Consider the following 56,769-nt stretch of genomic DNA (forward strand, 5'->3'; position numbering starts at 1 on the left):
ACACCACCGAGCACACACCACAGGTATCGGGTCGGCCTTCACAAATGACGTGAAGGCCGACCCGATACTTTTGTCGTCGCTATTCACTCAACGTCAGGGGGCATACGCCCTCTGAGATACGAGATCCGCAGAGCGCGGAGCCGAGCGCTGCGCGCCACACCCGTGCTACCGGGTCCTGCTACGCCCACGGCCTGAGGTCCGGGTAGGCTCCTCCCAGGCAATCAATGACAGCGAGGGAACTGACGGCAGTTCCGGAGCGAAAGAAGGACCATGGCGTATCAGGATCGTCGGCACCACGCGGATCACGGCGACTCAGGTAGGCGTCGTCGAGACGGTGACCGTCACGGCTTCGGGAGCCGCAAGCGTTTTGAAGGCGACCACTCGTCTCGGAGCCGGTCCCACGACCGACACGGAGAGTCCTCTGACGCTCCGGTGCGTTCTCGGCGTCCGAATCATGACGAGCGCACCTCTCGCCAGGACGGTCAGCGGTGGGACGACCGGCGGGGTGAACGACGTCGAGATGGGGGCTTCGGTGAGAGGCGCCCTGACCGAGGCGGTAGGAGGACAGGTCGATTCAACGACCGTTCCGGGAGGGGGGACGGCCGAGACAGACGCGATGATCATCGCGGTCGCCCGCCACAGCGTCAGCGCGTTCCTGAGCCTCCTGTGCCGGACGAGGTCGAACCCGCAGACCTCGAGCGGGGCGCCAGGAATGAGCTGCGTGCCCTGGGGCGAGCCAACGCCGAGAACGTCGCCCGTCATCTTGTGATGGCTCAGCGGCTGCTGGAGGACGACCCTCAGACGGCCTACGAGCACGCCCGCTACGCCACATCCCACGCGGGTCGCGTCGCCGTCGTGCGGGAGACCGCCGGTATCGCTGCCTACCTCGCAGGACACTACAACGAGGCGCTGCGTGAGATCAGAGCCGCCAGGCGACTGTCCGGCATCGATCTGCACAGGGCTATTGAGGTCGACTGCGAACGCGCTCTGGGGAACGTCGACAAGGCGCTCCAGGCCGCGAAGGCGGCCGACCCACGTCGGCTCGACGAGATCGAACGCGCCGAGCTGGCCATGGTCGTCTCCAGCCTGCGCCACGAGATGGGGCAGACCGATCTCGGCCTCATCATCATCGAGGACGCCATCAGGGCGCGTCCCTCCGACAGCGATGTCCTCAGGCGCCTGCACTCGGTGCGAGCCGACCGGCTTGAGGAGCTCGGACGCCTCCGTGAGGCCGCTGCCATCCGGGACCGCATCGGTCCGGAACCGACTGAGGAGGACGAGGTCGAGGTCTTCGACATCGAGGAGGACTACGACGCCCAGATGCCGGATCAGGACTCCCCAACCGGTGAACAGACCGACGTCGTGGCGGACGCTCGGGCCGACGACACCGAGGCCTCCGGAGAACCTGCTGAGGCCAGCGCGGATACGGTCGCAGACCTCGGCGCTGCCGACCAGGACGATGACGCCGAGTGGTCGCAGTCCTTCGCTGAGCGTGTTGAGGCCGAGATGGCCGAGCTGCTTGAGGAAGCGGGTGAGACTTCGGCCTCCCCCAGTGACGCCACTGACGAGACAACCACCATGACCACGTCCGCCGACGACGCCCTCGAGGAGCCCCGATGACCTCGCCCGAGCCGACTCCCACGTACACCACCGCCACGCTCCTCGGCAGCGACGAGCCCCTGTGCGCCGCATACGACGTCGCGCTGCTGGACCTCGACGGCGTCTGCTTCGCCGGCGAGGCCCGGGTGCCCTATGCGGCCGACAACGTCAATGCAGCCCGCAAGACCGGAATGCACCTGTCCTTCGTCACCAATAACGCCTCGAGGGCCCCTCAGACGGTTGTCGACAAGCTGGCGGCCAATGACATCGTCGCCGCACCGTCCGAGGTCTTCAGCGCCGCCATGGACGCGGCCGCCATGCTCACCGAGCACGTTGATCCCGGTTCCATGGTCCTCGTCGTCGGGGGAGAAGGCGTCCGGCAGGCCCTCCTTGACGAGGGCTTCCAGGTGACCAGCAGCGCTCAGGACGAGCCGGTGGCCGTTGTCCAGGGATGGGACCCGGCGGTCGACTGGGCCCTGCTGTCCGAGGGCGTCTACGCCATTAACGCCGGCGCTCTCCACGTGGCCACCAACCTCGATGCGACCCTGCCGACCGAGCGGGGCTTCGCGCTGGGCAACGGCAGCCTCGTGGCCGCCATCGTCAACGCCTCCGGTCAAGAGCCCCTGGCCGGGGGCAAGCCCTTCCCGGGCATCTATACCCGTGCTCTCAAGCGGGCCGGGGGTACCAAGCCGTTGGCCATCGGTGACCGTCTCAACACCGACCACGTCGGGGCTCGAGCCGCAGGGATTCCCGGGCTCCACGTGCTTACCGGTGTTTCGGGTGCGCGCGAGGTCATCACCGCTGCGGCCACCGAGCGCCCCAGCTTCCTTCACACCGATCTACGCGGTCTGACCGAGCCCCATCCCGCACCCGTGCGAGTCGTGCGCGAGGGCCAGGAGTGGTGGCAGGTCGGCGGCCGGTGCGCCCGCGTCGTCGATTCCGGACTCGAGCTGGACGGTGTGGGGACCGTGACCTCTCAGACCGGTGGGCCCGTGCGCATCGACCTGGACTCCTACCGGGCTCTGGCCGTGGCCGCATGGGCCTGGACCGACGCCCAGGTCGCTCGGGGTGAGGCCGCGGCGCTGGAGCTTCCCGAGATCGAGGTCATTGAGCCCTGAGACACCCGCCGGGTCGGTCATACTCCTCAGGAGGAAAAGAGGCGTAGCAGCAGCACGCGTACGAACGATATCGAGGTGAGTCAGAAATGAGCCGCAACGAGCCGCAGACCTGTGTCCCACAGGAGACGGCGCCCGCTCCCGGCTCCGCCCGTACGGCAGGGCCCAAGGCGCCGGTGCCCGCGCCTCCGCGAGCCGACGCCGCCCTCACTGCTGCCTATGGCCTGACTGACCACTCTGACGAGCTCGCTCAGATCGGGACGATTCCTCTGGAGGAGCGCGCCGGTGCGCTGGCCGCCATCCACGAGGAGCTCGTCTCCGTCCTGCACGCGGCGGAAGGCTGACATGGCCCGACTCATCCGCATCGACTCCGAGCTCGTGCGCCGCGGGTTGGCCCGCTCTCGCACGCACGCCGCCACCCTCATCTCCGACGGCCACGTCACCCTTGACGGCGAGGTGGTCACCAAGCCGGCCCGTCAGGTCAATCCGGCCCAGGCCATCGAGATCCTGGTCCCCTCCGGAGATGACTACGTCTCGCGCGGCGCCCACAAGCTTGCGGGAGCCTTGGAGGCCTTGGGGCAACGCGGACTGGCGCCTCGCGTCGAGGGTCGCCGCTGTCTGGACGCAGGTGCCTCGACCGGAGGCTTCACCGATGTTCTTCTGCGCCGCGGCGCCGAGCACGTCGTGTCCGTTGACGTCGGCTACGGCCAGCTGGCCTGGTCCCTGCGCTGCGACCCTCGCGTCACTGCCCTGGACCGAACCAACATCCGCACGCTGGACCCCGCCGCCGTCGCTCCCGCCCCCGAGCTCGTGGTCGGCGACCTCTCCTTCATCTCTCTGACCCTCGTCCTCGAGCCGTTGCTGCGGGCCGCAGCCGACGACGCCGACCTCCTGCTCATGGTCAAGCCCCAGTTCGAGGTGGGTAAGGAGCGGATCGGCCACGGGGGAGTGGTGCGCGACCCGCAGCTCCACGTGGAGACGGTCCTGGCCGTGGCTGAGCGTGCCCATGGTCTGGGAGTGGGAGTCGACGCCGTGACCGCCTCCCCGTTGCCGGGCCCCGCCGGTAACGTCGAGTACTTCCTGAACATGCATGCCTCCCGCGCCGGGAGCCCCGAGGACCTGCGCGGCGACGACCTGCGTGCCCAGGTCGAGGACGCCGTCGCCTCCGGCCCCGCCGCAGCAGGTTTCCGACGAAGCAGAACGAGGACCCGACCATGAGCAAGCTGAGCCCGTCATGCCCCACCGGTGCGGCTGAGCCGACGGATTCGCACCACCAGAGGATTTCGCGCGTCATGCTGCTGCAGCGTGACCTCAACGACAAACCGGTCCCCGTCCCCAGACCCAGTGCGCCCACGGCCACCGCCGTGGCCCGGGCCTCGGCGGCTCTGCGCTCCCACGGCGTCGAACCCGTCGGTCCGGAGTGCACCGACCACGTCGACCTCGTCCTCGTCCTCGGCGGTGACGGCACGATCCTGCGTGCCTTCGAGGTCGCCCGCGAGCGAGACATCCCCCTGGTGGGTATCAACACCGGGCACGTCGGTTTCCTGGCCGAGGCCGACCCCGACGGCATCGAGCAGGTCGTTGCCGACCTCGTTGCGGGTCGCTACACCGTCGAGACCCGCACCACCATGAACGTGGAGGTCATCTCCCCGGACGGTACGGTCACCCGTGAGTGGGCCCTCAACGAGGCGGCCCTGGAGAAGCGCGACCGCGCCCGAATGATCGAGGTCGCCATCGGCGTCGACGGCCAGGCCGTCTCCTCCTTCGGCTGCGACGGCCTCATCATGTCCACGCCCACCGGCTCGACCGCCTACGCCTTCTCCTGCGGTGGCCCCGTCATCTGGCCGGAGGTCGAGGCACTCCTCCTGGTGCCGGTGGCCGCGCATGCCCTGTTCACCCGCCCCCTGGTCCTGGGGCCCGACTCCTGCATGGAGGTCGTGGTCCAACGAGCGGGCTTCGGAGGCGCCGAGATCTGGTGCGACGGCAGGCGCAGCCTGGACGTCCCCGTCGGCGCCCGGATCCGAGTCAGCCGGGCGGAGCGTCCGGTACGCTTGGCCCGTTTCAACGAGGCCCCTTTCGCCAGCCGCCTGGTGCGCAAGTTCGACCTGCCCGTGGAGGGGTGGCGAGCCTCCAGCAGCGCCGATGAGGCCTACTCGGCCGAGGATGAGGCGCTGCACCAACCGATGGTCTGCACTGCCGATGAGAGCGCCGACGTCGAGACCCGGCGGGACTCCTCGGGAGGAACGTCATGATCGAGTCCCTGCACATCGAGGACCTCGGTGTCATCGAGGAGGCTGATCTCCCGCTCAGCCGTGGCCTGACCGCGCTGACCGGTGAGACCGGCGCCGGCAAGACGATGGTGCTCACGTCACTCGGGCTGCTGCTGGGCCAGCGTGCCGAGACCACTATCGTGCGCACAGGCGCCGAACGCAGCCTGGTTGAGGGGGCCTTCCTCGTCGACCCCGACTCGCGCGCCGCCTCGCGGGCTGTTGAGGCCGGGGCCGACCTCGATGACGACCTTCTCCTGGCCTCTCGCACGGTTCCGTCCACCGGCCGTTCCCGTGCCTATCTGGGAGGACGATCCGTTCCGGCCTCGGTGCTCAGCGAGGTGGGTGGCCGGCTGGTCTCCGTCCACGGGCAGGCCGACCAGCTGCGGCTGCGCTCGGCCGCGGCCCAGCGCGCCGCCCTGGACTCCCTGGGAGGCCCCGACCACGCCGCCCTGTGCCGCCGTTACTCCCAGGCGTACCAGGCACGCCGGCAGGCCGCCCAGGAGCTCCAGGAGTGGCAGGCCTCGGCCCAGGCCCGGAGTGTCGAAGTAGCCCAGCTGCGCACCTGGCTCGAGGCTCTGGAGGAGGTCGACCCCCGCAGCGGTGAGGACCGGGACCTGACGGCGGAGGCCGAGCGGCTTGACCACGCCGAGGATCTGCGCTCAGCCGCCACCGGGGCCCGCACCGCGCTCAGCGGCGAGGAGTCCGCCACTGGCCAGGCCCCCGACGTCGTCTCGCTCATCGCCTACGCGCACCGCAGCCTGTCCACCGAGTCCGAACGCGACCCCGCCCTGGCCGAGCTCGCCACGCGCACCCAGCGCCTGGGCATTGACGCGGCAGACATCGCCGCCGAGCTGGGCGGGTACCTGTCCTCCCTCAGCGCCGATCCGGCCCGTCTCGCCCAGGTCCAGGACCGGCGCGGAGAGCTCGCTCGTGCCTGCCGGGAGATCGGCGGCCCCCAGGAGCGGATCGATGACGTCGACGCCCTCCTGGCCTGGGGCGAGCGTGCCGCCGCGCGCCTGGCCGAGCTCGACGGCCCCCAGGACACCGCCACCGTCCTGGCCGAGCGCTTGGCCACCGCCGATGAGGAGCTGGCGGATGTCGGTGACGAGCTGAGCCGGGCCCGCCGGCGGCTCGGCGAGCGTCTCGAGCAGGCCGTCACTACGGAGCTGGAGGGCCTGGAGATGAAAGGGGCGCGGCTCGTCGTTGCGCTGGAGCCCCTCGACGAGGCCGGGCCCACCGGCCTTGAGCGCGTCGCCCTCGAGCTCGTCTCCCATCCCGGTGCCCCCGCCCTGCCTCTGGGCAAGGGAGCATCAGGAGGTGAGCTGTCCCGCATCATGCTGGCCCTGGAGGTGGTGCTCGCCGACGCCGCTGCCTCCGCGCGCCCCTCGACCCACACCCGCACCCTCGTCTTCGACGAGATCGACGCGGGTGTGGGAGGCCGCGCCGCCAGGGAGATCGGCCGGCGTCTGGCGCGTCTGGCGCGTCACCACCAGGTCATCGTGGTGACGCACCTGGCCCAGGTGGCGGCGTGGGCCGATACCCATCTCGTGGTGCGCAAGGAGACGGTGCCCGACCCGGTGGCAGCCTCGGCGACCGGACCGGTGGGTGGGGCGGAGTCCCCGACATCCTCACTCGACCCCACGCTCTGGGAGTCCGTGAACGAGTCCCGGACGAATGTGAGAAAGTCTGAGCCGGGGCGCACCCGCACCCAGGTCGTCGTCGTCGAAGGCCAGGAGAGACAGCGCGAACTGGCCAGAATGCTGTCGGGACACGAGGACTCCCAGGCCGCGGTCCGGCACGCCGCTGAGCTTCTCCAGGAAGCAGTCGTGGGACAATCCGATCCGTGAGGAATCCCTTCCGCAGAAGATCTGCGTCCGTCTCCGAGCTGCCCAGCGGTGTCGTACGCGTCGATGCACGCACCAAGAAGCTCACCAAACGCCTCCAGCCCGGCGAGATCGCCATCATTGATCACACCGACATCGACCGGGTGGCCGCCGAGGCACTGGTCGAGTGCGGCCCCTCCGCGGTCCTCAACGCCTCGCCATCGATCTCCGGGCGCTACCCGAACCTCGGCCCGGAGATTCTCGTCGACGCCGGCATCCCGCTCGTTGATGACCTGGGCCCCGACGTCATGCGCCTGCACGACGGCCAGCGCGTCGCCGTTGAGGGCGGCACCGTTCGCATCGCGGGTAAGGAACAGGTCATTGCTGAGGGCTCGGTCCAGACCAAGCAGACCGTCGCCGACGCCATGGAGGCGGCCAAGAAGGGACTGGCCGTCCAGCTAGAGGCCTTCGCCGCCAACACCATGGAGTACATGCGCGGCGAGTGGGACCTGCTTCTCAACGGCGTCGGCATGCCCACGCTGTCCACGCAGATGGGCGGCAGGCACGTCCTGGTCGTCGTACGCGGCTACTCCTACAAGGAGGATCTCCAGGCCCTCAAGCCCTACATCCGCGAGTACAAGCCCGTCATCATCGGTGTCGACGGGGGAGCCGACGCCGTCCTGGAGGCAGGTTTCAAACCGACCATGATCGTGGGCGACATGGACTCCGTGTCAGACAAGGCGCTCACCTGCGGCGCTGAGGTCGTCGTCCACGCCTACCGCGACGGGCGGGCTCCGGGCCTGGCCCATGTCGAGGAGCTCGGGGTCGAGCACCACGTCTTCGCCGCCACCGGAACCAGTGAGGACATCGCCATGCTCATGGCCGATGAGGCCGGCGCCGAGATCATCGTGGCCCTGGGCACGCATGCCACCCTGCTCGAGTTCCTCGACAAGGGACGCGCCGGCATGTCCTCAACCTTCCTGACCCGGCTCAAGGTCGGTGGCCGCCTCATCGACGCCAAAGGCGTCTCCCAGCTCTACCGCACCCGCATCTCAGGATGGTGGCTGCTGCTCCTGGCGCTGTCCGGCACCTTCGCCCTGGCCATCGCCCTCATGGCCACCCCGGCCGGTCAGACCTTCCTAGGACTGTCCGGCGCCGTGTGGGACGACGTCGTCAACTTCTTCCGCTCACTGGTGGGCCTGGCCCCGAACTCACCCACTGTCTAACGACCCCCGCCCATCTGAGAGGCAGCGCCTCTCACGGTCATCTCCAAGGTCTCAACCATGATCGACTTCCGCTATCACCTGGTATCGCTCATCTCCGTGTTCCTGGCCCTCGCCGTCGGCGTCGTGCTGGGCGCCGGTCCTCTGCAGAACTCACTGGGAACCGCGCTCAACGACCAGGTCACCGCCCTGCGCGAGGACCGTAACGCCACCCAGACCAAGCTCGAGCAGACCGAGGCAGCGGTCAACGAGCGCGACTCCTACATCACCCAGGCCGCCAGCACCCTCCTTCCCGGGACCCTGGCCTCCAAGAAGGTCGCCCTGGTGCTCCTGCCCGAGGCCAAGGCCGAGGACGCCGACGCCGTCGCCACCCAGCTCAAGACGGCCGGCGCCACCGTCACCGGCCGAGTCAGCCTGACCACCACCTGGGTGGACGTGTCCCGGGAGAACTACCGCTCCACCTTCTCCGGTCAGATCCAGGGCAACCTGGGCGGAGCCGGTTCCAAGGACGCCAACGGCATCCTGGGGGAGGGGCTGGCCAAGGCCCTGACCGGCAATGACGAGGCCTCCCGAGCCCTCATGGACCTGCTGACCGTGGACACCTCCGGTACTCCCTTCGTCACCGTGGACTCCGCGCTCACCGCTCCCGCGGAGATGATCGTCGTCGTCGGACCACGGCCCCAGGCCGCCTCCGCCAAGGGCGCCACGGTGGGGCCCTCATCAGGGCAGGACCCCAAGGCCTGGGCCAAGGCCCTGACCGGTACGGCCTCTCGGGCCACCACGGTCGTTGTCGGGTCCGCCGACGGCGACGACAACGTGGTCACCGTCATCCGCTCGGAGAGTGCGAAGGTGACCACCGTGGACTCCGTCGGCCAGGTCGCCGCCTCGGTCTCCGCCCCCCTTGCCCTGGCCTCCACCCAGGCCGGAACCGTCGGTCACTACGGCTTCGACAAAGGGGCGGACGCCGTCATGCCACCAGTGTCCAAGTAGCCCCGTCGGCTCCGGCCGACTCGGCATCTCCTGCGGATCAGGCAGGCCGACGCCATTGGGCCGCCATCGCCACCGATCCACTCGCGCTCTGCCTTAGGCTGAGACCATGGCTGGCACGATCACGCGAGTAGGCACCTGCGCCCGACGCCTGGCGCAGGTGGGGATCAAGGCGGCGGGCGTCACCCTGTCCTGGTCGGCCTCCCTGGCACCCATCGCCCCGAGCCTGGACCGGACCAACTTCCACGGCCGCACCGTGAGCCTGCGCGGGGGCGTGGGCGTCGCCGCCGGGTCCGTCATGGCCGCGATCGACACCGGCCGGCTCCTGCGCGGCGCATCCGCATCGCGCTCCTCAGCGCCGCGCCGCGGCTCACGGGTGCGACTCGCCGCCACCCTCGCGACGGCCGCCGGAGGGTGCGCCGGCCTGGTCGACGACCTCGACGCCGGAGCCCACGACGGCGACGCCCCCGCCAAGGGGCTCAAGGGGCACCTGACCGCGCTCGCCCACGGGCGCGTCACCACCGGGGCCCTCAAGATCGCCGTCATTGGCTCGGGCGCCCTTGTCGGTGGGGTACTGCTGGCCCGTGACCGCAGCGCTGCCGCAGGCGGCCGAGCACTGGCAACGAGTGCCATCGACGCCGCCTCGAGCGCTGTCGTCATCGCCTCCTGGGCGAATCTTCTCAACCTTCTCGACCTGCGTCCCGGCCGGGCGCTCAAGACCGCCTCCATCGTGAGCGCGCCCCTGCTGGCCACTCCCGGGCGCGACGGCGAGCCCACCCGGCTGCTGGCCGCGGGCACGCTGGGGGTCAGTCTCATCGCCCTGCCCGAGGACCTCCTGGAGAACACGATGCTGGGCGATACCGGGGCCAACGCCGTCGGCGCCCTGCTGGGCACCGCCCTGGCCTGCCACCCCAGCCGGGCGGTGCGTGCCGGAGCCGCCCTGAGCGGCATCGGCCTCATCCTGGCCAGCGAGAAGGTCTCCTTCTCCCGAGTCATCGCCGACACCCCGGCCCTGGCGGCGCTCGACGGGCTGGGGCGCCGCCCCTGATGACGGCTCAGCAACGCCGCGGCGGCCTGCTCTCAGTGGCCGGCTCGGTCGCCGGCCTGACCCTGGTCTCCCGCGCCCTGGGCTTCCTGCGCTGGCTCGTTCAGGCCGCCACCGTCGGCACCGGCACGGTGGCGGGCGCCTACACCACCGCCAACCAGCTCCCCAACACCCTCTACGAGGTCGTGGTCGGCGGGGTTCTGGCCGCCACCGTGGTCCCGCTCCTGGCCGCCCCGATCGCTGCGGGCAGGCGTGAGGAGGTCACCGCCACGGCCTCCGGGCTGCTCGGTCTGGTCCTGGCCGTGCTGACCCCGCTGTCTCTGGTCCTCATCGTCTTCGCCGCCCCCATCGCCGCCCTCTTCCCCTCCTCCCAGGGGGTCGACCCCGCGCTCCAGCACGAGCTCGTCGCCTCCTTTCTGCGCATGTTCGCCCTCCAGGTGCCCATGTACGGGGTGGCGGTGGTCCTCACCGGTGTCCTTCAGGCCCACAACCGCTTCACCTGGCCTGCGCTGACCCCGATGCTCTCCAGCCTCGTTGTCATGGCGACCTACGGCCTCTACGGGGCGCTGGCCGACGGCGACGACGCTGCCTCCGTCCCCGCCCTGCAGGTCCTCGGCTGGGGCACCACCCTCGGAGTAGCGGCGCTCAGCCTGCCCCTGCTGTGGCCGGTCCACCGGCTGGGACTGGGACTACGCCCCACTCTGAGGCTGGGCGGCTCACAGGCCCGGCGGGCGCTGCGCCTGGGCGGGGCCGGAGTATGGACGATCCTGGCTCAGCAGCTGAGCGTCCTGGTGGTTTTGGCCCTGGCCCGCTGGGGAGGACAGACCGGTACGGCGGCCGTCTACCAGTACACGCAGGCCGTCTACGTCCTTCCCTACGCGGTGCTGGCGGTACCGGTGGCCACCGTCCTCTACCCCCGCCTCACAGCGGCCTTCGAGGCCGCCGCTCACCGGCGGGCCGCGCCCGGCACCGCCGGCGCGGACAGCGCCGTCACCGGGCTGGTCGCCACCTCGACGGCCCTGGTCACCGCCGTCGCCGTCGCTGGGAGCGCCATGCTCCTGGCCGCCAGCGACGCCGCTGAGCGCTTCTTCTCCTTCAAGCAGGTCGACGGGATGGGGCAGGCCCTGGCGGTCCTGGCACCGGGACTGATCGGCTACGCCCTCATCTTCCAGGTCACCCGGGTTCTCTTCGCCGCCGACCGCTCCCGGCCCGCCGCCCACGCCACGGTGGCGGGATGGCTGACGGTCGCGCTGGCCTCCGCTGCCTGCGTGCGCCTCATGGCGCCATCGGGCGGTGACGGGGGAGCCACGCTCGTTGCACTCGGAGTGGGTACCACCGTGGGAATGACGGTCGCAGGAGTCGGCCTGCTGACGGCCCTGGCCCGCATCATGGGAGTCCGGGTGCTGCGTCCGATCCTCACGGCTCTCGCCACCGGGCTCCCGGTGGCCATCGCTGCCGGTCTGGCGATCCGAGTCGCAACCACTCACGTGACCTCCCTGAGCCTGGCGGTTCTGATCGCGGTGGCGGGAGCAGTCGCCGCCGCCGGCGTCGTCCTGGCAACGATCCACCTGGCCGACCGCAGCCTCCTGCGGACGGTGCGCGGCGCCCGGGCGACACCCACGGACATAGGTGACCTCGCGGACAAGAAGAAGGGGAAGGCATGAGCACCAGCGCCGTCGCCGGACCGAATGACTCTGACGCCCCGCAGCAGTCCGCTAGGCGCCTGCGGATCCTCCAGGTCAGCGGATCGGCCGCTGGAGGGGTCCGTACGCACCTGGCCGACTGCGCTCGGATACTGGCCGCTGACGGGCACGACGTCATCGTCGAGGCCCCCGCCGCGGTCCTGGACGGGCTGGACGTCGCCCCTGCCCGCGCCGAGGCGCTCGAGATCGGGGCCCGTCCGAGTCTCGGCGACTCTCGCGTCGTGGCCAGGCTGCGTCGCCTGGGGCGTCGGGCCCACACCGTCCACGCCCACGGCCTGCGCGCCGGAGCCTTGACCGCCCTCGCCCTGGGCCGACGCAGGCGCGGTCGCACCCGGCTGGTCGTCACCCTCCACAACCTCACCGTCGGAGGCCGCCTGACCACCCTGGTAGGGGAGAGGCTCGAACGGCTCATCGCCTCGCGCGCCGATCTCGTCCTGGCCGTCAGCCCCGACCTGGCCGAGCGGGCGTGGGGCCTCGGTGCTGCGCGCGTCGAGCTGGCCGTCATCCCCGCGCCGCTCCTGCAGCCACCATCCGAGCCGACTTCCTCGGGCTCCACGGCGCCGGAGGATGTCTGGCCCCAGGAGGGTGCCCGCATCCTGACCGTCGCCCGCCTGGCGCCCCAGAAGGGCCTGTCGCTGCTCCTCGATGTCGCTGCGGCCCTCTCCCTCGAGGCCGAGGCCGGACGCCTGCCGGCCTTCACCTGGGCCCTCGCCGGAGACGGGCCCTGCCGTGAGGAGGCCGCTGAGCGCATCGCCGCTGAGCACCTTCCGGTGACCCTCCTGGGGCGGCGGACCGACGTGCCCTCCCTCATGGAGGCCGCCGACGCCGTCGTCCAGACCAGTCTGTGGGAGGGGCAGCCCCTGACCATCCAGGAGGCCCTGCGCACCGGTACTGCCATCGTGGCCACCGACGTCGGCGGCACCGCCGTGACCGCCAGAGGAGGGGCCGTCCTCGTCGTCCCCGAGGCCCAGGCCATCGCCGGGGCGCTCGCCACGCTCCTGACCGATCCCGAGGCCGGTTCCCGAGCCCGCCTCAGTGCGCGTCAGGCCGCAGGACTCCTTCCCGGACCCGAGGATCTCGCGGCCCAGCTGCGCCAGGTGGTTCTGGCTCAGGACTGAGCGCAGATGACATAGGCAGGACGCGAGTGCGTCGGGCAGGTTTCGTCGGGCCTGCTACGTTGAAACTCCGTGATCAACGCAGTCTCACGTCTTCAGCCCACCCAGGTCCCCGTACCGTGCCACATCTTCGTCACTGGCGGCGTCGTCTCCTCCCTCGGCAAGGGATTGACCGCCTCTAGCCTCGGGCGGCTCCTACGGGCCCGCGGCATCAGCGTTGTCATGCAGAAGCTGGACCCCTACATCAACGTCGATCCCGGCACAATGAACCCCTTCCAGCACGGCGAGGTCTTCGTCACTGACGACGGCTCTGAGACGGACCTCGACATCGGGCACTACGAGCGATTCCTCGACGTGAGCCTCTCCGGCAAGGCCAACGCCACCACCGGACAGGTCTACTCCACCGTTATCGCAAAGGAGCGGCGAGGGGAGTACCTCGGCGACACTGTCCAGGTCATCCCGCACATCACCGACGAGATCAAGCGAGTCATGCGCGCTCAGGCCGAGCCCGATGACGACGGCAACCTCCCCGATGTCATCATCACCGAGATCGGTGGCACCGTCGGCGACATCGAGTCCCAGCCCTTCCTCGAGGCCGCCAGACAGGTGCGCGCCGATCTAGGGCGCGACAACGTCGCCTTCGTCCACGTATCCCTCATCCCCTTCCTGCCCGCCGCTGGAGAGCTCAAAACCAAACCCACCCAGCACTCGGTGGCCTCACTGCGCAACATCGGGATCCAGCCCGACGCCCTCGTCCTGCGCACCGACCGGCCCCTTCCCGAGGGCATCAAGGGCAAAGTGGCACTCATGTGCGACGTCGACCGTGACGCCGTCATTGAGTGCAAGGATGCCGCCAGCATCTACGAGGTCCCTCCGATCCTCCACCGCGAGGGCCTGGACGCCTATCTCGTCCAGCGACTGGGCCTGACCTTTCGCGACGTCGACTGGACCGAGTGGAACAGCCTGCTCGAACGCGTCCACGCTCCCAGACACCGCCTCGAGGTGGCGCTTGTAGGCAAGTACGTCGACCTGCACGACGCGTACCTGTCCGTCTCCGAGGCGATCCGTCACGGCGGCTTCGCCAACCACGCCCGCGTCGATATCCGCTGGGTGGCCTCCGACATCTGCGAGACGCCTGAGGGAGCCCAGCGGGCCCTTGCCGGCGTCGACGCGATCGTCGTACCAGGAGGTTTCGGCGTGCGTGGGATCGAGGGCAAAGTTGGTGCTCTGCGCTGGGCCCGGGAGCACCGCGTCCCGACCCTCGGGTTGTGCCTGGGACTGCAGTGCATGGTCATCGAGGCCGCTCGCAATCTCCTGGGCCTGAGCGCGGCCTCGTCCACTGAGATGGAGCCTGACACTCCTGATCCGGTCGTAGCCACCATGGACTCCCAGCGTCAGATTGTCCACGGTGATGGGAACCTCGGAGGCACCATGCGCCTGGGCTCCTACCCAGCGGTTCTGACGGAAGGTTCGATCGTCGCCGAGGCCTATGGAACCAATGAGGTCAGTGAGCGCCACCGCCACCGCTTCGAGGTCAACAACGGCTACCGGGAGCGCCTGGCCTCGGTGGGGTTACGTGTCAGCGGTACCTCCCCGGACGGCCGCCTCACTGAGTTTGTTGAGCTCGACCGCAGCCGGCACCCCTATTACGTCGCCACCCAGGCCCATCCCGAGTTCCGGTCCCGCCCCACCCGGGCCCACCCGCTGTTCACCGCGCTTGTGCGCGCAGGACTGGATCGTCGTCGGGAGGTCTACGCCTCTCACCGGAGTGGGGAACATGTTGTCCCAGGTGATGAGCTGGCCGAGCGCTTCACCGGTGCCAACAGCGACAACGGCGATACCATCAAGGACGCCGATGCGCGCAGCGACGACGCGGACAGCGAGTGAAGGAGCTAGGCGTGGATAGGACGGACAGCAGGGCCGCCAAGAATGGCGACGTCGTGAGTGACACGAGCAGGCTCGTCGACGTACGCGAGTCGGGACGGGAACTGGTCTCCAGTGAGCGGGTCTGGAGCGGGCCGATCTTCGCCGTCGACGCCGACCACGTGCGCCTCACCCCCGGCCAGGATCCGGTGGCCCGTCAGGTCGTCGTCCACCACGACGCCGTCGCCGTCGTCGCCCTGCGCGAGGGCGAGGACTCCTCTCAGCCCGACGGCGCCGCGGAGATCCTCATGGTCCGCCAGTACCGCCATCCCGTACGCGCCAGTCTGTGGGAGATTCCCGCCGGCCTGCTCGACGTGCCGGGGGAGGCCCCTGCCATCGCCGCCGCCCGCGAGCTCGCCGAGGAGACGGACTACGTCGCGGCCACTTGGAACACGCTGGCCGAGTTCTACGCCTCTCCCGGCTTCACCACCGAGGGGGCCCGGATCTTCCTCGCCCAGGACCTGAGCCTGCTGCCCGAGGAGAGGCGGACCCCGCGTGAGGCCGAGGAGGCCGAGTTCGTGCCCACCTGGGTGCGCCTCGATGAGGTGCTCGACGCTGTCATGGACGGGCGTTTGCACAACCCCTCCACCGTGCTGGGGGTCCTGGCCACCGCCCAGGCCCGTGCTCGCGGCTGGGCCGAGCTGCGCCCCGTCGACGCCCCCTGGCTGCGCAGCCCCGAGAGCCTGTAACCGTTGTGGGCTACGAGGTCGAGGCGGATGCTACGAGGCACGGTGCACGGCCACGACGGGCTCGCTGTGAGGACGCCCATGCTCATCTTTCATCGTCTCTGGACCGCCCGTTGACGCAGCCTCTCAGTAGCAGGAGATCGGGTTCCATGCCCTGAGGCTCAACTAGTTAGGTGTTCCTAGGTAAGGTTTGCCTTTGATTAGGGTGCGTGTTCAATCCCACCCTGCGACGCCCCGTCACGAACTTGCCAGTGTTGAATTCGGCAAGCATGATCTTGGTTAAACTCGTGGCACGACGACCAGCGACGCCCTGCAGCCGATCCTGGGCCAGCCCTTTGGCTGGTTCTCGGACTCCTTCGGCCAACAAGGACGTGGTCGAACCGGCCGCAACGTGGTCAGGCCGTGAGGCGTCGCAGCGACTATGGGGAGGAGCAGTCATGACACAGAGTGACGATGACTCTACGCGGGCGCGTGTGCTCGACCTCATCGCTGAGAAGGGCCCTGTCTCAGCGGCTCAGCTTGCCAAGGTCCTGAGTCTGACACCGGCCGCCGTGCGCAGGCACATTACAGCGCTCGAGGATGCCGAGCAGATCGAGGTCCACACCCCGGCCCTGACGGGCAAGCGCGGCCGTGGTCGCCCTGCCCGGCACTATGTTCTGACGCCCAAGGCCCGTACCTCCTTCGCGGAGGGCTACTCCGATCTGGCCAACCGCGCCCTGCGCTACCTGTCCCAGGTGGCCGGCGACAAGGCGGTCGACTCCTTCGCCGCGGCGCGGGGCCGTGACCTGGAGCGCCGCTATGCCGCCGTCGTCGAGTCGGCCGGCAAGGATCCCTCCGAGCGGGCGCGCGCCCTGGCCGATGCCCTCACCCTCGACGGGTACGCGGCCTCGGTTCGCGACGTCGGGGACGGCTCCTTCGCCATCCAGCTGTGTCAGGGCAACTGTCCGGTTCGCGATGTTGCCGGGGAGTTCCACGAGCTGTGCGATGCCGAGACGCAGGCGATCTCCCGCCTCGTCGGCGTCCCCGTCCAGCGTCTGGCCACCCTGGCCGGAGGCGAGCATGTCTGCACCACCCACATTCCGATCGCCATGCCCGCGCTGCGCAAGCGCGCGGTCCGGGCGGCGGCTAAGACGCGAGGCCTTGAGACCAAGCGAATGGAAGGAACCCGATGACACTGCCAACAACCGAGACTGTACGTAGCACCGACGACGAGATCATCGACTCGATCTCAACGAGCTACGACTTCGGCTGGCACGACTCCGACGAAGCCGGTGAGAAGGCCAAGCGAGGCCTTGACGAGCAGGTGGTTCGCGAGATCTCCGCCATCAAGGGCGAGCCCGAGTGGATGCTCGCCAAGCGCCTCAAGGCCTACTCGACCTTCGAGCGCAAGCCCATGCCCACCTGGGGGGTGGACCTCTCGCAGCTCGACATGGACGCCGTCAAGTACTACGTGCGCTCCACGGACCGGCCGGCCAACTCCTGGGACGACCTGCCCGAGGACATCAAGAACACCTACGACCGCATCGGCATCCCCGAGGCCGAGCGCGAGCGCTTGGTGGCGGGAGTCGCGGCTCAGTACGAGTCGGAGGTCGTCTACCACCAGATCCGTGGCGACCTGGAGGAGCAGGGGGTCATCTTCGTTGACACCGACACCGCTGTGCGCGAGTACCCCGAGCTCGTCCAGGAGTACTTCGGGACCGTGGTTCCAGCGGGTGACAACAAGTTCGCCGCCCTCAACACGGCCGTGTGGTCCGGAGGGTCCTTCATCTACGTCCCCAAGGGCGTCCACGTCGAGATCCCGTTGCAGGCCTACTTCCGCATCAATACCGAGAACATGGGTCAGTTCGAGCGCACGCTCATCATCGCCGATGAGGACTCCTACGTCCACTACGTCGAGGGCTGCACCGCACCCATCTACTCCACCGACTCCCTGCACTCGGCGATCGTGGAGATCGTGGTCAAGAAGAACGCCCGTGTGCGCTACACGACCATCCAGAACTGGTCCAACAATGTCTACAACCTCGTGACCCAGCGCGCCACCTGCGAGGAGGGCGCCACCATGGAGTGGGTCGACGGCAACATCGGCTCCAAGCGGCACATGAAGTACCCGGCCGTCTTCCTCATGGGCCCCCACGCCCGCGGCGAGGCCCTGTCCATCGCCTTCGCCGGCGCGGACCAGCACCAGGACACCGGCGCCAAGATGGTCCACATGGCGCCCCACACCTCCAGCCACATCGTCTCCAAGTCGATCGCCCGCCACGGAGGCCGCAGCGCCTACCGCGGTCTGGTGCAGATCATGAAGAACGCCCGCCACTCCAAGTCCAACGTGCTGTGCGACGCGCTCCTGGTCGACGAGATCTCCCGGTCGGACACCTACCCCTACGTCGACGTGCGTACCGACGACGTCGAGATGGGCCACGAGGCCACCGTCTCCAAGGTGAGCGCCGATCAGCTCTTCTACCTCATGCAGCGCGGCCTGACCGAGACAGAGGCCATGGCCACGATCGTGCGCGGCTTCGTCGAGCCCATCGCCCGCGAGCTGCCCATGGAGTACGCCCTCGAGCTCAACCGGCTCATCGAGCTGCAGATGGAGAACTCGGTGGGCTGAGACCGCCGCACCGCACCGTCTCAGCGAGCACCGTCAGCTATTCGAAACACACCTGATCACACCGGCCGGTTACCGGCCAAGGAGCACCTCCACATGCCTGAACTCTCCACCGACCACTCGAGCGCCACGCTCGAGGGCGCCCACTCCCACGGCGGGCCGCGCTACGTCTCCTCGCGCGCTGATCGCCCCACCTCCTTCGACCCCGCCGACATCCCGGTGCCGCGCGGACGCGAGGAGGAGTGGCGCTTCACGCCCATGAAGCGCTTCGCCCCGCTGTTCGACCTCGACACCATCCGCGCAGCCACCGTCGTAGGTGAGACCGATGCTGCCGCCATCCGCATCGAGACCGACCTTCCCGACGGCGCACGCCTCGAGACCGTCCCGCGCAGCGATGCCCGCATCGGTACCGTGGGCGCCCCGGTCGACCGCACCGGTATCACCGCCTGGAACGGTACCGATACCGCCACCGTGCTGACCCTGGAGCCCGGCGCCCGGCTGGAGCGAGCCGCCAGACTGAACGTCGTCGGCCAGGATGCGCAGCTCGCCCGCCCCACTGCCCAGCACATCCTCGTCGCCGCCGAGTCCGGTGCGAAGGGAACTGTCGTCCTCGACCACACCGGCACCGCCGCCCTGACCCAGGGCGTCGAGGTGACGGTCGCCGACGGCGCCGAGCTCACCCTGGTGACCGTCCAGGGCTGGGAGGACGCCGCCGTCCACGCCTCCAACCACCGGGTGAAGGTCTCCGGCCGGGGTGTCCTCAAGCACGTCGTCGTCAGCCTCGGCGGAGACGTGCGCATCTGCCCCGACCTGGGATTCTCCGGCGAGGGCGGCCACATCGACGCATACGGCGTCTACTTCACCGATGCGGGCCAGCACCAGGAGCACCGTCCCTACGTGGCCCACACCGAGCCCCACTGCTACTCCCGCGTCACCTACAAGGGAGCCCTCCAGGGCCAAGGTGCGCACGCCGTATGGGTGGGGGACTGCCTCATCGGTCAGGCAGCCCGTGGCACCGACACCTACGAGCTCAACCGCAACCTCGTCCTGACCGAGGGCGCCAAGGCCGACTCGGTACCGAACCTGGAGATCGAGAACGGCAACATCGAGGGCGCGGGTCACGCCAGCGCCACCGGCCGCTTCGACGACCAGCAGCTGTTCTACCTGCGTGCCCGCGGCATCCCCGAGACCGAGGCCCGTCGCCTCGTGGTCCTGGGCTTCTTCAACGAGATCGTCGCCGAGATCGGTGTCGACGAGGTTGAGGAGCGCCTCATGGCCGCCATCGAGAAGGAGCTCGAGCTCACCGGCCTCATCGCCGCCCGCACCGACCAGGACCCCGTCGCCGTACCGACAGCCGAGTGATTGGCCGGACCCCACAGCGGTCCGCCTACTCGTCACCAGACCCATTACCAGCCGAAAGAAACGTCGCATGAGTACTCTGCAGATCAAGAACCTCCACGTCCAGGTGGCCACCAATGACGGCCCCAAGCCCATCCTCAAGGGTGTCGACCTGACCATCGACTCCAACCAGGTCCACGCCATCATGGGCCCCAACGGCTCGGGCAAGTCCACCCTGGCCTACTCCATCGCCGGCCACCCCGACTACGAGGTCACCGACGGCGAGGTCCTCCTCGACGGCGTCGACCTGCTCGAGATGAGCGTGGATGAGCGCGCTCGCGCCGGCCTCTTCCTGGCCATGCAGTACCCCGTCGAGGTCCCCGGTGTCACCGTGGCCAACTTCCTGCGCACCGCCAAGACCGCGATCGACGGTGAGGCCCCCAAGGTGCGCCAGTGGGTCGGTCAGGTCAACCAGGCCATGAAGAACCTGCGCATGGATCCCGCCTTCTCCCAGCGCGATGTCAACGCCGGCTTCTCCGGCGGTGAGAAGAAGCGCTTCGAGATCCTCCAGATGGAGCTGCTGCGCCCCCGCTTCGCCGTCCTGGACGAGACCGACTCCGGCCTGGACGTCGACGCGCTGCGCATTGTCTCCGAGGGTGTCAACCGTCTTCACGACGAGACCGACGCCGGATTCCTCCTCATCACCCACTACACGCGCATCCTGCGCTACATCAAGCCCGACTACGTCCACGTCTTCGTCGACGGGCGCGTCGCCGAGGCCGGCGGCCCCGACCTGGCCGACCGTCTGGAGGAAGAGGGCTACGACCGCTACCTGGCCTGATCGGCCTCGTCCGTGCAGGAGCCGATGACGGCGCGCCGATCAGAGGCGTCGTCGTCGGTCTCCGCACGAGCAAGGGGTACTAAGGTTCTTCGTGATCTCAGCCCGCAGCCGTCGGCGACCATGCCCGGTACAGCTCGCATCGAATCGGAAAGGCACGCCATGACCCAGTCCACGGCCCCATCCACCGGGGCGCGTTCCGCCAGCGCGCTCAGTGCTGAGGAGGTTGCCGCGATCCGCGCCGGTTTCCCCTACCTGGAAAGACCCGCCCGCAACAGTGGGGCCCTGGCCTACCTGGACTGGGCCGCCACAAGCCAGAAGCCGGCCAGTGTCATCACCACGGAGGCCGACTTCTACCGCATCTCCAACGGTGCGGCGGGGCGCTCGACCTACCAGCTCGCCGACGAGGCCACCGCCACCTTCGAGGACGCCCGCGACGCCGTCGCCGCCTTCGTCGGTGCGCGCGGCAGTGAGCTCGTCTTCACCAAGAACGCCACCGAGGCCATCAACCTCGTGGCCCTGGCCATCGGGCACGCCAGCCTGGGCCGGCCTGCCTCCCGCGGTGGCGGGGCCGCCGCGGCTGATGACCCGGCTCGGCGCCTCATCATCGGGGAGGGCGACGAGGTCGTCGTCACCCGTGCCGAGCACCATGCCAACCTCGTGCCCTGGCAGGAGCTGTGCGCCCGCACAGGCGCCACCCTGCGCTGGCTGGACCTGACCGAGGACGGGCGCATCGATACCGGCACGCTGGACGTCATCACCGAGCGCACCCGCGTGCTGGCCCTGACCCACGCCTCCAACGTCACCGGTGCGATCAGTCCGCTCGACCTCATCGTGCCGCGTGCCCAGCAGGTCGGTGCGCTCGTCGTCCTGGACACCTGCCAGTCCGCCGCCCACCTCCCGCTGGACTTCCGCGCGCTGAAGGCCACCGGCGTGGACGCCATGGTTCTCTCCAGCCACAAGATGCTCGGCCCCACCGGTATCGGCGCGCTCGTGGCCACCGAGGAGCTGCTGGCTGCGATGCCGCCGGTGCTGACCGGAGGCTCCATGATCGAGGTCGTCACCATGGAGTCGTCGACCTTCATGAGCGGCCCGCCCCGTTTCGAGGCCGGCAGCCAGCCGCTGGCGCAGGCCGCGGGATGGCGCACAGCGGTGGAGTACCTGGCAGGAATCGGCCTGGACCGGCTCCACGCCACCGAGCAGGTGCTGACCCGGCAGGTGCTCGAGGGTCTCACCCAGGTCCCCGGACTGCGTTTGGTCGGCCCGACCGACACTACCGACCGCCTGGGCGTGGTCGCCTTCTCCATCGAGGGAGTCCATCCCCACGACGTCGGTCAGGTCCTCGACGCCGCCGGCGTCGCCGTGCGCACCGGTCACCACTGCGCCCAGCCGATCCACCAGCGCTTCGGCATCCACGCCTCCTCGCGTCTGTCCTTCGGGGCCTGCTCCACGCCCGAGGAAGTGGACCGCTTCCTGTCCGCCATCGCTGACGTCCGACGCTACTTCCAGAGGTGAGCATGAACGAACTCGACCAGCTCTACCAGCAAGTCATCCTCGACCACTCCCGCGAGCGCCACGGTTCCGGCGCCCTCGACGCCCCGGACGCCACCAGCCACCAGGTGAACCCCACCTGTGGTGACGATGTGACTCTGGGGGTGCGCGTCAAGGACGGAAAGATTGAGGCCGTCGGCTGGGAGGGGGATGGATGCTCCATCTCCCAGGCCTCCATCTCCGTCATGCACGACCTCGTCAACGGCGCCGACCTGGCCACCGTCGCCCGCCTCGAGGCGGACTTCGACACCCTCATGCACTCGCGCGGCAAGGGCGTCGACGACGCCGTCCTGGACGACCTCGAGGACGGTGCCGCCTTCGAGGGGGTCTCGAAGTACCCCAACCGCGTCAAGTGTGCCCTGCTGGGCTGGATGGCTCTCAAGGACGCCCTGGCCAAGTCCGGCGTCGCCCTGCCTTCCGTCGAGCAGGCAGGCCCCGAGTATCCCGACCGTCCCACTGCCTGATCACCGTCTGACCTCCGAGGAAGAAGGAGAAGCCATGAGCGAGAACCCCACCGAGGTGCCGGTCGGCACCGACAACCCCATGGCTGCCCAGCAGCCACCGGCCCCCGTCGCCAGTACCGAGGGCGTCGATGTCGCCGCCATTGAGGAGGCCCTGCGCGACGTCATCGACCCCGAGCTCGGTATCAACATCGTTGACCTCGGCCTGCTCTACGGGGTGTCGATCGAGCCCGACGGGACCGTCGTGCTCGACATGACCCTGACGACCGCGGCCTGCCCCCTGACCGATGTCATCGAGGAGCAGGCTCAGCAGGCCTTGTCCCTCATCGCGGACAACGTCCGTATCCAGTGGGTGTGGCTGCCGCCGTGGGGACCGGACAAGATCACCCCCGAGGGCCGCGAGCAGTTGCGCGCCCTGGGCTTCAACGTCTGAGACCCCGACCCTGCCGAAGACGCCGTCAGGCCAGGTCCTCCTCGACGCCGAGGACCGCCTCGCGCAGGACTCGCGCGTGGCAGTGGACGTGGTCGTGGCCGGCGAACAGGAGCGTCACCCGTCCCTTCAGAGCCTCGTCGCGCAGGTGCTCGACGGCGGCAACCGCCTCGGGCCGCTCGGTGAGCTCGGCCCGGTAGGCCTCGACGAACTGGGGCCAGGGCATCTCTCCACTGTGAAAGGCGCGGCGCAGCTCGGTGGTCGGGGTGGCGTCCTTGGCCCACTCATCGAGGTCGGCACGTTCCTTGGACACGCCTCGGGGCCAGAGCCGGTCCACCAGGACCCGTGTTCCGTCCTCGGGGTTGGGCTCCTCGCGGATACCTTTGAGCACCACGTTGTCAGAAGAAGGAAGTCGCTCGCTCATGCCGTCGACGCTACTCGCTTCTGCTGACGGTGCGATCCCATCGGCTCGCAGTGAACCGAGCATGCACTGCAATGCACCCATGGTGTCTTTCAGCGCCGTTGGCGAGTCGGTCTCAGCCAGCCACAACGCGGCCTCGTTCATCGCCCCGGACAGCAGATGAACCATGGGTTCCACTGGTCGGGAAACGAGGGTGCCATTCTCCATGAGGCTGGTCAGCACCTCCGTCAGGAGCCTCTCGGAGTATGCCCCGTCCATCTCCTTCCACTCGCGCCACCCCAGCACCGTCGGTGCGTCAATGAGCATGATCTGCCGGGTCTCGGGATTGCTGTAGGAGGCAAGGAACGCCTTGCAGCCTGCGATGAGCTCCTCCCACGGATCCGCGCCCGGCCGGGCCGCTGCCTGAACCCGGTCGGCGACCTCCTGCTGCACCTGCTGAACGACGGCCCGAAATAGATCGTGCTTGCCGGTGAAGTGGTGGTAGAGCGCACCCTTGGTCATTCCGAGAGCGTCGACGACGTCGCTTAGCCGCACCGCGGTGTAACCCTCGTTGGCGAAGCGCTGCCGCGCCTCGGTGATGAGTGCCGTCTGCGTCGCCCTGCGCTGGGCTGCTCTCGTTCCTGCCATGAAGCACCTCGACAATTGACATACCAAAAGTATGTGAACTAGTTTGACATACCAATGGTATGCGAATCCTTCGACGGCGCCTGGGAGGCGACAATGCGGATCCGAGACAACTACCCGATCATCGTCACTGACCGGAAGGACGAAGCGCGGGACTTCTGGCGGCGCTTCCTCGGCTTCCGTCCTGTTTTCGACAGTTCCTGGTTCACCTTGATGACGGATGAGGGCAGCGGGTCATCGATCGCCTTCATGACGCCGGACCACCCTTCTGCTCCTCCAGGACCCGATGCCTTCGCCGGAACCGGTGCCTGCTTCGAGCTGGAGGTCGACGACGCAGTAGCGGCTCATGCCGAGCTGACGGGCAGGGGACTGGCAGTGACGTACCCGCTCACCGACGAGCCCTTCGGCCAGCGCCGGTTCGGGTTCGCCGACCCCAGCGGGTTGTGGATCGACGTCGTCGAGCAGGTCGCGCCAAGGCCGGGATACTGGGACACCTACCTGCGGGGGACCGGCTGAGGCTCATGAGATCGCTGTCTTCCAGCACATCGTTCTAGGGGATTGCGGACGATGACGTCTGGCGGGTGAGGGAGCGCCGCGAGGCTGCAATCAGGCTCATGTCCCTGCGGGTCACCCCGAAGGCCGCCGTGGCCAGGCAGGCAGTGGCCACGGCAAGCAGCCACAGGCTCCCATTCTCACCCGCCTGGGCGAAAGGACCGGCATCTCGGATCCGCTTGGGCAGGTCGAGGACGCCGCCGAGCTGCGCGATTCCCAGCCCCACCAGTACTGGACCCCAAGCGAGCCCGCGTCCCCTGGGCCACGCCCCGCACAGCGCCGTGGCGATCGCCGCCGACGCCAAAGCGGCGGGCCACTGTCCGGCTACGAGACGCACGGCGTCGATCAGGTCCGTATCCAGCTCGGAGCGCCCGACGTACCCGGCCGCAACCGTCGCGCAGATGAGAGTCAGCCCGGATCCGAGAGCGGCCACCAGCCATGACGAGAGCAGAATCCGCAGAGGCCGGTTCCCGGTGGAGACCACCATCTCCAGGCGTCCGGAGCGCTCATCACCGCTGTAGCGCAACGCCAGCGACACGCCCTGGGCTGCAGCAAGTGCTCCTGCGAGCTGGCCGATGTACCTCAGGAACGCCTCGCCGGGATCGTCGCCGGCCAGAAGTGATCCTAGGGATCCGCCGCTGATACCGCCCTGTCGAGCCAGGTCGACGACGTCGCCTCCCATCGACACCAGCACCCCGGCCACGAGAGAGACCAGGAACGCCCACGCCAGACACTGGCTTCTGCTGAGTCTGACGGCCAAGGTCAGCGGCCCGCCCACTCTCAGCGATGGTGAGCGCCTCGCGGGCAGCTGCACCAGTCCCTGACCGAGATCCCTGTGAGAGGTCAGCACCCCGGCCAGCGCCAGCACCATGATGCTGGCCGCTACCGCGATGAGGACGGGGCCCCAGGAGTTCTCACCTCCGGGGTCCGCCGCCGTTCTCAGGCGGAAGGGAGACGCCCATCCCGCCCAGTTCCAGTCCTTGGAGGCTCTCATTCCGTTACCCGTGTACATGAGCCCCACGACCCCCAGTGCGACGGCACGGCCCGTGGCGGCGTCGGGAATCATCTGCGCAATGACGAGCGTCGCACAGGCCACTGCCAGCAAGGTGGAGGCGAGTACCGCGCCGTAGGCCGCGGCATCGGTGTCGTCGGCCTCCTCCAGAGCAAGCAGCCCTGCACCGGCACCGGCTCCCAGGAGCAGGCACTGGAGGACCAGGACGAGTCCCTGCCCCACCAGGCTCGCGATGGAGCCGGCTCCCGTGGAGCGGAGCAGCTCGGCGCGCCCCAGGTCCTCCTCAGTGCGTGTCAACGCCACCGAGCGCAGGGCTACGACGATGCTCAGCACCAGACAGGTGAGCCCTCCGAGCTCCCAGGTTGCCACCTGGACAACACCCGCGGTATCGGAGAGCCCGCCGTAGAGAAAGGTCGAGGTGTCGGAGACCTGGGCCGAGGCCACGGCCCGGGCCAGGTCTTCCGGTGAGGCGTAGGTGTCGCCGTAGCTGGGAGCCAGCAGGGCGGTCATCAGTCCCGTCACCACCGGCAGTGCCACGAGCCAGTTCCGTTCCTGGCAGAGCGCCAGATGGGCCGACTGCCAGATCGCTTTGAGGCTCTGCGGAACGGATGTCATCGCGCCGCCGCCTCATAGTGCTGGAGGAAGACCTCGTCCAGGGACGCAGGGGTACAGGTGACCTCCTGCGCGCCGGCGGCCAGCAGCTGACGCAACGTGGCCGGGACGCGGTCCGTGGGAACCGAGACGCTCAGCAGGCCGTCGGCGTCGGGGCGGAGCAGGGCGACCCGGGTGGGATCCTTGGTCGGGCTCCGTTGGGCTCCGCGCTCGCGGCGCAGCCACCGCGACCACCGATGACGCCTGGGAGCCGGGCTCTGCTCGGGAGGCAGCACGCAGGTGATCCGGGAGGCCCGTAGGTGCCTCAGTTCCTCAAGCCGCCCCGACTCCACGGTTCGTCCGTCCTTGATGATCGTCACCGAGTCGCACAGGCGGTCGACCTCAGCCATGATGTGGCTTGACATGAGTACAGTGCGCCCCTGGCCGGCCGCATCACGAACCGCGTCGACGAATACCTCGGCCTGGAGCGGGTCGAGTCCGGAGGTCGGCTCATCGAGGATGACCAGGTCACACGGCGCCGCCAGCGCCGCCACGAGCATGACCTTCTGCCGGTTGCCTTTGGAGTAGGAGCGGACCGGCTTGTGGGGATCCAGTCGGAAGGCCTCGATGAGCTCGGCCTCGCGCGCCCGGTCGCGTCCGCCGCGCAGGGCGGCGAGGGCATCAAGGGTCTGCGCCCCGGTGAGTGTGGGCCACAGCGCCACGTCACCGGGCACGTAGGTGCACCGGCGCGTGATGTGCTCGGCGTCGCGGTGCGGATCCATGCCCAGGACTTGCACCATGCCGCTGTCTCGACGGTACATGCCCAGAAGGACGCGGATGGTCGTTGACTTCCCCGAACCGTTGGGGCCCAGGAAACCGTGGATCTGGCCCGTCTCCACCTTCAGGTCAAGACCGTCGAGTGCGCGGAGGGGGCCAAAGGTCTTGACCAGCCCCGAGGCGTCGATGGCAGGGGAGTGATGCCGCGCGGGCAGTACGGACGCTGTAGGGGAGGCGGTGGTCGTTGGCATGCCCCCAGGGTGAGGTGTGACGCTGCGTCGTACGCAAAGCCCACGCGGCAGCATCCAAGCAAGTGCCGCTTACTCGCTCAGGCGCCATCGATCGATCGCGGTGAGGAACTCCCGTTCCAAGGTTCGGATGAGTCGTGCATCGGGGTAGCCGGTAGTGGCGATGAGGCGGAAGAGTGCCTGTACCGCCTCGGTGTCGACGCTGTTCGCCAGGTCCGCAAGGTGCTCAGGTGTCAGCCGAGCCTCCAATCGGGACACCATGTCCCGTGCGCGCTGTTCGATCTGCGCGTCTGACAGCTCGGCCGGATCCTGGGAGTAGAGGGCCAGTGACTCGGCGTCGTAGCGAGGATCCGGGTCGACGAAGAGGAACTCCGCCTCCGGGGGCATCTGACCGCGGTAGCAGGCCAGGTCGGTCAGGTCCCGCTCCTTGCGCACAGCGCAGCGGGTGGCCTCATCGGGAGCGGCCTGCTCCAGCCGGTCGAAGAAGGCCGCCATACGCGGGGACATCGGTGAGACAGTCGAACCAGTCCTGGCTCGCTCCAGCAGACCGGCGAGCATGTCTCTCTGCCTGGTCACCTCGGCCAGGTGGTCCTCCACGGCGGACAGGGCCCCGGCCAGGTCCTCGACAACGGAGCCGGCCGGTGGACGTGTTCCAGCTGCTTCCGCCACGGGAGCGTCGTCGATCTGCTCGACGCCGGTCGCCTCGGGCTCGTCGAGGACGCGTTTGATGGTCTCCAGGGACACACCGGCCTGGACCAGCCAACGGATCCGGGAGAGCCGGGCCACGTGGCCCAGGTCGTAGTCGCGCCAACCACCACGTTCATCGGGAACCGGAAGCAGCCCCAGCGAGTGGTAGTAGCGCACCGTGCGCACCGTCGTCCCGGTGAGCTCTGCGATCTCAGCAACGCGCATAGGGACAGTCTCACACGGCATCTGGATCATGATCCGCTCGGATCCGATTGGTGGGGGCGGACCATGGGGAGTTCGAACCGTTTGCCGGGACATGCCCACGTTGCTACTGTGCCCGCGTGATGACAGGCGGACCAGGCTACGACGGCGGCAGCGCTGCACCGTCTCTCCCTCCGCAGACGGGAGGGTCCTGGTGAACGGCACGCGAGCCAACTTGCAGGTCGGCGACATGCTGCAGGGAAGTGCGGGCACCCTGTCGGTCAGAGGCTGCCTGCTCTTCAAGGAGTGGGACGCCCAGGACCGCTGCTTCTACTACTGGGAGGAGTGGCAGCTCGTCGGTGGCAGCAACGCCGACACCTGGGTCGAGCTCGATCACGACCCCGGCGAGATCCTCTTCTACGAGCCCGTTCGTCTCCAGGAGGCGATTGAGCCGTGGGCCCTGACCGTCGGCCAGAGACTGCAGCTGACGATCAACGGCACTCCGCACCAGGCTCTCGTTGAGGAGGTCACCACCGGCACGCTCGAGAACGCCATCGGCTCTCCGGTGTGCCCGCTGAACATCGGCGAGACCATGACCTACGTCGAGCTGCGGCTGACAGACCCGGCCGGTGTGACCAGCCGACTGACCATCGACAGCCACCGTTTCCGTGACCTCCTGGCCTACCGCAAGACCTCCTTGTCCACTTCCCAGCAGAAGCAGCTCTTCGGGCGCGTCCTGTGCAACAGCCGACCCGTTGCCGGCAGAACCGGCCGGAACATCGGATGCGCTATCGTCGCCGCCATCGTCAGTGTTGTACTCGCCGTCGGACTGTTCTCCGCGTGCTCCAGCAGCAGCCGTTCCACTGGTGGAGCCGACTCCTCCAGCACCTCGGACTCGAGCTCCTCACGGACCTATCGTCACCGCCCGGTCTACGGAGGCGGCGGAGGCGGAGTGGGCAAGTAGGTCCGCACCCGTCAGCGACGGCGTGCCCGCCATGCGCTCCCGGCGCCGAGCGAGTGCGGATGGGGATCTCGCCCCGTTTGTCGGGTGCCTGCCCCGTTGCTACCGTGCTCGCGTGAGTGCGGTGAGCCTGTGTTCTGTCAGCTACAAGATCAGTGGGGCCGAGCCGCACGTGCTCAACGATCTCCCCACCGTCGAGTCGATTCTCCTCGACGCCGCCCGGAAAGCGGGACTGACTGCCGTCTCCAGTGCGCACCACCGGTTCGAGCCCCAGGGCCTGAGCGCCGTCGTCATTCTATCCGAGTCGCATATCGCCGCCCACACCTGGCCCGAGTCCGGCGACGGCTACGTGACGCTCACCAGCTGCCGTACGCTGACCCCCGCGCAGATCGAGGCCGTGGGGGAGATGGTGCGTCAGCGGCTTCAGGCCCAGCAGGTGATCAGCTCGGGGATCACACTGTGAGCATCAGAGGTGATCTGAGAGTCGGCGAGACGCTTCGGGGTTCCTTGAGGAAGAAGAGTCACTCCTACACCGTCATGGGGCGAGTTGTCCTGAAACGGCGGGATCAGCGAAGCCGGCGCCTCACTCGGTGGGAGCAGTGGCGCCTGATCGACGACAACAGCGAAGAGCTCTGGCTCGAGATCAATCGAGATACCAATATGGTTGTTCTTCACGAGCCGGTTCCTATTCAGCCGATGATCGATCCGCTCGCGCTCGAGGTGGGCCAGACCCTGCAGCTGAAGGTCAATGGTCGACCGTATTCCGTTGAGGTCAAGGACGTATACCGAGCCGATATTGACCATGAGACAGGAGCCGTCCCACATCTGACAGGAGCTGTTACAACAACGACATGCGTTGAGCTCCGGGTCAAAGGGGCGAGGAAGCCTCTCTCCAGCATCGTGATCGATGAGCATCGCCGCCGGGAGCGCGAGGCATATCGCATCACGACCCTCGCGCCTGAGCAGCAGTCCAAGATCTTCGGTCGGCACGTGAGTCGACCGTGGTGGGTGCCAGGCGTTGCACGAAGGCTCGGCCGGTGGATCTCCTCGGTAGGCCCTGGACTTCGGGGTGGTTGGAAGTCACCTCTATTCTGGCTCATTCCGTTTCTCATTCTGATGGCGATCCTTGCGTGGACTGATGATGACGATTTCAGTCCTGCGGAGGACGGCTCCGTCTTCCGGAACCGCTCGGTCTACGGCGGTGGGGGCGGCGGCGTCGGAAAATAACCTGGAGCCCACTGACTCAACCCCCTCGACGGTCATACACGAAGGAGAAGACATGTCGCTCATGACCATCGCTCACCACTCATCGGTCGACCTCAACTGGCAGTCACTGCTGAGCACCATCGTCTACGCGGTGCTCGGAGTGGTCCTGCTCATGGTGTTCGCGCTGCTGGTCAACCGCATCTTCCGTCTCGACCTCAGACGCGAGCTCATCGAGGACCAGAACATCGGCCTGGGGGTTGCCTTCGCCGGCACGGCGCTCGCGATCGCCATCATCATCGCCGCCACCATCCTGAGCTGAGCCGCACACCATGACCCACGGTCGAATCGGGCGACGAGAGAACGTCGCCCTGTTCACTGCGGCCTTGCTCGCCGCGATCGGCGGGCTCATCTACGAGCTCATCCTGGGCACGGCCGCCTCCTACCTCCTGGGCGACTCCGTCCTCAGCTTCAGTCTCGCCACCGGCATCACCCTGTTCGGCATGGGAATCGGCTCGCTGCTGGTCAACCGCTTCCGCGCCGCGCCAGCGGTCGTCTTCGGAGTCAGCGAGGTGCTTCTGGGCCTCATCGGCGGCAACTCCGTCCTCCTGCTGTACCTGGCCTTCGGACGCACCCGCCTGCACTGGGTCGTCTTCGGCGGCATCAGCCTGACCATCGGCATCCTCATCGGCCTGGAGATCCCGCTGCTGGTGCGGACCTTCGCCGCCTTCGGGCGCCGCTCGACCAGTGAGCTGCTCGGCAAGGTCATGGCCATCGACTACTTCGGCTCACTGGTGGCCTCCCTGGTCTTCCCCCTGGTGCTCCTCCCACAGCTGGGCCTCATGCGCGGGGCCTACCTGGTCGGGGCGCTCAACGTCCTGGTCGCGGTGCTCGTCCTGCTCCAGGTGCGCACACCTCGCAAGATCCTGTGGGCGGCCACCGCCGCCGTCGTGGCACTGGTCGGTATGTTCGCGGCCGCCAACCGCATCGAGCGCAGCGTGGAGGCGCTCACCTACAACGACCCGGTCGTCTACTACCAGCAGACCGCCTACCAGAAGGTGGTCCTCACCGACTACCAGGACGACCTGCGCATGTACCTCAACGGACAGCTCCAGTTCTCCAGCCTGGACGAGGCCAGGTACCACGAGACCCTGTCCGCCAGCGCCATGACCTCGGTGAAGGATCCTGCTCACGTCCTCGTGCTCGGTGGCGGTGACGGTCTGCTGGCCAGGGAGATCCTGCGCTACCCCAGCGTCAAGGACGTCACCATCGTGGATATCGACCCCGGCGTCACCGAGCTGGCGCGAAGCAACCGCCTGCTCAAGGACCTCAACAAGGCATCCCTGTCCGACCCCAGAGTGAACGTTGTCAACGACGACGCCTTCACCTACGTCCGAGACTCCAGGGCGACCTACGACGTCGTTCTCGTCGACCTGGTCGACCCCTCCAACGAGAAGCTCGCCAAGCTCTACTCCACCGAGTTCTATCGGAATGTCGAGGCTCGGCTGGCACCCGAGGGTGTCATGGTCACCCAGGCCACCTCCACGTTCTTCTCACCCCACGCCTTCTCCACAGTGGCCAGCACCGTTGCCACCTCCCAACCGGATCGGCAGATCCTGCCCTTCTCGACCAACATTCCCTCCTTCGGGGAGTGGGGCTTCGTGCTGTCCACCAGGACGCCTCAGAACCTCATCAGCCAGCCGCTTCCCGAGGGACTGACCTACCAGGACCGGGAGACCCTGGAGTTCATCATGCGAACCAAACCGGCCCGCACCGAGACCATGGAGCCCTCCACTCTCCTGCATCCGCGGATCGTCGAGGTCTACAACCGAGACATGCGGCAGTGGCGCTACTACTGAACCACCCAGGAAGAGGCGGCGAAGTCGGTTCGGTCTGAAAAGCTCCGGAGGCGACCTCGCCGCTGTGCCGTTACCGCACCGAGTAGGCCGCCTTACCTCATCTCAGGATTCTGATGGTCAGCCAGACCGCGATCCCGGCGATCACCACACAGCTCATCAGGGACACGATGACCGCCATGCCGAGGATGAGCAGATAGAGCATCGACGCCAGCGTTGCCAGCCAGATGAGCGCGACACGAGCAGCGCGAGGAAGTGCTGTCGCCAGGCAGGCCCCGGCTGCGACGGTCACCAGCCCGCTGACTGCGAAGCTCATGAAGTCGGGGTCAGTGACGTTGACGGACTTGAGCGTCCCTCCCCAGATGATGATGAGGAGACCGCAGACGGCCAGGCACGCCCCGGCGATGTTTCGTCCGCTCAGCCGCAGCCGGGGCGACTTGTCGTGGTTCGTTGCTGTCATGTTGCTGATTTCCTTCCGATGATGCGATGCGTAGTTGTCGCCAAGGCCCTGTCGTTATCTGGTGTTCGCCGAAGCCACGAGCTCGCGTCCCCAGCTGTGGGCGTCGGTCTTCTCTCCATCGGCCAGCGGACCCTTGCTCGCCGTGACCACGAAGCTCCTGACCGACACCGTCCGCCGACCCTGATGGCGCTGCAGCGCCTTGGCGATCGCCTTGGCCGCTGAACCGCTGAGCCAGCCCTTGGAGATGACCGTGTCGAAGGCGGCGGCGCCGGTGGATGCCGGGATCGCCGTGGTCTCCAGCCACCCGCCGATCCCGTGGGATGCCTCGCCCGACCCCGCCTGCTCACAGGCCTTGGCCCGCGAGGTCGCAGTCGGCAGCCCCCGGTTGTGGGTGGGGGCTCCCAGCACGAGCAGATCCAGGTCTGCGGGCAGGGCACTCGGAGCCTGGGAAACGTCGACGACCTGTGCGTCGACGCTGCCCTCGATCAGCCCGGCGGCGACGGCCTCGGCGATGGCCCGGGTATTGCCGAAGTAGGACTCAACAACGATGAGTGCCTTGGTCATGGTGTCCTCCTGAAGGCCGGTACCGGCGATGTCGCCGGTGACGTGTGCGTCATGAACCCACTGTCAGGTGTGACGCCACGTCGCACGCAAACGGGGCCCGCCGCTCAGAAGGCGACGGGCCCGTCAGACCGAGGAGATCGGTGGGTAGGGGAGACGAGTGAGAGCGACGAACGACGTCGCCGCGTCCGCCTCAGAGCTTGGAGGCGTCGACGGCGAAGGTGTTGCAGGCCTGTACCGAGCCGGAGTTCATCCCGGTGGTGAACCAGCGAACGCGCTGCTCGGAGGAGCCGTGGGTCCAGGTGTCGGAGTCGACGTGTCCCTTCGCCCGCTCCTGGATGTGGTCGTCACCGACGGCCTCGGCCGCCCCCAGGGCACCGCTGATCTCCTCGCTGCTGGGACGGCTGAGGAAGGGCTTGCCGGTCTCCGGGTCGGGGGTGGAGGAGGCATGGTTGACCCAGATTCCCGCGTAGCAGTCCGCCTGAAGCTCCAGGCGCACCGAGTCCGACGTCGCGCCACTGCCCGAGCGGTCGGCCTTGGCCATCTGCCCGGTCAGGTGCTGGATATGGTGCCCGAACTCATGGGCCACGATGTACTCCTCCGCCAAAGGAGTGTCCGTGGCCCCCAGGGACTTCTCCATCTCGGAGAAGAAGCTCATGTCCAGGTAGACCGTCTGGTCCCCTGAGCAGTAGAAGGGCCCCACCGCCGAGGAGGCGTTGCCGCAGGCCGAGGAGATCTGGGTGCCGTCCCACAGGACGAACTCGGGCTTGGCGTACTTGAGCCCCGCCTGGGCGGGCAGCTGATCCGTCCACACCGCGTCGAGGGACTCGGCGGTGGCCACCATGCGGCACTGGGTGTACTTGTTGGCGCTGTCCCCGCTGGTGCACACGGAGGTATCGATCGACGAGGCCGTCGGCCGCGTGGCCCCATTCTGCTGCTGCGCCCCCAGCATGGAGGACAGGTCCACCCCCGTGAGCTGGGAGATGAGGACGACGGCGATGACGGTCAGGATCGAGCCGCCGCCGATCATCGCTCCCCGGCCTCCGCCGGAACGGGTCTGGACCCGGTTGGGATCGATCTGGATATCGCGGTTGAAGGACACGGACCACCTCTCAGAGCACGCCTGCGACCAGGCTGGAACTGCCCCCACGCTACCGTGATACCGCCCCCGACGCGAAGCAAGGACCACCAGGGGCGGGACTGCTCGGACCGAGCGCGGTTGCGGAGCCGTGCCAACCGTGCCGGGGTAGCCTGGCACCGTGCTCTACGACCTGCTGTACAAGACCGTCCTGACCCGCATCGACCCCGAGCTGATCCACGACGTATGCATGGACGCCATCGAGCTGACTGGCAAGGTCCCCTTCATCAGGGACGTGGTGCGCCAGGTGTGCGGGCGCCGCCCCGTCTTCCCCGTCCCCTCGGCCAACCAGGGCGGTCCCTTCGCCCGCCCCGTTCCCGGTGTCCTGGGGCTGGCAGCCGGTATGGACAAAGAGGGACAGGCCGTCGAGGGCCTGGACATGCTCGGCTTCGGCTTCATCGAGGTCGGGACCTTCACCGCCCGTGCCCAAGGCGGTAACGACAAGCCCCGTATGTGGCGCTACCCGCAGATGCGCGCCGTGCGCAACCGCATGGGCTTCAACAACTCCGGAGCGGACGAGGCCGCCAAGCGGCTGCGCGCTCTGCGCCGCACCCCGCGGGGACGCTCCATCGTCGTCGGCGCGAATATCGGCAAGACCAAGGTGACGCCCCTTGAGGACGCGGTTGAGGACTACCGCTACTCGGCCAAGGCGGTGGCCCGGTGGGTCGACTACCTCGTCGTCAACGTCTCCAGCCCCAACACCCCCGGGCTGCGCAGCCTGCAGAGCGTCGAGGCGCTGCGCCCGATCCTCGAGGCCGTGCGTGAGGCCGCGGACCAGGCCGCCATGCGCCACGTCCCACTCCTGGTCAAGATCGCCCCGGACCTTGCCGATGAGGATCTCGACGCCGTCGCCGACCTGGTCCTGGACCTGGGGCTGGACGGGGTCGTGGCCACCAACACCACCATTGACCACGACCTGGGTGACGGCGGTCTGTCCGGAGCGCCTCTTCTGCCCCGCTCCCTGGAGGTCGTGCGCCGCCTGCGCAGCCGGCTGGGGGAGGGGCCCACCATTATTGGCGTTGGCGGTATCTCCTCCATCATGGACGCCGAGCTCATGCTCGATGCCGGAGCGGACCTGCTCCAGGCCTACACGGCCTTCATCTACAACGGTCCCGCCTGGCCGGGGCGGATCAACCGCGCCCTGGCCACCGCGTCGGCCGGTTCCGCAGTTCGTGCACTGCGCTGATCCCCGCCCCGTCAGGCGGGGCGCTTCTCGGGGGAGGAGGTCAGTGACGGGTCCCGCTCAACGACGTCGCCCAGGGCGATGTCGATGGCGGCCATGACGTCGTCGTCCAGGTGCACGCCTGAGGCCCTGACCGTGTCCGCCAGCTGCTCGGGGCGCGAGGCGCCCACGATCGCCGAGGAGACGGCCGGGTTGCGCAGGACCCAGGCGATCGCCAGCTGCGGCATGGTCAGCCCGAGGTCCTGGGCGATCGGGCGCAGGGCCTGGACCGCGGTGAGTACGTCGTCGCGCATCCACCGCGAGATCATCTGCCGGCCGCCCTTGTCATCAGTGGCCCGTGAGCCGGCGGGCGGCTCCTGGCCGGGCAGGTACTTGCCGGACAGGACCCCCTGGGCCATTGGCGACCACACGATCTGTCCCAGCCCCAGATCCTGGCTGGTGGGCACCACCCTGTCCTCGATGACCCGCCACAGGGCCGAGTACTGGGGCTGGTTGGACACCAGACGGAAACCCATCTGCGTGGCCAGCTCCTGGCCGGCACGGATCTGCTCGGCCGTCCATTCCGAGACCCCGATGTAGAGGGCCTTTCCCGCCCGCACGACGTCGGCGAAGGCCTGCATGGTCTCCTCCAGCGGCGTCTCGTGGTCGTAGCGATGGGCCTGGTAGAGGTCCACGTAGTCCATGCCCAGGCGCGTGAGGGAACCGTTGATGCCCTCCATGATGTGCTTGCGCGACAGACCCACGTCATTGGGGCCCTTGGGGCCGATGGGCCAGTAGACCTTGGTGAAGACTTCCAGGGACTCGCGGCGCCGACCGGCCAGCGCGCGCCCCAGAACCTCCTCGGCGACCGTGTTGGCGTAGACATCGGCGGTGTCGAAGCTCGTGATTCCCAGGTCGAGGGCCGTGTGAACGCATTCGATGGCCGTACCCGCCTCCACCTGGGAGCCGTGGGTGAGCCAGTTGCCGTAAGTGATCTCGGTGATCTTCAACCCGGATGAACCCAGGTGCCTGTATCCAACTGTGTGTTCCATAACACCACCCTACGGTACGGTCCCACGACGTGGAACCGTCGCGGGACCGGGGCGGGTCGGACGAGCGCGGGTTCAGGAGGGGTACTGGCCCCGTTTCACCAGGGTGGCCGGACGGCGCCAGCGCCGCAGCATGAAGCAGCGCGACATGATGTAGAAGAAGATCATTCCCTCGTTCTTGACCCGCTCCTCCCCGAACTTCTTGTGAAGACGGCGGCGCAGCCGGTTCCAGCACCAGACGGCGTCGACGATCGCGAGCAGCAGGTAGCCGTTCATCGCCAGCACGGCGTAGAAGCTGATCACCGGGTACTGGGGCAGGATGTGGTTGAACCCGAAGGAGAGGATGAGCAGGACGAAGATGAGGGGCATGAAGAACTCGCCCAGGCTGAAGCGCGCGTCGACGTAGTCGCGGATGTAACGCTTGACCGGCCCCTTCTCCCGGGATGGGAGATACTTCTCGTCACCGGTCACCATGGCCTCACTCTGCCGCTTCCAGGCCTCGTCGCGGGCCGCTCGCGCCTCTCGCTTGGCGGCCTTGCGGTCCTTGGGAACCACGGGGTGCAGATTCTTGGCCTGCTGGTCCCTGCGCTTGGGAGTGGGGCGCCCTTTGCCAACGGGCTTGGGGGCGGGCTCGGCTGCAGGCTCCGGCTCGGGGGTCTGGCTGCGCTTCTTGAACAGGCTCACGGTGCACAGACTAACGGCAGCGGCACGATACCCTGAAAACCATGATCACCGTTGATGCCGTGCGCAACGCTGTGCACACCTCCATGCCCGCCATCGTCTCGGACCTGACCGATCTGGTCACGATCCCCTCGGTCTCCGCCTCCAGCCACGACCAGTCCCAGGTCCGGCGCTCCGCCGAGGCCGTGGCCTCGCTCCTGCGCGACAGCGGTCTGGACGCCGAGATCCTCTCTGTGCCCGCCCCGGACGGCGCCCCCGGCAGGCCCGCCGTCCTGGCCCACAAGGCGGGCCCCCAGGGCAGCCCGCACGTCCTGCTCTACTCCCACCACGACGTCCAGCCCGTCGGTGACCCGACCGGATGGGACCAGGCCGATCCCTTCACCGCCGAGCGGCGCGGTGAGCGACTCTTCGGTCGCGGGACCGCCGACGACAAGGCCGGTGTCATCACCCACGCCCACGCCCTGCGGACCCTGGCCTCCCTGGCGGACGGCGAGCTGCCCTGCTCGGTGACGGTCTTCATCGAGGGGGAGGAGGAGGTCGGCAGCCCCTCCTTCGAGAGCTTCCTGACCACCTACCGTGACCGGCTCGCCTCCGACGTCATCGTCGTGGCCGACTCCTCCAACTGGAAGGTCGGCACGCCGTCCCTGACCACCCTGCTGCGCGGCGTCGTCCAGGTCGATGTCCGCCTCGACATGCTCGATCACGCGCTTCACTCCGGCCAGTACGGCGGCCCGGTCCTGGACGCTGCCACCGCCATGTGCCGTCTGATCGCCTCCTGCCACGACGAGGCCGGTGACGTCGCCATCGCCGGGCTGGTCAGCCGGCCTCAGGCCGATGCCGACTTCCCGGACTACCCGGAGGCCGACTTCCGCGCTGACGCAGGGGTCCTCGACGGCGTCGAGCTGGTCGGCACCGGTGATCTCACCGCACGGCTGTGGACCAAGCCCTCCCTGACTCTCATCGGTATGGACGTCACCCCGCTGGACCTGGCCGGCAACGTCCTGACCCCCTCGTGCACCGCCCGCCTCTCGCTGCGCATCGCGCCGGGGCAGGACCCCGCCGAGGCGCAGGCGGCACTGGTCGCCCATCTGGAGAAGCACGTGCCCTTCGGCGGCCGGCTGACCGTCGAGGGCCGCGAGGCCGGTCCGGCCTTCGACGGCTCCGAGACCACCCCCGCCTCCGAGGCTGCCCGCTGGGCGCTGTCCACCGCCTGGAGCACCGAGGCCGTCAACATCGGCCAGGGCGGTTCCATCCCCTTCATCGCCACTCTCAAGGAGACCTTCCCCGAGGCCCAGGTGCTCGTCACCGGTATCGAGGACCCCGACACCCGCGCCCACAGTGAGAACGAGTCCATGCACCTGGGCGAGCTCGAGCACATCGTCGTCGCAGAGGCCCTCCTGCTGGCCCGACTCGGCGACGCCATCGCCTCATGACGTCTCCCGTACGCCGGCACTGCTCCCTCCGGGCCGCGGTATGAGGGTCCTCCTCGCTCCTGGGGGCTTATGGCCCGAGCCGGCCGGAGTGCCGCTGGCCGGACTCGGCCGCGGTCTTCCGGCCGGCCGCGTCGCCGCCTGCCTGGCGCGCGGCTGGCAGGCGGCACGTCCCAGTGACGCTCTGACCCTGATGCCCATGTCCGACGGCGGCCCGGGATCGTCCCAGGCCATCGCTCCGGAGCGCATCGCCTCCCGTGAGGTCATCCAGGCACAGGGACCGCTCGGACAGGTCCGCGAGGTGGATCTGGTGAGGATGGCTCCCAGTCCCTCAAACCCTGGCGGTCGGCGCCCCGGCGAGGGCGGGACCTGGTTCCTCGACGCCGCCCGCCTGCTGGCGGTCCCCCCCGACCCCGATAAGGCCGCCCAGGAAGCGCTTCGGGGAAGCAGCCATGGCCTGGGTCAGGTCATAGGCGTCGCCGTGGACCGTATGGCTCCTTCCGACACCCTCCTGGTCGGCCTGTCACGCGCTGCCGTCCACGACGGCGGGGCCGGAGTCCTGGACGCCCTCGGGGGCGCTTCTGCGGCCGCGGAGCTGCTTGCCGGGCGCAGCATCGGACTGGTCCTGGCTGACGACATCGCCCTGGGAGGACTGAGCGGGGCGGGCGCGGCTTTGACCAGGATCGCCGCCTTGAGCCCCCGGCAGGCTCAGGAGCTGGACCGCCGCGCCTGCGCCGCAGCCGCTGAGGCCGTGAGCACAGCCGAAGCCGGCGCACCGCAGGTCTCCTCGAGGGGGCAGAGAATGCTCCCCGTCATCTCGGCGCTCGATGAGGCGGCGCTGCCTTCGTCTGCCACCGCGGACCTCGGTGGACCGCCTCGTCTGAGTGCCTCGACCTGGGGGACCGGCGCGGCCGGGGGCAGTGCCATGGTGCTGCGCGCCCTGGGGGCCTGGGCACGGCCCGGGGCCCGTGTCATGGCGGAGATACTCGGCCTCTCCGAGGCGGTGTCAGGCCAGGACCTGGTGGTCACCGCCTCGGGTGAGCTCTACGACGTTCCGGCCGACGGGGTCGTAGGCGTCGTCGGCCACCATGCCGCCTCCCAGGCGCTGCCGGTTGCCATGGTGTGCGGGCGCTGCGTCACCACCCGCGGTGAGCTCGCCGGCGCCGGTATCTCCAACGCGTACAGCCTGCAGGAGCCCCATGCCGCTGAGTCGTGGGACGCCGTCGGTTCCGACGCGCTTCAGGACCGCTTGACGGATATGGGTGCCCGGTTGGCCCGCACGTGGTCGCGCTGAGCCGGACGGAACGCGGTGCTCCCTGAACCAGCATTGACCAGCATGGACCAGCGCTGACCAGCGCCGCCCAGCGCGCTGCGGCGGAGTGCGCCTACGGCTCAGTCGATGAAAGCCGCGGCCGTCGAGTCGCGCACGATGAGGTCGGGGGCGAAGAGCATCTCGGTGTCGGTTGGCCGCTCTCCGTCGAGCTGGGCCAGCAGCGTGGACACGGCCGCCCGGCAGATAGAGCCCACGGGCTGACGCACCGTGGTCAGCGGTGGGTCGGTCATGGGAATGAGCGGTGAGTCGTCGTAGCCGATGACGGAGACGTCGTGCGGCACGGATCTGCCGGTCTGACGCACCCCGTGGACGACTCCGAGGGCCATGACGTCCGAGGAGCACACGATGCCGGTACACCCCTGCTCGAGCAGGTGCAGTGCAGCGCTGATACCGCCCTCGTAGGTGTAGAGCGTCTCAACGATCCGCAGGGGCTCCTGGGGCAGGCCCTCCCTCATGGCGTCCTCGTAGCCGGACCGCTTGCGCTGAGCCGGGACCATGCGCATCGGCCCCATGGCCAGCCCGATGCGTTGGTGTCCCAGGGCAATGAGATGGTCCACAGCCATCCGGGTCGCCCGGCGGTCATCGGTCGCGAAGCCCGGGGCCTTGATGGTCGGTGCGTTGCCGTTGACCGTCACCAGTGGAACGCCGCGCTCACGCAGACGCTGGTAGCGGGTGACGTCGCCGGTGGTGTCCGCGTGGCGCCCGGAGACGAAGATGATCCCTGCGACGCCCCGGTCCACCAGCATCTCGATGTACTCGTCCTCGCTGATGCCACCGGGTGTCTGGGTGCACAGCAGCGGGGTGTGTCCGGAAGGGGCCAGGAGCTGCTCGATCTGCTGGGCGAACAAGGGAAAGATCGGATTGCTCAGCTCCGGCACGATCAGTCCCATGAGGCCCCGCGACGACTGGTGCACGGACTCGGGTCGCTCGTAGCCGAGGATGTCGAGTGCCGCGAGCACCTGCCGCCGAGTCGAGTCGGCCACGTTGGACTTTCCGTTGAGCACACGCGAGACGGTGGCGGTGGACACGCCTGCCTGGTCAGCGATGTCGGTGAGAGTGAGTCTCTGCGGCATAAGTGAATCCTACGAGGATCGGTGAAGGTCTAGGGGCCACTTCGCGTGAACAGACGGTGGTTCGTCGTCCGGCCCTCCAGCCGCAATCCTCGCAGATCAGGGGCTGTTCTCGTGAATCAAGGGCGGCGACAAGGCGCCTCACGCCTCTGATTCACGCTGCTGGGACGGGGCAGGAGAGGTGGAGCGGTGTAGCCCACGTTCAGCCCTTGACTGCGCCGGAGATCGAGCCACCGACGATGTAGCGTTGGAGGTACTGGAACAGTGCGATCACCGGAGCCATGGTGAGAACCGCACCAGCGGCGAAGATCCCCAGGTTGTTGGAGCGGTCACCGACGAGCATGCCGTAGAGCCCCACCGCCAGGGTCTTCTGGGAGTTGTCGGTCAGGATGATCGACCCCAGGAGGAACTCACTGATGACACCGACGAAGGCCAGTAGGAAGGTCGTGGCGATGATCGGTTTGAGTGTGGGCAGCAGGATGATTCTGAAGACCTGCCAGTGGGTGCAGCCGTCGATGATGGCGGCCTCATCGAGCTCACGGGGGATGGTGTCGAAGGTTCCCTTGATGAGCCACACCTGACCCAGGGCCCCACCCATGAGCGCCAGGCTGTAGCCGGCGAGCGTGTTCAGACCAAGGGAGGGGACGACCTGGCCGATGTCGGAGATCATCGTGTAGATGGCGATCATGGACAGGATCGCCGGGAACATCATGATCAGGAGCAGGGCCAGCAGACCTCCGCGACGTCCGGTGAAACGGAAGCGGGAGAAGGCGTAGGCCCCGAGCAGGGAGAGAAATACCTGGGCGGTAGCCACTACCGAGCAGATGATGATGGTGTTGAGGTACCAGCGCAGGAAGGGGCCGCGCGCTCCCGCCAGCAGGTTCTGGTAGTTGACCAGACTTACCTTGGTGGGGATGAGGCCGGTGGAGGCCACCGTTCCCAGCGGGTTGAGGGAGGCGGAGATGACGTAGAGGACGGGGAAGGCGGCGAAGACAAGGGCGACGACGCCGACAACGTGCCTCCATCCGATCTCACGGAACCATCGGGAGAACGGCATGTGGTTCTCTGCCGGCAGGACGTTCTCGGAGCTTTTGGACACGGTTTTGGAAGAGGTGCTCATAGTGATTCTGTTCTTTCCGCAATCGACTCGGGTCAGTTGACGTCTTCGAGCTTCTTGGTGGCCCGGAACTGCAAAGCGGCCAGGACGCCGGTCACGGCGAACAGGATGACCGAGACGGCCGAGGCGAATCCGAAGTCGGAGCCGGAGCGGCCGAAGGCGATGCGGTAGACCATTGAAATGAGGATGTCGGTACCGCCGCGCGTGTACTCGCCGGCGGGGAATGGACCGCCCTCAGTCAGCAGCTGGATGGCGTTGAAGTTGTTGAAGTTGAAGGCAAAGGTGCTCACCAGCAGAGGGGCGACGGCGACCAGGAGCAATGGGGTGATGATGCGCAAGGTGGCCTGCATCCCGGTGGCACCGTCCATCTTGGCGGCCTCTTTGACGTCCCCTGAGATGGACTGAAGCGCTCCGGTACACACGATGAACATGTAGGGGAATCCCATCCAGGTATTCGTCAGCAGAACGGCGATCTTCGCCATGGTCGGGTCGGACAACCACGGGATATTGAGGTGCAGCATCTGGTTGATGAGGCCGAAGTCTTGGTTGTAGAAGTTGGACCAGATGAGCAGTGAGATGAAGCCCGGCACGGCGTAGGGCAGCAGGAGGAAGGACCGGTAGAGTTTCTTGCCCTTGATACGGTCGTCGTTGAGCGTCAACGCCAGGAAGAAACCGAGACAGAATGTGAGCAGCACCGAGCCAAAGGCGAAGATGACCGTCCAGGTGAAGGCCTTGAGGAACTGGGAGGCCAGGTTGCCTTCAGTGAACAGTCGAGAGTAATTGGCCAGGCCCACGTTCTGCTTCCAGGACTGGGCCAGGCTCTCACCCTTGGCATTGACGAAGTGCTCTGACAACCCCACCTTCTTGACGGAGTAAACGTTCCCGGTCGCGGTGTTGGTGATGGTGTCGGAGGACTTGTCGTACACCATTTGCTTGGTACCCTCGAACGCGGTTCTCACGCCCTGGACCTTGACCGTGGTCTTATCGGAGAAAGGAACCGACATGGAGGCGATATCCTCGTAAGCGGCATTGATCTGCCTGGGGGACAGGATCGTGTAACCGCTGGCTCTGGTCACCACCCCGTCCTCGATGGTGACGGTGGAAGCGTTAACCTTCTCCATCTTCTTTCCATCACTTCCCCGCAGAACCTCGTTGGTCTTGGGGTTGACCAGGAACAGCGAGAAGGGGCCCTGAGTGACATCGCCGTCGGTGGCGACCGACAGCCCGTAGGTTGGGGAGTCCTTCGTGCGGACCATGGAGTTATTGGTGATGGCGGTGATCGCTTCCTCCTTCGTCCCACGGTAGCCGTCCCCGAAGTTGGTGAAGGAGGTCTGGATAGTCAGGATGATTGGGATGATGAGAAAGACTGTTAGGAAGAACGTGCCGGGAAAGAGGTACTTGGCCGGTACGAACCGTTTTGTCGAGTACAGCAGGAACATGGCCGCCGTGGCGAGGAGGACGACTCCCAGCCACAACCACATCCGGTAGGTGATGAGAAGCGGAACGAGATAGATCGCGGATACCAGCGTGAGGGAGAGAACCACGATGCGTCCGACGACGCCTCGGATGGTGGTGCTCTTCTCCCTTGGGGTTGTGACGGATGCGGGCGTCATTGTCGGCAGGTCCTTTCCAAAGTATGGGAAAGTAGAAAAGAGAATCGTGGGACGGCGGAGGAACGGTTCTTTCCGGGGGACCGGCGTTGGTCTATGAGCCCTCGATCGAGGACTTGATAGTCTTACCGACTCCGGTCATGGTGCTGGCAGGATCTGCGCCCGCGACGATGTTGGCCTGAGCCCGCCCTAGCGGTTCCCATACTGACGACATGGCCGGGATCGCGGGCATGGGGTCTGCCTTGGCGGAGAGTTCCGCGAAGGCAACCATGTCGGGCCGTTCCGTTTTCAGCTTCTCGGCGAGATCCTTCTGTGCCGGAGGAAGCTCGTTGGACGGGAACATCGAGGCCGCGAAGGTCATGTCCTTGGCGGCGTCGGCTACGAAGGTCTCAGCGAATGCCTTGTTCTTGCCGTTGGAGGCCACGTAGAAGCAGTTGACCCCCACGAAGGGACGAGCCTGGCTTCCCCGAATGTCCTTAAAGCCCGGGATCCGGGTGAGCTGGTAATCGATACCGGCCTTCTTGATGTCCGCCAGGGCCCACGGTCCGGAGATGAGATAGGGAGCCTTGCCGTCGGTGAACAAGGAGATGTGGTTAGCGGCGGTAACCGACTTCCTTAAGACTCCCTGCTGGCCGAGCTGCCGGATCTTCTCCGCAGCCTTGATCGATCCCTCCTTGCCGATGCCGAGGTCCTTGGAGTTGTACGAGCCATCGGGGTTCTTTCCGAACAGGTAGCCTCCTGCTGCGGTGTAGATCGGCTCCATGTTGTAGGCGTCGCCCTTCTCGTCGACGGCCTGGGACAAGACGAGCGCGGTACCGGCCGCCGTTCCGGCTTCGACCATCTCCTCGATGCTAGTCGGTTGGGTGACGGAGGTCAGCGCCTTGTTGACGAAGAGGCCCAGGCACTCGACGGCGTACGGAGCTCCGTAGATCTGGCCGTCGTACGTGACCGCCTTGAGAGCGATGTCGGAATAGTTCGCCTCGGCCTCGGGGCTCAGGACGACTGGGCGGATGGCGCTGTTCTGCACCAAGTTACCGATCCAGTCGTGCGCGCCGACGACGATGTCAGGGCCGTTGCCGGCCTGGTTGGCGGTCACGAAGTTGGGCTGCAGGTCGTTGGCGACGATCTGGACCGCTACCGAGATGCCCTGCTTGTCACCCCAGCTCTTGGCGATCTCCTTGAGTGAGTCAGCCTTCTTCTGATCGGCCCAGATGACCAGGTCGGCGTTGGAATCGCCGCCGGAGGCCCCGGATGCCTGCTGGTCAGTCCCCCCAGCGGCCGAACTGTTGGAGCTACGCGGGCTGGAGCAGGCTGCAACGGTTGAAACAGTGGTGGCGACGGCGGCCATTGTCAGGAAGGACCGGCGGGTGGGTGCCACAGGGATTCTCCTTCGAATCGGATCCATAAGCGGGGAGTTCCCCGCTTGGCACCATAATTTAATCGGCTGCTGTAATGACTGCAAGAGGTAAATAAACCTTGCATTCAGGTGTGTTAGGCCACAGTTGTGGCTTCCAGCCAGGTCGCCGTCGTGGGTGGGACCAGCAGCCGTCCCTGGTCCTGACGCAGGGGCTGGGACGACAACAGCACCTTGGCCTCGGGCGGCAGGACGATCGGGGCGTCGGAGGTGTTGACGACCACCAGTACGCCGCGTACCAGGAAGGCGAGGGCCTCAGCCGGACACCACTCCAGCCCGGTGACGAAAGCGAGAGGGGCGCAGGCCAGGTTGTACTCGAGGCGCACGTGGGCCGCGTGCCTCACGGTCGCAGCGGGCGAGCCGAACTGCGAGGCCTGCCCCTGAGTGTGCTCGATCACCATGTCTGCCAGCTCCAGGGGAGCGGTGGGCTTGTCGGAGTCGGACAGGGCGATCTCGTCGCCCTGGCGCAGGTAGAGCGAACCGGGAAGAGCCAGCATCATGGCCTGCAGCGCCAGCCCTCGACGCAGCCGTTCGTCGTGGCCGACGGAGTACCAGCGCTGGCCGTCGCCTGGATCCAGGTGCTCGGACAGGATGTGGGGAGGCAGGAAGCGCCAGGTGGGGGTCGCGCCGAAGCGATCGTGCTCGTCGAGGGACCGTGTCAGGTGGGAGGTGAGCGACTCGGCGTCCCAGCGTGTCAGAGTCAGACAGTCATCGCGGAGGTGGTGCACCCAGTCGTCCTGGAGGTGGTGGCGCAGCGAGTCGGGGTAGTCGGCGGTCACATCGGCGCCGATGATGCCCTCCTCCACGTACTCGGCCAGCTGGCCGTGCAGCATGGCGCAGTAGGCGCTGAGGCGGTCCAGCCGGATCTCGTTGGTGACCTGAGGAGGCACGATGGTTCCCAGGTCGATACCGGCCGCCCCGGCCCGGAGGTAGGCCTCCGAACGGCGCAGCAGATCATCACCGGCTCCTTCGAGGCCGGTGATGAAACTGTTGGTCTGCTTGGCGTAGGGGCCCGTGATCGGGCCGAGCGCACCGGAGATGCGCACGATGGCGCGCAGCCCCTGCTCGCCTGCGGCATCGATGAAACGGCGGATCGAATCGATCTCAGAACTGACCTCCAGCAGGCTCGGGCGGATGAGCAGTGCGTCCATGCCCAGGTAGAGAGCGTGCTCGATGATGGGAGTGGTGCGATCCAGCTCGGCGGCTCCCAGGGCTGGCGAGGGGATCTCGTAGACCAGCGCGTGGCGCCACCACTCCTCCGGACCGTCGTAGGGCCGGTGAACGAGGGTAGTGGTCGTGGTCACGACAAGTGTCTCCCTTCCGCTGGGCTGGCGCCCAGGAGCGTCACTTCCAAGAGTGCTTCATCGGTGTCCCGCGGGTGCGTGCAACCAGACGTTGAGGAGATCGAGTGCCGCTGCGCCCTTGAGACGGTGTCGGAATGGTGACGTCTATCGTAACCCGCTTCTGCGCTACCTTGTGACCATGTCAGTGCAGAAATCTGGATTCGAGCCTCTGCGTATCGACGGAAACGGCGGTTCTGGTCTATCCGGATACCAGCCGCAGGATGCTGAGCGCTTCGTCCACGAGCAGGCAAAGAATCCCCAGCGCACTCCTTTCGAGCGCGATCGGGCCCGAGTCCTGCACTCCTCGGCGCTGCGGCGCCTGGGGGCCAAGACCCAGGTGCTGGGGCCGTCTGCCGACGACTTCGTACGCACCCGGCTCACCCATTCGCTCGAGGTGGCGCAGGTGGGGCGCGCCCTGGGACAAGCGCTGGGCTGCGATCCGGACGTCGTCGACGCAGCCTGCCTGTCCCACGACCTGGGGCATCCGCCGTACGGGCACAACGGTGAGAAGGCGCTCGACGTCGTCGCCCGCCGGATCGGGGGCTTCGAGGGGAACGCTCAGACCTTCAGGATCCTCACCCGCCTGGAGCCCAAGACCCTCGACGGGGGCGGGCGGCCGGTTGGCGTCAATCTCACCCGGGCCAGTCTCGACGCCGTCGCCAAGTACCCCTGGCTCAAGGGGCGGGGGCCGGGTGGTCCGGGCGGCCGCAGCGTGCGCAAGTACTCCGCTTACGACGACGACGCCGAGATCTTCGCCTGGATGCGTCAGGGAGCCCCGGAGGGCAGGCGCTGCATCGAGGCCCAGATCATGGACCTGTCCGACGACGTCGGCTACTCCGTCCATGACGTCGAGGACGCCATCGCCCTGGGGCGCATGGACCCGGCCTGCCTGACCGATGCCCGCGAGGTCGACGAGCTGCTCGAGGCGACGAGGGCCTGGTACGGCACCGAGCTCAGCGCCAATGCTCTCGGGGCGGCCTTCGACAGACTCTCCGGCCAGTCCTTCTGGATCCGCTCCTACAACGGCTCGGCCGCCGATGCCGCGCACCTGAAGAACCTCACCAGTGAGATCATCGGCCGCTTCGTCTCAGCGGTTGCCACCGCCACCCGTCAGACCTACGGCAACGGGCCCCTGACCCGCTACGAGGCCGAGCTCATCATCCCCGAGGAGACGGCCGCGGAGATCCTCCTTCTCAAGGGCATCGCCGTGCGCTACGTCATGGAGCCCCGCGAGCACGAGCCGGTCTACCTGCGCCAGCGCACCCTCATCTTCGACCTGGCCGACGCCCTGATGACCGGTGGTGGGAAGGGCATCGACCCGGTTCTGGTCGAGGCCTGGAACCAGGCCGACGACGAGGACGCCCGCCTACGGGTGGTCGTCGACCAGATCGCCTCGCTGACGGATACCTCCGCACGCTCCTGGCACGCCCGGCTGTGCGGCATGTTCTCCGAGGTGTAGCCGGCGTCCAGCAAGCCCTGGCGCAGGATGCCGGTGGCCTCGCCTACGATGGCCCTGTGGCGGGACTGATCAGGCGCGAGGACATCGAGGCAGTGCGTGAGCGCGCCCGGATCGAGGACGTCGTCGGCGAGCACGTGACCCTCAAGAGCGCCGGAGTCGGTTCACTCAAGGGCCTGTGCCCCTTTCACGATGAGCGCACTCCCTCCTTCCACGTCCGTCCCCAGCTCGGTTACTGGCACTGCTTCGGCTGCGGCGAGGGCGGCGACGTCATCACCTTCATCGAGAAGATCAACCACCTCGGTTTTGCCGAGGCCGTTGAGTACCTCGCGGACCGCACCGGGGTTCAGCTGCGTTACGAGGAGGGCGGCGCGGTCAGGCGCGGGGTGGAACCGGGAACCCGGCAGCGTCTTATGGACGCCAACCGTCTGGCCGAGGCCTGGTTCCGCGAGCAGCTCGCCACCCCGGAGGCCCAGGCGGGGCGGGACTTCTTGACGGCTCGGGGCTTCGACCGTCACGCCGCCGCGCACTTCGGCGTCGGTTACGCACCGGCCGGATGGGACAACCTCGCCCGTCACCTGCGCGGGGCCGGCTACACCGAGGCCGAGCTGGTCGACTCCGGGCTGTGCAGCCGGGGCGGCCAGGACGGGCGTCGTGTCTACGACCGCTTCCGCGGCCGTCTCATCTGGCCCATCCGCGATGTCACCGGAGCGACCGTGGGCTTCGGGGCGCGCAAGCTCGCGGAGGACGACCAGGGCCCCAAGTACCTCAACACCCCGGAGACCCCCGTCTTCCACAAGAGCCAGGTCCTCTATGGGCTGGACCTGGCCAAGCGGGAGGTCGCCCGCTCGCACCGGATCGTCGTCGTCGAGGGCTACACCGACGTCATGGCCGCCCACCTGTCCGGGGTCACCACTGCCGTGGCCACGTGCGGGACCGCCTTCGGCGCCGACCACGTGCGGGTGGTGCGCCGTCTCCTGGGCGATATCGACGATCCCGCGGCGGGCGTCGTCACCGGGCAGGGGCGCGAGGCCCGTGGCGGCGAGGTCATCTTCACTTTCGACGGAGACGCAGCCGGCCAGAAGGCCGCCCTGCGCGCCTACGCCGAGGACCAGCGCTTCGCCACCCAGACCTTCGTGGCCGTCGACCCCGGCGGCCTGGACCCCTGCGACCTGCGCATGAAGGAGGGGGGCCAGGGCATTCCACGTCTGCTGTCCAGGCGGGTACCGCTGTTCGAGTTCGTCATCCGCACCTCCCTGTCCCACCTGGACCTGGACACCTCCGAGGGGAGGGTGCGGGGTCTGCGCTCAGCGGCTCCGGTCGTTGCCGGTATCCGGGACCGGGCGCTCAAGCGCGAGTACACCCGCCGGCTCGCCGGGTGGTTGGGACTGCCTGACGCCGAGGTCCACAGCGCCGTCCAGGCGGCCGGGCGGCGCAGCCAGCAGCCCTCCGCGGTGCGTGGTGGTCAGTGGCCGGCCGACGATACCGCGGGCCCCGACGCAGCCGCACCGGTGCGGGGGCTGCCGCCTGTGACCGATCCTGTCGAGCAGCTCGAGCGTGAGGCACTGGCCGTCATGGTCCAGTTCCCTGTGGCCGCTCACCAGGCCGGCGCGGACGAGCTGGGGGCCGACTCCTTCGGCCAGCTCACCCACCGGGCCGTCTACGAGGCCGTCGCCGCAGCCGGAGGCACCGGGGAGGTGCCGGGGCTGGTCCAGCAGGCGGTGGCCGCCGGCATGGGGGAGCAGGAGGCACAGCGCCGGGCCACGCTGCGTTGGCTCCAGCAGGTACGTGACGGGGCCATCGGCCTGGTCGAGGCCGCCATCACCGAGCTGGCGGTGGCCCCCCTGCCGCTACCAACCATTCGGGGGCGCGGCACGGAGGTGGACGCGCTGGGACTGCATCGCTACGCCAGGGGCGTGCTCAGCTCCCTGGCCATCATGGGCATCAATCGTCAGCTGGTCGAGATGCGCTCACGGCACCGACGCATGTCCCCGCAGGATGAGGGCTATCGCGAGCTCTTCTCCCAGATCGCCGCTCTTGAGCAGCGTCGTATGCAGATCCGGCAAGGGGCCTGACGCCTGCCGGGTCCCATGAGTGCAGGCGGTGCGGGTAGCCTGACGGCCATGCTGAACCTGCGACGTCGTCAAGGCTCATCCACCCGATCCGCCAGTATGCTCCCACGTGAGATGCGTGAGCAGCTGCACCAGCCCGCTCTGGGCGCAGTTCCTCTGGACGAGGACGGCTCCGCATGGGCGGCGGCCACGGCCGACGCCCTCGTGGTCTTCAGCGGGCGCAGCAGGCCCGAGCACTACGCCTGGGACGAGGTGGAGCGGGGGACCTGGGACGCCGAGGAACGCGCCTTCACTCTGAGATGGACGCAGCAGGATCGCGATGACCTCGTTTTGAAGGTCCCGGCAGGAGTCCGCGACGGCGATACCTACGCCTCCACCGACGTCGCCCCCTTCGCCAAGGCACTGCGCCAGCGGGTGGAGGCCGCCATCGTTCACAGCGCCGTGGCGGTGCTCCCCAGTGGGGCCACGGCCACGGCAAGCGTTCGACGCGGTGCGGACGGGCACCTTTACTCCGTGACTCGGCCGACGATGTCCCAGGTCTCAGACAAGGAGGATGCTGAGGCGATTCAGGCACTGGAGAATCGCGTCAGAGAGGGTGTGGGGCTGCCCACACAGTAAGGTTTCCCAGGAATTGCAGCGTTTTTGACGATTTGCTGGATTCGACGTTACCGCGGGATGTTGCTAAAGTTCACTGCGCGTCAAACGCATTCCTGCGTAGCTCAATGGCAGAGCATCCGACTGTTAATCGGACGGTTGCTGGTTCGAGTCCAGCCGCAGGAGCCATTGGAGGAGTCCTCACCTGGTCAGGGTGAGGACTCCTTTTTCACTCGTGCACAGCATCCACCACAGGACTTCCAATCGATCCTGTCCGGCGCAGCACGTGCTCTGCTCCACGATGGGCCAAACATGACCTGTCCACTTCAGTCATGGGAGGATGCCGCCATGGCATACCGCGACATCCGCATCATTGGCGACCCGGTCCTGCGCACCGAGTGCGACTGGATCACTGACATCGACGACTCCGTCAAGGCTCTGGTTGAGGACCTGCTCGAGACGGTCGATGAGGACGGCCGGGCCGGCCTGGCCGCCAATCAGATCGGGATCGGCCTGCGCGCCTTCTCCTGGAATATTGACGGCGAGATCGGCTACATCCTCAACCCCAAGATCGTCGAGGTATCCAAGGACGAGTACCAGGATGGGGATGAGGGCTGCCTGTCGGTTCCGGGGCTGTGGTTCCCCACGGAGCGAGCCTGGTACGCCCGGGCCGAGGGGGTGAACCTAGACGGCAAGGAGGTCGTCGTCGAGGGGGAGGAGCTCATGGCTCGCTGCATCCAGCATGAGTGCGACCATCTGGAGGGCCACCTCTACCTCGATCGCCTCGACCGGAAGAACCGGGCCAAGGCGATGAAGGAGCTGCGAGCGCAGGGACTGTAATGCGCAAAGGATGTAAACCGGGTGGGGCAACAGGTCACGAAACCTGTTGCCCCACCCGGTTTTCAGGAGGCGATGCGGCGAGCTTCGCGCGGTGTGCTCCTAGCCGACGCGGTGCAGCCAACGCACAGGTGCACCGGCTCCTGCGTAGCGGAAGGGCTCGAGCTCGTCGTCCCAGGCCTGCCCCAGAGCCAGGTCGAGCTCGCGGCGCATCCTCTCAGGATCAGCCGCGTAGACGAGCGCGGCACGGATCCGGTCCTCGGGGACAACGACGTTGCCGTGAACATCCGTCTGCGCATGGAAGATCCCCAGGTCAGGGGTGTGCGACCAGCGGCCGCCGTCGGTGCCGACGCTCGCCTCCTCAGTGACCTCATAGCGCAGGTTCGCCCAGCCGCGCAGGGCGGATGCAAGGCTCGCACCCGTTCCAGCAGGCCCCACCCAGCTGGTCTCGGCCCGCATCATGCCCCGGGCCGCAGGCTGCTCGGTCCAGTCCAGGTGGACACGCGAGCCGAGCACCTCGGCCGCCGCCCACTCGATGTGGGGGCAGAGCGCCCGAGGTGCTGAATGCACGAAAAGTACACCGCGGGTGTAGGCACCGATCATGAGTATCGCCTCCTGGTTGGTTTCGAGATTCGCCTTCCCCAACGGTCTCGACCCTCAACCGGGCTCATGTCATGACGTACGCGGCATGCATAGTCATTGTGCATGACGGTGGCGTGCCAGGTCCAGCCCGGCGGGTCACACCCGGGGCACGCGGTCGTGGCCTTCAACGTCTGTGTGCGACCGTCTACCTGCGCATGAAGACGAGTGCGACGTTGTGTCCCCCGAAACCGAAGGAGGTACTGGCAGCCGCCTCAAGGTCGGGAAGGCTTCGCCCCTGCGGCCCGACGACGTCCAGTCCCAGCTCGATCAGCTCCGGGTCCACGCCGGCGGGCTGCAGCGTCGGCGGTGCCCAGCGCTCACGCAGCGCCATAACGGTCAGCACCGCCTCCAGCCCGCCGGCCCCGCCCAGGAGGTGGCCGGTGGCGGACTTGGTGGCGCTGACGGCCGCCGCCGGCAGGCTCCGGGACAGGACGCCGGCCTCGACGATGTCACCGGCCGGGGTCGAGGTGGCATGGGCGTTGACGTGCCCGATCCTCCCGGCATCAAGGCCCGCCCGCTCCAGTGCCAGGTGCAGAGCGCGTTCCTGCTGCGTGCCCGACGGCTCGGGGCGCGCCACATCGAAGGCGTCGGCGGTGATGGCTGAGCCGGCAAGCACGGCTAGAGCCTGCGCCCCGCGGGCCGCGGCGTGCTCGGCGCGCTCCAGGACCAGGATCCCGGCGCCCTCGCCCAGGACGAAGCCATCACGGTCCGGGGCGAAGGGGCGTGAGGCTGTCGCCGGGTCCTCGTTGCGTGTTGACAGCGCGCGCATGGCCCCGAAGGCAGCCACCGTCATCGGGTGAAGGGCTGCGTCGGTGCCGCCGGCTACGACGACGTCGGCCCGGCCCAGGGCGATAAGGTCCGCACCGTAGGAGATGGCCTCCGCTCCCGAGGCGCAGGCGGACACCGGGGCGTGGATCCCGGCCTGAGCCCCCAGATCGATCCCAACGGCAGCCGCCGGGGCATTGGGCATGAGTGCGGGGATCGCCGTCGGCAGAACGCGCCGGGGGCCCCTGTCCCTCAGGGTGTCCCACGCCTCCATGACCGACAGAACCGGCCCCATGCCGGGGGACACGGACACCGCCAGGCGTTGCGGGCCGATCCGCGGGGATCCGGCCTGCTCCCATGCCTGGCGGGCGGCCAGCAGTGCGCACTGGCTGGCGCGGTCGAGGCGGCGTATCTGGCGGGGCGGCAGCAGGTCGGCCGGGTTGATCGCCAGGGGGGCGCCGATCCGTACGGGCAGCTCGTAATCCTCCACCCAGCCGTGCTCGAGGAGGCGAATCGCGCACGTTCCCTCGTGCAGAGCGCTCCAGGTCGAGTCCACGTCTCCGCCCAGTGGGTTAACGGTACCCAGGCCGGTGACGACGACATCGCCGGGACGACAGGCGGCCGCCGGGGTCATTCGGTGTCAGTCCTTCTTGGAGGCCACGAGATCCACCAGCGCTCCGACGGTGGGCAGGGTCGGGATGAGGGAGTCGTCGAGGGCTACGCCGAAGCGCTCCTCGACCTGAGTGGCGATGGTCAGCAGTCCCAGGGAGTCGACGTCGAGGTCCTGGGCGAAGGTGGTGGAGGGGGTGATCTCTTCGGCGTCGACGCCAGACTCTTCACTGACGATCTGCGTGATGACGCTCAGGACGTCCTCGTTACTCTGCTCGGCCATGATGGTTCCTTCTGCTGCCGCGACGGAGCAGGATCGGATCCGTGCGGCGGATGTGGTTGGACGGTGTGGGAGTGTGCCGGCGGCGGCGCCGCAGACAGGCCCATTGTCCCAGATGGGAGCTGGTTCTCTGGAATCGGTGCGCCACATGGACGCACTGAGAAGACACCGCGACCGCCCCTTCTCGAACCAAGCGGAAGGGGCGGTCGCGGAAGCGATAAGAACATGGGGTGGAGGCGGGGACGGCCGTCTCCCGGTCGTCGGCAGAGCGGGAGAGGCAGGTCAGGAGTCCCGGCCGGCAGCCAGACGTCCGACGATGATCGCCATGTGCAGCATGAGCCCGTCGCGCGCGTTCGTCGCGTCCCAACCGACCTGCTCGCTGACCCGTCCCAGCCGGTAGCGCACGGTGTTGGCATGCACGAACAGGTTTCGGGCCGTTGCCTCCAGGCTTCCGCCGAGAGCCAGGTACGTGGCCACGGTGCTCTCGAAGGGGTCGCCCATCTCGTGCAGGGGAGCGTGCACCAGGTTGAGGATCTGCTCCCCGGCGAGCTCGTCACCCGCGAGGAGACGCTCGGGGAGCAGGTCGTCCGCGTGGACGGGGTTAGGGGCCTCGGCCCATCCTGGCAGGGCGCGCAGCCCGGCCAGGGCGGAGCGCAGCGAGCGGCCCGCGTGCGAGATCCCTGAGACCACAGGGCCCACGACGGCAGAACCCCCCAGTCCTCCGGCGACCTGCATCGCTGCCTGGTCCACCAGCTGCTCGGCCGTCCCGCTCCGTGAGCCCTTGGAGGTGGGCTTGGATGAGGAGCCGTGAGCCTCCGAGCCTGCTCCCAGGACGATGAGGACGGAGTCGCCTCGCACCGACACCAGGCAGTCACTGGCAAGATTGCGGCACTCGTGACGCAGCCGGGAGACCCCGAGCGCGTCCAGGGTCGTCTTGGCGGCAATGGCCACCACCGGTCCGGTACCGTTCCAACCAGCCGTGCCAGCCCGGGTCGCTGCGTCCTCGGGATCGTCATGAAGCATCGCGTCGACTGCGACGGATTCCAGCCGGGCGTCCCAGGCTCCTCGGGCCTCAGCAGCCCGGGCGTACACCTCCGCGGCGGCGAAACCGACGTCGCGCCCGAAGGTCAGGACAAGGATGCGGACCGTGTCGTGGTCCTCCTTGGGAACCGCACGAGGAGCCTCGTCAACGACGACGTCGAGGACCGTTCGCACCAGGGCGAGCGTCTGCTCCAGCGTGATGACCCCGGTCAGGGCTGCAGGGGCCACGGAGAAGATCTGAGAGGGGACCAGCGGGGTCGACGGGTCCTCCACCGACTCGACAAACATCGTGACGCCCAGACGGGCCACCGCCGCGATCTGGTCGCGCGACCCCTCTGGCAGGGTTCGGTAGAAATCGTGGGCCGAACTGATACGGTCCAGTGAGTGTTCAATAATTGTGTCCTGCGCCTGTCGCAGTGCAGACACTCCCGGAGCGCTCAACTCATCCATGCTGTGGATGTTACCGACTGGAATATCTTGGCAACAGTAGGTTCTCGTTTGGCGCGGCGCGCCATCCGGCGTGAGTTTGTGTTGAAAATACGGGGATAACTAAGAGTGGCGCGTCGCAAGAACGAAGAGGATTGCACAGGTTACAATAGCGTAACCATTGTGGAACCCTCGGTAAGTGAATCTGCAATGACTCGCGCAGGCACCCTGTGTGCCAGCATAGATGCGTGCATGCGCGCACCCAACTAGACAACTGGAGGCTCAAGATGATGCAGGCGACCCGCGTAGAAGAGGATCTTCTTGGTGCACGGGAAGTGCCATTGGAAGCCTATTGGGGAATCCACACCCTGCGGGCGATGGAGAACTTCCAGATCTCAGGGTCGGTGGTCGGTGACGAAGAGGCTTTTGTTCGCGGCATGGTGCAGGTGAAGAAGGCCTCGGCGTTAGCGAATGGTGATCTTGGTGCACTTGACCCTGAGGTTGCGGGCGCGATCGTGTGGGCGTGTGATCAGGTGCTGGTTGCGGAGCGTTGCCTGGATCAGTTTCCGGTCGACCAGTTTCAGGGGGGTGCCGGTACTAGCGTCAACATGAATACCAATGAGGTCATTGCCAACCTCGCACTGGAATACCTGGGATACGCCAAGGGACGTTATGACGTCGTCAATCCCAACGATCATGTCAACAAGTCCCAGTCGACGAACGACGCCTACCCGACCGGATTCCGCCTGGGGCTGTTCACGCTCGTCGACTCCCTCATCGAAGAGCTCGAGCGCCTCATTGCCGCCATGCGTGCCAAGGGAGCCGAGCTCGTCAACGTCCTGAAGATGGGGCGAACCCAGCTCCAGGACGCCGTCCCCATGAGCCTGGGTAAGGAGTTCGAGGCCTTCGCCGTTCTTCTTGAGGAGGAGGTCGATCGGCTTCGCAACAATGCCGCGCTGCTCCTGGAGGTGAACCTCGGTGCCACCGCGATCGGTACGGGACTCAACACCCCGCCCGACTACCAGCGTACCGTTGTTGAGTACCTGCGTGAGGTCACCGGTCTGGATATTCGAGGAGCGCAAGACCTGCTGGAGGCCACGAGCGATACGGGTGCCTACGTCTCCATGCACGCGGCCATCAAGCGCCTGGCGGTCAAGCTCTCAAAGATCTGCAATGACCTGCGCCTGCTGTCCTCCGGGCCCCGTGCGGGGCTGGGGGAGATCAGGCTGCCCGAGCGTCAGGCCGGCTCCTCGATCATGCCCGCCAAGGTCAACCCGGTGATTCCGGAGGTGGTCAACCAGGTCTGCTTCAAGGTCATCGGCAATGACGTCACGCTGACCTTCGCCGCCGAGGCGGGGCAGCTCCAGCTCAATGTCATGGAGCCGGTGATCGCCCAGGCCAGCTTCGAGTCGATCGATCTCCTCACCCGTGGGATGGCGACCCTGCGTGAGATGTGCGTCGTGGGTATCGAGGCGAATGAGGAGGTCTGCCGCCGTAATGTCTTGGACTCGATCGGGATCGTCACCTACCTCAATCCGGTGATCGGTCATCACAACGGCGACCTGGTGGGACGCGAGTGCGCCCGCTCGGGGCGTAGTGTGCGAGAGGTGGTTATCGAGATGGGGCTGCTCGAGGAATCTGTTCTCGACGAGATTCTCAGTCCGGAGAACCTCTTGCGGCCCCATTTCCGTGACCTGAATGTGTACTCCGGATCCGATCCGTCAACTCCGCCGGTGATTCCGACGGCGCCGGACCCGGTGAGCTGAAACAGGTCCGTCTTCCAGGTGTCGTCGGGCGGTCAGTAAGTGTCTGTCACTGCTCTGCGGAATCGGAG

52 protein-coding genes, 1 tRNA gene and 1 pseudogene are annotated in these 56,769 nt (G+C 67.7%); 35 read left to right on the forward strand and 19 right to left on the reverse strand.

What is annotated here, in order from left to right:
- Positions 1-768: 768 nt before the first annotated feature.
- The 20 genes from BKH33_RS00995 (at position 769) to BKH33_RS01090 (ending at position 22,715) form a co-directional block, all read left to right on the forward strand.
- Positions 769-1,620: a tetratricopeptide repeat protein gene (locus tag BKH33_RS00995; RefSeq protein ID WP_043538619.1), complete on the forward strand. Its 852-nt coding sequence runs from the start codon at positions 769-771 to the stop codon at positions 1,618-1,620.
- On the forward strand, positions 1,617-2,717 hold the full coding sequence (locus BKH33_RS01000; RefSeq protein WP_003780278.1) for an HAD-IIA family hydrolase: 1,101 nt from the start codon (positions 1,617-1,619) through the stop codon (positions 2,715-2,717). Before BKH33_RS00995 ends, BKH33_RS01000 begins: the two co-directional genes overlap by 4 nt.
- Positions 2,718-2,803: 86 nt before the next feature.
- On the forward strand, positions 2,804-3,058 hold the full coding sequence (locus BKH33_RS01005) for a hypothetical protein (RefSeq protein ID WP_043538613.1): 255 nt from the start codon (positions 2,804-2,806) through the stop codon (positions 3,056-3,058).
- A gap of 1 nt (position 3,059) precedes the next feature.
- Entirely contained in the window at positions 3,060-3,932 is an 873-nt protein-coding gene (locus BKH33_RS01010; RefSeq protein WP_003780314.1) for a TlyA family RNA methyltransferase, read from the forward strand.
- 74 nt (positions 3,933-4,006) lie between these two features.
- Positions 4,007-4,966, forward strand: a complete 960-nt coding sequence (locus BKH33_RS01015) for an NAD kinase (RefSeq protein WP_003780271.1) — start codon at positions 4,007-4,009, stop codon at positions 4,964-4,966.
- Positions 4,963-6,831 carry a DNA repair protein RecN gene (gene recN / locus BKH33_RS01020; RefSeq protein WP_003780269.1) on the forward strand — a complete coding sequence of 623 codons (1,869 nt, stop codon included), beginning with the start codon at positions 4,963-4,965 and terminating at the stop codon, positions 6,829-6,831. Before BKH33_RS01015 ends, recN begins: the two co-directional genes overlap by 4 nt.
- Positions 6,828-8,033 (forward strand): putative cytokinetic ring protein SteA, encoded by a 1,206-nt coding sequence (gene steA, locus BKH33_RS01025; protein ID WP_003780293.1) that lies wholly within the window; start codon positions 6,828-6,830, stop codon positions 8,031-8,033. Before recN ends, steA begins: the two co-directional genes overlap by 4 nt.
- Before the next feature lie 57 nt (positions 8,034-8,090).
- Positions 8,091-9,020, forward strand: a complete 930-nt coding sequence (locus BKH33_RS01030) for a copper transporter (RefSeq protein ID WP_003780256.1) — start codon at positions 8,091-8,093, stop codon at positions 9,018-9,020.
- 106 nt (positions 9,021-9,126) lie between these two features.
- On the forward strand, positions 9,127-10,065 hold the full coding sequence (locus tag BKH33_RS01035) for a hypothetical protein (protein ID WP_003780254.1): 939 nt from the start codon (positions 9,127-9,129) through the stop codon (positions 10,063-10,065).
- Positions 10,065-11,726 carry a murein biosynthesis integral membrane protein MurJ gene (murJ, locus tag BKH33_RS01040; protein ID WP_076142450.1) on the forward strand — a complete coding sequence of 554 codons (1,662 nt, stop codon included), beginning with the start codon at positions 10,065-10,067 and terminating at the stop codon, positions 11,724-11,726. The genes BKH33_RS01035 and murJ overlap by 1 nt, the downstream gene beginning before the upstream one ends.
- A complete protein-coding gene (locus BKH33_RS01045; RefSeq protein ID WP_003780280.1) occupies positions 11,723-12,883 on the forward strand; it encodes a glycosyltransferase family 4 protein in 1,161 nt (386 codons plus the stop codon). The genes murJ and BKH33_RS01045 overlap by 4 nt, the downstream gene beginning before the upstream one ends.
- Positions 12,884-12,952: 69 nt before the next feature.
- On the forward strand, positions 12,953-14,767 hold the full coding sequence (locus tag BKH33_RS01050) for a CTP synthase (protein WP_003780308.1): 1,815 nt from the start codon (positions 12,953-12,955) through the stop codon (positions 14,765-14,767).
- Positions 14,768-14,820: 53 nt separating this feature from the next.
- Positions 14,821-15,492, forward strand: a complete 672-nt coding sequence (locus tag BKH33_RS01055) for an NUDIX domain-containing protein (protein ID WP_043538620.1) — start codon at positions 14,821-14,823, stop codon at positions 15,490-15,492.
- Positions 15,493-15,926: 434 nt separating this feature from the next.
- On the forward strand, positions 15,927-16,661 hold the full coding sequence (locus BKH33_RS01060; protein WP_003780316.1) for a helix-turn-helix transcriptional regulator: 735 nt from the start codon (positions 15,927-15,929) through the stop codon (positions 16,659-16,661).
- Positions 16,658-18,097, forward strand: a complete 1,440-nt coding sequence (gene sufB, locus BKH33_RS01065) for a Fe-S cluster assembly protein SufB (RefSeq protein WP_076142451.1) — start codon at positions 16,658-16,660, stop codon at positions 18,095-18,097. Before BKH33_RS01060 ends, sufB begins: the two co-directional genes overlap by 4 nt.
- A 93-nt stretch (positions 18,098-18,190) precedes the next feature.
- Entirely contained in the window at positions 18,191-19,456 is a 1,266-nt protein-coding gene (gene sufD / locus BKH33_RS01070; protein WP_003780252.1) for a Fe-S cluster assembly protein SufD, read from the forward strand.
- A gap of 67 nt (positions 19,457-19,523) precedes the next feature.
- A complete protein-coding gene (gene sufC / locus BKH33_RS01075) occupies positions 19,524-20,273 on the forward strand; it encodes a Fe-S cluster assembly ATPase SufC (protein ID WP_003780259.1) in 750 nt (249 codons plus the stop codon).
- A gap of 159 nt (positions 20,274-20,432) precedes the next feature.
- The gene (locus tag BKH33_RS01080; protein WP_076069203.1) at positions 20,433-21,785 is read left to right on the forward strand and encodes a SufS family cysteine desulfurase; all 1,353 of its coding nucleotides are present in this window, start codon (positions 20,433-20,435) and stop codon (positions 21,783-21,785) included.
- 2 nt (positions 21,786-21,787) lie between these two features.
- The gene (gene sufU, locus BKH33_RS01085) at positions 21,788-22,285 is read left to right on the forward strand and encodes a Fe-S cluster assembly sulfur transfer protein SufU (protein WP_003780285.1); all 498 of its coding nucleotides are present in this window, start codon (positions 21,788-21,790) and stop codon (positions 22,283-22,285) included.
- Between the two features lie 34 nt (positions 22,286-22,319).
- A complete protein-coding gene (locus BKH33_RS01090; protein WP_003780310.1) occupies positions 22,320-22,715 on the forward strand; it encodes a metal-sulfur cluster assembly factor in 396 nt (131 codons plus the stop codon).
- 25 nt (positions 22,716-22,740) lie between these two features.
- Here the strand turns inward: BKH33_RS01090 and BKH33_RS14015 are convergent, their stop codons facing one another.
- Positions 22,741-23,136: a DUF488 domain-containing protein gene (locus tag BKH33_RS14015; RefSeq protein WP_043538622.1), complete on the reverse strand. Its 396-nt coding sequence runs from the start codon at positions 23,134-23,136 to the stop codon at positions 22,741-22,743.
- A 63-nt stretch (positions 23,137-23,199) separates the two neighbouring features.
- A pseudogene (locus tag BKH33_RS14320) lies at positions 23,200-23,760 on the reverse strand (TetR/AcrR family transcriptional regulator); the annotation flags it as partial.
- Positions 23,761-23,853: 93 nt separating this feature from the next.
- On the opposite strand from BKH33_RS14320, the gene BKH33_RS01105 reads away from it, so the two are divergent.
- Positions 23,854-24,273 (forward strand): VOC family protein, encoded by a 420-nt coding sequence (locus BKH33_RS01105; RefSeq protein ID WP_003780250.1) that lies wholly within the window; start codon positions 23,854-23,856, stop codon positions 24,271-24,273.
- A 34-nt stretch (positions 24,274-24,307) separates the two neighbouring features.
- On the opposite strand, the gene BKH33_RS01110 is transcribed toward BKH33_RS01105, so the two are convergent.
- The 3 genes from BKH33_RS01110 to BKH33_RS01120 form a co-directional block, all read right to left on the reverse strand.
- Entirely contained in the window at positions 24,308-25,936 is a 1,629-nt protein-coding gene (locus BKH33_RS01110) for a hypothetical protein (RefSeq protein WP_076069207.1), read from the reverse strand.
- A complete protein-coding gene (locus tag BKH33_RS01115) occupies positions 25,933-26,940 on the reverse strand; it encodes an ABC transporter ATP-binding protein (protein WP_043538615.1) in 1,008 nt (335 codons plus the stop codon). Before BKH33_RS01115 ends, BKH33_RS01110 begins: the two co-directional genes overlap by 4 nt.
- Before the next feature lie 69 nt (positions 26,941-27,009).
- Positions 27,010-27,849 (reverse strand): MerR family transcriptional regulator, encoded by an 840-nt coding sequence (locus tag BKH33_RS01120; RefSeq protein WP_003780315.1) that lies wholly within the window; start codon positions 27,847-27,849, stop codon positions 27,010-27,012.
- 190 nt (positions 27,850-28,039) lie between these two features.
- On the opposite strand from BKH33_RS01120, the gene BKH33_RS01125 reads away from it, so the two are divergent.
- From BKH33_RS01125 to BKH33_RS01145, 5 genes are all read left to right on the forward strand, one after another.
- A complete protein-coding gene (locus BKH33_RS01125; RefSeq protein ID WP_003780286.1) occupies positions 28,040-28,789 on the forward strand; it encodes a hypothetical protein in 750 nt (249 codons plus the stop codon).
- Between the two features lie 121 nt (positions 28,790-28,910).
- Positions 28,911-29,249: an S-adenosylmethionine decarboxylase family protein gene (locus BKH33_RS01130; RefSeq protein WP_003780296.1), complete on the forward strand. Its 339-nt coding sequence runs from the start codon at positions 28,911-28,913 to the stop codon at positions 29,247-29,249.
- On the forward strand, positions 29,246-30,013 hold the full coding sequence (locus tag BKH33_RS13485; protein ID WP_043538617.1) for a hypothetical protein: 768 nt from the start codon (positions 29,246-29,248) through the stop codon (positions 30,011-30,013). The genes BKH33_RS01130 and BKH33_RS13485 overlap by 4 nt, the downstream gene beginning before the upstream one ends.
- Positions 30,014-30,065: 52 nt before the next feature.
- The gene (locus BKH33_RS01140) at positions 30,066-30,311 is read left to right on the forward strand and encodes a DUF350 domain-containing protein (RefSeq protein ID WP_003780291.1); all 246 of its coding nucleotides are present in this window, start codon (positions 30,066-30,068) and stop codon (positions 30,309-30,311) included.
- Positions 30,312-30,321: 10 nt separating this feature from the next.
- The gene (locus tag BKH33_RS01145; protein WP_003780307.1) at positions 30,322-31,848 is read left to right on the forward strand and encodes a polyamine aminopropyltransferase; all 1,527 of its coding nucleotides are present in this window, start codon (positions 30,322-30,324) and stop codon (positions 31,846-31,848) included.
- A 97-nt stretch (positions 31,849-31,945) separates the two neighbouring features.
- Here the strand turns inward: BKH33_RS01145 and BKH33_RS01150 are convergent, their stop codons facing one another.
- The 3 genes from BKH33_RS01150 to ypfJ all read right to left on the reverse strand — a co-directional run bounded on the left by BKH33_RS01150 (position 31,946) and on the right by ypfJ (position 33,968).
- The gene (locus BKH33_RS01150) at positions 31,946-32,305 is read right to left on the reverse strand and encodes a hypothetical protein (protein ID WP_003780302.1); all 360 of its coding nucleotides are present in this window, start codon (positions 32,303-32,305) and stop codon (positions 31,946-31,948) included.
- Between the two features lie 54 nt (positions 32,306-32,359).
- Entirely contained in the window at positions 32,360-32,869 is a 510-nt protein-coding gene (locus BKH33_RS01155; RefSeq protein WP_003780298.1) for a flavodoxin family protein, read from the reverse strand.
- Between the two features lie 190 nt (positions 32,870-33,059).
- Positions 33,060-33,968: a KPN_02809 family neutral zinc metallopeptidase gene (ypfJ, locus tag BKH33_RS01160; protein WP_003780317.1), complete on the reverse strand. Its 909-nt coding sequence runs from the start codon at positions 33,966-33,968 to the stop codon at positions 33,060-33,062.
- Positions 33,969-34,125: 157 nt separating this feature from the next.
- On the opposite strand from ypfJ, the gene BKH33_RS01165 reads away from it, so the two are divergent.
- The gene (locus BKH33_RS01165; RefSeq protein ID WP_003780304.1) at positions 34,126-35,190 is read left to right on the forward strand and encodes a quinone-dependent dihydroorotate dehydrogenase; all 1,065 of its coding nucleotides are present in this window, start codon (positions 34,126-34,128) and stop codon (positions 35,188-35,190) included.
- Between the two features lie 11 nt (positions 35,191-35,201).
- On the opposite strand, the gene BKH33_RS01170 is transcribed toward BKH33_RS01165, so the two are convergent.
- Together BKH33_RS01170 and BKH33_RS01175 are read right to left on the reverse strand one after the other, a co-directional pair.
- The gene (locus BKH33_RS01170; RefSeq protein WP_003780274.1) at positions 35,202-36,218 is read right to left on the reverse strand and encodes an aldo/keto reductase family protein; all 1,017 of its coding nucleotides are present in this window, start codon (positions 36,216-36,218) and stop codon (positions 35,202-35,204) included.
- A 72-nt stretch (positions 36,219-36,290) separates the two neighbouring features.
- The gene (locus tag BKH33_RS01175) at positions 36,291-36,899 is read right to left on the reverse strand and encodes a DUF3043 domain-containing protein (protein WP_003780311.1); all 609 of its coding nucleotides are present in this window, start codon (positions 36,897-36,899) and stop codon (positions 36,291-36,293) included.
- 41 nt (positions 36,900-36,940) lie between these two features.
- Here BKH33_RS01175 and BKH33_RS01180 point away from each other — a divergent pair, with 41 nt between their 5' ends.
- Both BKH33_RS01180 and BKH33_RS01185 read left to right on the forward strand, forming a co-directional pair.
- Positions 36,941-38,329: a dipeptidase gene (locus tag BKH33_RS01180; RefSeq protein ID WP_003780264.1), complete on the forward strand. Its 1,389-nt coding sequence runs from the start codon at positions 36,941-36,943 to the stop codon at positions 38,327-38,329.
- A 40-nt stretch (positions 38,330-38,369) separates the two neighbouring features.
- A complete protein-coding gene (locus BKH33_RS01185; protein WP_076069214.1) occupies positions 38,370-39,620 on the forward strand; it encodes a glycerate kinase in 1,251 nt (416 codons plus the stop codon).
- 98 nt (positions 39,621-39,718) lie between these two features.
- Here BKH33_RS01185 and BKH33_RS01190 read toward each other — a convergent pair whose 3' ends face one another.
- The 5 genes from BKH33_RS01190 to BKH33_RS01210 form a co-directional block, all read right to left on the reverse strand.
- A complete protein-coding gene (locus tag BKH33_RS01190; RefSeq protein WP_076069216.1) occupies positions 39,719-40,732 on the reverse strand; it encodes a LacI family DNA-binding transcriptional regulator in 1,014 nt (337 codons plus the stop codon).
- Between the two features lie 199 nt (positions 40,733-40,931).
- Positions 40,932-41,849, reverse strand: coding sequence for a sugar ABC transporter permease (locus BKH33_RS01195; protein WP_003779350.1), 918 nt, complete (start codon positions 41,847-41,849; stop codon positions 40,932-40,934).
- Between the two features lie 32 nt (positions 41,850-41,881).
- Positions 41,882-43,459, reverse strand: coding sequence for an ABC transporter permease subunit (locus BKH33_RS01200; RefSeq protein ID WP_003779334.1), 1,578 nt, complete (start codon positions 43,457-43,459; stop codon positions 41,882-41,884).
- Between the two features lie 91 nt (positions 43,460-43,550).
- On the reverse strand, positions 43,551-44,834 hold the full coding sequence (locus BKH33_RS01205; RefSeq protein ID WP_003779355.1) for a sugar ABC transporter substrate-binding protein: 1,284 nt from the start codon (positions 44,832-44,834) through the stop codon (positions 43,551-43,553).
- Positions 44,835-44,947: 113 nt separating this feature from the next.
- Positions 44,948-46,174 carry a glycosidase gene (locus BKH33_RS01210; RefSeq protein WP_076069220.1) on the reverse strand — a complete coding sequence of 409 codons (1,227 nt, stop codon included), beginning with the start codon at positions 46,172-46,174 and terminating at the stop codon, positions 44,948-44,950.
- Positions 46,175-46,352: 178 nt separating this feature from the next.
- Here BKH33_RS01210 and BKH33_RS01215 point away from each other — a divergent pair, with 178 nt between their 5' ends.
- The 5 genes from BKH33_RS01215 (at position 46,353) to def (ending at position 51,175) form a co-directional block, all read left to right on the forward strand.
- Positions 46,353-47,672 (forward strand): deoxyguanosinetriphosphate triphosphohydrolase, encoded by a 1,320-nt coding sequence (locus BKH33_RS01215; protein ID WP_043539497.1) that lies wholly within the window; start codon positions 46,353-46,355, stop codon positions 47,670-47,672.
- 56 nt (positions 47,673-47,728) lie between these two features.
- Positions 47,729-49,744, forward strand: a complete 2,016-nt coding sequence (gene dnaG, locus BKH33_RS01220; protein WP_076142453.1) for a DNA primase — start codon at positions 47,729-47,731, stop codon at positions 49,742-49,744.
- Between the two features lie 111 nt (positions 49,745-49,855).
- Positions 49,856-50,359, forward strand: a complete 504-nt coding sequence (locus BKH33_RS01225) for a hypothetical protein (protein WP_373692691.1) — start codon at positions 49,856-49,858, stop codon at positions 50,357-50,359.
- A 90-nt stretch (positions 50,360-50,449) separates the two neighbouring features.
- Positions 50,450-50,524 (forward strand) — tRNA-Asn (locus tag BKH33_RS01230).
- 159 nt (positions 50,525-50,683) lie between these two features.
- The gene (def, locus tag BKH33_RS01235; RefSeq protein ID WP_043539494.1) at positions 50,684-51,175 is read left to right on the forward strand and encodes a peptide deformylase; all 492 of its coding nucleotides are present in this window, start codon (positions 50,684-50,686) and stop codon (positions 51,173-51,175) included.
- A gap of 99 nt (positions 51,176-51,274) precedes the next feature.
- On the opposite strand, the gene BKH33_RS01240 is transcribed toward def, so the two are convergent.
- The 4 genes from BKH33_RS01240 to BKH33_RS01255 all read right to left on the reverse strand — a co-directional run bounded on the left by BKH33_RS01240 (position 51,275) and on the right by BKH33_RS01255 (position 54,959).
- On the reverse strand, positions 51,275-51,775 hold the full coding sequence (locus BKH33_RS01240; protein ID WP_003783893.1) for a DUF3145 domain-containing protein: 501 nt from the start codon (positions 51,773-51,775) through the stop codon (positions 51,275-51,277).
- 184 nt (positions 51,776-51,959) lie between these two features.
- A complete protein-coding gene (locus BKH33_RS01245) occupies positions 51,960-53,213 on the reverse strand; it encodes a beta-ketoacyl-[acyl-carrier-protein] synthase family protein (protein WP_003783898.1) in 1,254 nt (417 codons plus the stop codon).
- Between the two features lie 6 nt (positions 53,214-53,219).
- Positions 53,220-53,471, reverse strand: coding sequence for an acyl carrier protein (locus BKH33_RS01250; protein ID WP_003783887.1), 252 nt, complete (start codon positions 53,469-53,471; stop codon positions 53,220-53,222).
- Between the two features lie 279 nt (positions 53,472-53,750).
- On the reverse strand, positions 53,751-54,959 hold the full coding sequence (locus tag BKH33_RS01255; protein ID WP_003783880.1) for a PucR family transcriptional regulator: 1,209 nt from the start codon (positions 54,957-54,959) through the stop codon (positions 53,751-53,753).
- Positions 54,960-55,222: 263 nt separating this feature from the next.
- On the opposite strand from BKH33_RS01255, the gene aspA reads away from it, so the two are divergent.
- Positions 55,223-56,701, forward strand: a complete 1,479-nt coding sequence (gene aspA / locus BKH33_RS01260) for an aspartate ammonia-lyase (protein ID WP_003783894.1) — start codon at positions 55,223-55,225, stop codon at positions 56,699-56,701.
- Positions 56,702-56,769 lie beyond the last annotated feature (68 nt).

Source organism: Actinomyces naeslundii, from assembly GCF_001956585.1.
Classification (GTDB): domain Bacteria; phylum Actinomycetota; class Actinomycetes; order Actinomycetales; family Actinomycetaceae; genus Actinomyces; species Actinomyces naeslundii.

What these genes read in the sequence shown, in the direction of transcription:
- BKH33_RS01105 (WP_003780250.1), top strand. Translation starts at nt 23,854, where the DNA reads ATGCGGATCCGAGACAACTACCCGATCATCGTCACTGACCGGAAGGAC.
- BKH33_RS01015 (WP_003780271.1), top strand. Translation starts at nt 4,007, where the DNA reads ATGCTGCTGCAGCGTGACCTCAACGACAAACCGGTCCCCGTCCCCAGA.
- BKH33_RS01090 (WP_003780310.1), top strand. Translation starts at nt 22,320, where the DNA reads ATGAGCGAGAACCCCACCGAGGTGCCGGTCGGCACCGACAACCCCATG.
- BKH33_RS01030 (WP_003780256.1), top strand. Translation starts at nt 8,091, where the DNA reads ATGATCGACTTCCGCTATCACCTGGTATCGCTCATCTCCGTGTTCCTG.
- BKH33_RS01200 (WP_003779334.1), bottom strand. Translation starts at nt 43,459, where the DNA reads ATGACGCCCGCATCCGTCACAACCCCAAGGGAGAAGAGCACCACCATC.
- recN (WP_003780269.1), top strand. Translation starts at nt 4,963, where the DNA reads ATGATCGAGTCCCTGCACATCGAGGACCTCGGTGTCATCGAGGAGGCT.
- BKH33_RS00995 (WP_043538619.1), top strand. Translation starts at nt 769, where the DNA reads ATGGCTCAGCGGCTGCTGGAGGACGACCCTCAGACGGCCTACGAGCAC.
- BKH33_RS01110 (WP_076069207.1), bottom strand. Translation starts at nt 25,936, where the DNA reads ATGACATCCGTTCCGCAGAGCCTCAAAGCGATCTGGCAGTCGGCCCAT.
- BKH33_RS01170 (WP_003780274.1), bottom strand. Translation starts at nt 36,218, where the DNA reads ATGGAACACACAGTTGGATACAGGCACCTGGGTTCATCCGGGTTGAAG.
- BKH33_RS01240 (WP_003783893.1), bottom strand. Translation starts at nt 51,775, where the DNA reads ATGATCGGTGCCTACACCCGCGGTGTACTTTTCGTGCATTCAGCACCT.
- BKH33_RS01005 (WP_043538613.1), top strand. Translation starts at nt 2,804, where the DNA reads ATGAGCCGCAACGAGCCGCAGACCTGTGTCCCACAGGAGACGGCGCCC.
- BKH33_RS01060 (WP_003780316.1), top strand. Translation starts at nt 15,927, where the DNA reads ATGACACAGAGTGACGATGACTCTACGCGGGCGCGTGTGCTCGACCTC.
- BKH33_RS01245 (WP_003783898.1), bottom strand. Translation starts at nt 53,213, where the DNA reads ATGACCCCGGCGGCCGCCTGTCGTCCCGGCGATGTCGTCGTCACCGGC.
- sufB (WP_076142451.1), top strand. Translation starts at nt 16,658, where the DNA reads ATGACACTGCCAACAACCGAGACTGTACGTAGCACCGACGACGAGATC.
- BKH33_RS01155 (WP_003780298.1), bottom strand. Translation starts at nt 32,869, where the DNA reads ATGACCAAGGCACTCATCGTTGTTGAGTCCTACTTCGGCAATACCCGG.
- BKH33_RS01120 (WP_003780315.1), bottom strand. Translation starts at nt 27,849, where the DNA reads ATGCGCGTTGCTGAGATCGCAGAGCTCACCGGGACGACGGTGCGCACG.
- sufC (WP_003780259.1), top strand. Translation starts at nt 19,524, where the DNA reads ATGAGTACTCTGCAGATCAAGAACCTCCACGTCCAGGTGGCCACCAAT.
- aspA (WP_003783894.1), top strand. Translation starts at nt 55,223, where the DNA reads ATGATGCAGGCGACCCGCGTAGAAGAGGATCTTCTTGGTGCACGGGAA.
- BKH33_RS01080 (WP_076069203.1), top strand. Translation starts at nt 20,433, where the DNA reads ATGACCCAGTCCACGGCCCCATCCACCGGGGCGCGTTCCGCCAGCGCG.
- BKH33_RS01045 (WP_003780280.1), top strand. Translation starts at nt 11,723, where the DNA reads ATGAGCACCAGCGCCGTCGCCGGACCGAATGACTCTGACGCCCCGCAG.
- sufU (WP_003780285.1), top strand. Translation starts at nt 21,788, where the DNA reads ATGAACGAACTCGACCAGCTCTACCAGCAAGTCATCCTCGACCACTCC.
- BKH33_RS01225 (WP_373692691.1), top strand. Translation starts at nt 49,856, where the DNA reads ATGCGTGAGCAGCTGCACCAGCCCGCTCTGGGCGCAGTTCCTCTGGAC.
- BKH33_RS14015 (WP_043538622.1), bottom strand. Translation starts at nt 23,136, where the DNA reads ATGAGCGAGCGACTTCCTTCTTCTGACAACGTGGTGCTCAAAGGTATC.
- BKH33_RS01255 (WP_003783880.1), bottom strand. Translation starts at nt 54,959, where the DNA reads ATGGATGAGTTGAGCGCTCCGGGAGTGTCTGCACTGCGACAGGCGCAG.
- BKH33_RS01150 (WP_003780302.1), bottom strand. Translation starts at nt 32,305, where the DNA reads ATGACAGCAACGAACCACGACAAGTCGCCCCGGCTGCGGCTGAGCGGA.
- BKH33_RS01140 (WP_003780291.1), top strand. Translation starts at nt 30,066, where the DNA reads ATGTCGCTCATGACCATCGCTCACCACTCATCGGTCGACCTCAACTGG.
- BKH33_RS01000 (WP_003780278.1), top strand. Translation starts at nt 1,617, where the DNA reads ATGACCTCGCCCGAGCCGACTCCCACGTACACCACCGCCACGCTCCTC.
- BKH33_RS01195 (WP_003779350.1), bottom strand. Translation starts at nt 41,849, where the DNA reads ATGAGCACCTCTTCCAAAACCGTGTCCAAAAGCTCCGAGAACGTCCTG.
- BKH33_RS01115 (WP_043538615.1), bottom strand. Translation starts at nt 26,940, where the DNA reads ATGCCAACGACCACCGCCTCCCCTACAGCGTCCGTACTGCCCGCGCGG.
- BKH33_RS01010 (WP_003780314.1), top strand. Translation starts at nt 3,060, where the DNA reads ATGGCCCGACTCATCCGCATCGACTCCGAGCTCGTGCGCCGCGGGTTG.
- def (WP_043539494.1), top strand. Translation starts at nt 50,684, where the DNA reads ATGGCATACCGCGACATCCGCATCATTGGCGACCCGGTCCTGCGCACC.
- murJ (WP_076142450.1), top strand. Translation starts at nt 10,065, where the DNA reads ATGACGGCTCAGCAACGCCGCGGCGGCCTGCTCTCAGTGGCCGGCTCG.
- BKH33_RS01145 (WP_003780307.1), top strand. Translation starts at nt 30,322, where the DNA reads ATGACCCACGGTCGAATCGGGCGACGAGAGAACGTCGCCCTGTTCACT.
- BKH33_RS01190 (WP_076069216.1), bottom strand. Translation starts at nt 40,732, where the DNA reads ATGCCGCAGAGACTCACTCTCACCGACATCGCTGACCAGGCAGGCGTG.
- sufD (WP_003780252.1), top strand. Translation starts at nt 18,191, where the DNA reads ATGCCTGAACTCTCCACCGACCACTCGAGCGCCACGCTCGAGGGCGCC.
- BKH33_RS01250 (WP_003783887.1), bottom strand. Translation starts at nt 53,471, where the DNA reads ATGGCCGAGCAGAGTAACGAGGACGTCCTGAGCGTCATCACGCAGATC.
- BKH33_RS01215 (WP_043539497.1), top strand. Translation starts at nt 46,353, where the DNA reads ATGTCAGTGCAGAAATCTGGATTCGAGCCTCTGCGTATCGACGGAAAC.
- BKH33_RS01180 (WP_003780264.1), top strand. Translation starts at nt 36,941, where the DNA reads ATGATCACCGTTGATGCCGTGCGCAACGCTGTGCACACCTCCATGCCC.
- BKH33_RS01035 (WP_003780254.1), top strand. Translation starts at nt 9,127, where the DNA reads ATGGCTGGCACGATCACGCGAGTAGGCACCTGCGCCCGACGCCTGGCG.
- BKH33_RS01185 (WP_076069214.1), top strand. Translation starts at nt 38,370, where the DNA reads ATGAGGGTCCTCCTCGCTCCTGGGGGCTTATGGCCCGAGCCGGCCGGA.